This is a genomic window from Myxococcus virescens, from assembly GCF_900101905.1.
Classification (GTDB): Bacteria; Myxococcota; Myxococcia; order Myxococcales; family Myxococcaceae; genus Myxococcus; species Myxococcus virescens.
Genome location: NZ_FNAJ01000010.1, coordinates 171807 through 226547, shown reverse-complemented (window position 1 = coordinate 226547; position 54741 = coordinate 171807). Strand labels below are relative to the sequence as shown.

The 54741-nt window shown below is 69.7% G+C and carries 54 protein-coding genes (2 of these 54 running past the window's edge); 26 read left to right on the top strand and 28 right to left on the bottom strand.

Features of this window, described 5'->3' with window-relative positions; translation table 11 throughout:
* The 9 genes from BLU09_RS26540 to mutM form a co-directional block, all read right to left on the bottom strand.
* Window positions 1–800, bottom strand: the 5' portion of a protein-coding gene (locus BLU09_RS26540) for a tetratricopeptide repeat protein (RefSeq protein WP_090492334.1). The gene continues 541 nt to the left of window position 1, outside the view; 800 of the gene's 1341 nt are visible here — the first part of the coding sequence; its start codon is at window positions 798–800; its stop codon lies beyond the left edge, outside the window.
* Window positions 797–1321, bottom strand: coding sequence for a 2-amino-4-hydroxy-6-hydroxymethyldihydropteridine diphosphokinase (gene folK / locus BLU09_RS26535; RefSeq protein WP_011555876.1), 525 nt, complete (start codon window positions 1319–1321; stop codon window positions 797–799). The genes BLU09_RS26540 and folK overlap by 4 nt, the downstream gene beginning before the upstream one ends.
* Window positions 1318–2088: a fumarylacetoacetate hydrolase family protein gene (locus tag BLU09_RS26530; RefSeq protein ID WP_090492332.1), complete on the bottom strand. Its 771-nt coding sequence runs from the start codon at window positions 2086–2088 to the stop codon at window positions 1318–1320. The genes folK and BLU09_RS26530 overlap by 4 nt, the downstream gene beginning before the upstream one ends.
* Window positions 2085–2900, bottom strand: coding sequence for a 4-hydroxy-tetrahydrodipicolinate reductase (dapB, locus tag BLU09_RS26525; protein WP_090492330.1), 816 nt, complete (start codon window positions 2898–2900; stop codon window positions 2085–2087). The genes BLU09_RS26530 and dapB overlap by 4 nt, the downstream gene beginning before the upstream one ends.
* A gap of 39 nt (window positions 2901–2939) precedes the next feature.
* Window positions 2940–3827: a 4-hydroxy-tetrahydrodipicolinate synthase gene (gene dapA, locus BLU09_RS26520; protein ID WP_090492328.1), complete on the bottom strand. Its 888-nt coding sequence runs from the start codon at window positions 3825–3827 to the stop codon at window positions 2940–2942.
* Between the two features lie 16 nt (window positions 3828–3843).
* Window positions 3844–5085 carry a diaminopimelate decarboxylase gene (gene lysA / locus BLU09_RS26515; RefSeq protein WP_090492326.1) on the bottom strand — a complete coding sequence of 414 codons (1242 nt, stop codon included), beginning with the start codon at window positions 5083–5085 and terminating at the stop codon, window positions 3844–3846.
* Window positions 5082–5330, bottom strand: a complete 249-nt coding sequence (gene lptM / locus BLU09_RS26510; RefSeq protein ID WP_244172046.1) for an LPS translocon maturation chaperone LptM — start codon at window positions 5328–5330, stop codon at window positions 5082–5084. Before lptM ends, lysA begins: the two co-directional genes overlap by 4 nt.
* 2 nt (window positions 5331–5332) lie before the next feature.
* On the bottom strand, window positions 5333–7144 hold the full coding sequence (locus BLU09_RS26505; protein ID WP_090492322.1) for a TIGR04551 family protein: 1812 nt from the start codon (window positions 7142–7144) through the stop codon (window positions 5333–5335).
* A 76-nt stretch (window positions 7145–7220) separates the two neighbouring features.
* Window positions 7221–8093: a bifunctional DNA-formamidopyrimidine glycosylase/DNA-(apurinic or apyrimidinic site) lyase gene (gene mutM, locus BLU09_RS26500; RefSeq protein ID WP_090492320.1), complete on the bottom strand. Its 873-nt coding sequence runs from the start codon at window positions 8091–8093 to the stop codon at window positions 7221–7223.
* Between the two features lie 204 nt (window positions 8094–8297).
* Here mutM and BLU09_RS26495 point away from each other — a divergent pair, with 204 nt between their 5' ends.
* The gene (locus BLU09_RS26495) at window positions 8298–9122 is read left to right on the top strand and encodes a M48 family metallopeptidase (RefSeq protein WP_090492318.1); all 825 of its coding nucleotides are present in this window, start codon (window positions 8298–8300) and stop codon (window positions 9120–9122) included.
* Between the two features lie 11 nt (window positions 9123–9133).
* Here the strand turns inward: BLU09_RS26495 and BLU09_RS26490 are convergent, their stop codons facing one another.
* Entirely contained in the window at window positions 9134–10180 is a 1047-nt protein-coding gene (locus tag BLU09_RS26490) for a YihY/virulence factor BrkB family protein (protein WP_090492317.1), read from the bottom strand.
* A gap of 123 nt (window positions 10181–10303) precedes the next feature.
* On the bottom strand, window positions 10304–11191 hold the full coding sequence (locus BLU09_RS26485; protein WP_090492315.1) for an MTAP family purine nucleoside phosphorylase: 888 nt from the start codon (window positions 11189–11191) through the stop codon (window positions 10304–10306).
* Window positions 11192–11284: 93 nt separating this feature from the next.
* Here BLU09_RS26485 and BLU09_RS26480 point away from each other — a divergent pair, with 93 nt between their 5' ends.
* Window positions 11285–12115: a hypothetical protein gene (locus BLU09_RS26480; protein ID WP_090492313.1), complete on the top strand. Its 831-nt coding sequence runs from the start codon at window positions 11285–11287 to the stop codon at window positions 12113–12115.
* Between the two features lie 6 nt (window positions 12116–12121).
* On the opposite strand, the gene BLU09_RS26475 is transcribed toward BLU09_RS26480, so the two are convergent.
* From BLU09_RS26475 to BLU09_RS26450, 6 genes are all read right to left on the bottom strand, one after another.
* Entirely contained in the window at window positions 12122–12970 is an 849-nt protein-coding gene (locus BLU09_RS26475) for an ATP-grasp domain-containing protein (RefSeq protein ID WP_090492311.1), read from the bottom strand.
* A 112-nt stretch (window positions 12971–13082) separates the two neighbouring features.
* Window positions 13083–13736, bottom strand: a complete 654-nt coding sequence (alkB, locus tag BLU09_RS26470; protein ID WP_090492309.1) for a DNA oxidative demethylase AlkB — start codon at window positions 13734–13736, stop codon at window positions 13083–13085.
* Between the two features lie 9 nt (window positions 13737–13745).
* Entirely contained in the window at window positions 13746–14549 is an 804-nt protein-coding gene (locus BLU09_RS26465) for a 2OG-Fe(II) oxygenase (protein WP_090492306.1), read from the bottom strand.
* A 49-nt stretch (window positions 14550–14598) separates the two neighbouring features.
* Window positions 14599–15576 carry a DMT family transporter gene (locus BLU09_RS26460; protein WP_090492304.1) on the bottom strand — a complete coding sequence of 326 codons (978 nt, stop codon included), beginning with the start codon at window positions 15574–15576 and terminating at the stop codon, window positions 14599–14601.
* Window positions 15549–16568, bottom strand: a complete 1020-nt coding sequence (queG, locus tag BLU09_RS26455) for a tRNA epoxyqueuosine(34) reductase QueG (RefSeq protein ID WP_090492301.1) — start codon at window positions 16566–16568, stop codon at window positions 15549–15551. Before queG ends, BLU09_RS26460 begins: the two co-directional genes overlap by 28 nt.
* A 13-nt stretch (window positions 16569–16581) precedes the next feature.
* Window positions 16582–17142 carry a cob(I)yrinic acid a,c-diamide adenosyltransferase gene (locus BLU09_RS26450; protein WP_090492299.1) on the bottom strand — a complete coding sequence of 187 codons (561 nt, stop codon included), beginning with the start codon at window positions 17140–17142 and terminating at the stop codon, window positions 16582–16584.
* Between the two features lie 148 nt (window positions 17143–17290).
* On the opposite strand from BLU09_RS26450, the gene BLU09_RS26445 reads away from it, so the two are divergent.
* The 7 genes from BLU09_RS26445 to BLU09_RS26415 all read left to right on the top strand — a co-directional run bounded on the left by BLU09_RS26445 (window position 17291) and on the right by BLU09_RS26415 (window position 23009).
* Window positions 17291–18085, top strand: coding sequence for a thymidylate synthase (locus tag BLU09_RS26445; protein WP_090492394.1), 795 nt, complete (start codon window positions 17291–17293; stop codon window positions 18083–18085).
* Window positions 18082–18561 (top strand): dihydrofolate reductase, encoded by a 480-nt coding sequence (locus BLU09_RS26440; RefSeq protein WP_090492297.1) that lies wholly within the window; start codon window positions 18082–18084, stop codon window positions 18559–18561. The genes BLU09_RS26445 and BLU09_RS26440 overlap by 4 nt, the downstream gene beginning before the upstream one ends.
* A gap of 121 nt (window positions 18562–18682) precedes the next feature.
* Window positions 18683–18919, top strand: coding sequence for a hypothetical protein (locus tag BLU09_RS26435; RefSeq protein ID WP_090492296.1), 237 nt, complete (start codon window positions 18683–18685; stop codon window positions 18917–18919).
* A gap of 97 nt (window positions 18920–19016) precedes the next feature.
* Window positions 19017–19376 (top strand): hypothetical protein, encoded by a 360-nt coding sequence (locus BLU09_RS26430; RefSeq protein ID WP_090492294.1) that lies wholly within the window; start codon window positions 19017–19019, stop codon window positions 19374–19376.
* Window positions 19377–19442: 66 nt separating this feature from the next.
* A complete protein-coding gene (locus BLU09_RS26425) occupies window positions 19443–21296 on the top strand; it encodes a cytochrome c/FTR1 family iron permease (protein ID WP_090492292.1) in 1854 nt (617 codons plus the stop codon).
* A gap of 73 nt (window positions 21297–21369) precedes the next feature.
* On the top strand, window positions 21370–22095 hold the full coding sequence (locus BLU09_RS26420) for a GlsB/YeaQ/YmgE family stress response membrane protein (protein WP_244172045.1): 726 nt from the start codon (window positions 21370–21372) through the stop codon (window positions 22093–22095).
* A 233-nt stretch (window positions 22096–22328) separates the two neighbouring features.
* The gene (locus BLU09_RS26415) at window positions 22329–23009 is read left to right on the top strand and encodes a hypothetical protein (protein ID WP_244172044.1); all 681 of its coding nucleotides are present in this window, start codon (window positions 22329–22331) and stop codon (window positions 23007–23009) included.
* Here the strand turns inward: BLU09_RS26415 and BLU09_RS26410 are convergent.
* The gene (locus BLU09_RS26410; RefSeq protein ID WP_090492287.1) at window positions 23006–24535 is read right to left on the bottom strand and encodes an MBL fold metallo-hydrolase; all 1530 of its coding nucleotides are present in this window, start codon (window positions 24533–24535) and stop codon (window positions 23006–23008) included. The genes BLU09_RS26415 and BLU09_RS26410 overlap by 4 nt on opposite strands.
* A complete protein-coding gene (locus tag BLU09_RS26405; RefSeq protein WP_090492286.1) occupies window positions 24532–25827 on the bottom strand; it encodes an HD domain-containing protein in 1296 nt (431 codons plus the stop codon). The genes BLU09_RS26410 and BLU09_RS26405 overlap by 4 nt, the downstream gene beginning before the upstream one ends.
* 134 nt (window positions 25828–25961) lie before the next feature.
* On the opposite strand from BLU09_RS26405, the gene BLU09_RS26400 reads away from it, so the two are divergent.
* From BLU09_RS26400 to BLU09_RS26390, 3 genes are all read left to right on the top strand, one after another.
* Entirely contained in the window at window positions 25962–27041 is a 1080-nt protein-coding gene (locus BLU09_RS26400; RefSeq protein WP_090492284.1) for a D-alanine--D-alanine ligase family protein, read from the top strand.
* Window positions 26953–27420, top strand: a complete 468-nt coding sequence (locus tag BLU09_RS26395; RefSeq protein ID WP_011555903.1) for a GNAT family N-acetyltransferase — start codon at window positions 26953–26955, stop codon at window positions 27418–27420. Before BLU09_RS26400 ends, BLU09_RS26395 begins: the two co-directional genes overlap by 89 nt.
* Before the next feature lie 63 nt (window positions 27421–27483).
* Entirely contained in the window at window positions 27484–28983 is a 1500-nt protein-coding gene (locus tag BLU09_RS26390; protein ID WP_186817943.1) for a transglutaminase-like domain-containing protein, read from the top strand.
* A gap of 22 nt (window positions 28984–29005) precedes the next feature.
* On the opposite strand, the gene BLU09_RS26385 is transcribed toward BLU09_RS26390, so the two are convergent.
* Complete coding sequence (locus BLU09_RS26385) at window positions 29006–31096, bottom strand: thioredoxin domain-containing protein (RefSeq protein ID WP_090492280.1); 2091 nt, start codon at window positions 31094–31096, stop codon at window positions 29006–29008.
* Between the two features lie 115 nt (window positions 31097–31211).
* Between BLU09_RS26385 and BLU09_RS26380 the strand changes: the two genes are divergently transcribed.
* Window positions 31212–32579, top strand: coding sequence for a glycosyltransferase family 39 protein (locus BLU09_RS26380; protein ID WP_090492279.1), 1368 nt, complete (start codon window positions 31212–31214; stop codon window positions 32577–32579).
* Window positions 32580–32759: 180 nt separating this feature from the next.
* Window positions 32760–33839 (top strand): aquaporin, encoded by a 1080-nt coding sequence (locus BLU09_RS26375; protein WP_090492277.1) that lies wholly within the window; start codon window positions 32760–32762, stop codon window positions 33837–33839.
* On the opposite strand, the gene BLU09_RS26370 is transcribed toward BLU09_RS26375, so the two are convergent.
* From BLU09_RS26370 to BLU09_RS26360, 3 genes are read right to left on the bottom strand one after another with little or no spacing between them, the layout of a single operon-like run.
* Window positions 33836–34543 carry an iron-containing redox enzyme family protein gene (locus BLU09_RS26370; protein ID WP_090492275.1) on the bottom strand — a complete coding sequence of 236 codons (708 nt, stop codon included), beginning with the start codon at window positions 34541–34543 and terminating at the stop codon, window positions 33836–33838. The two genes, BLU09_RS26375 and BLU09_RS26370, sit on opposite strands and share 4 nt — an antisense overlap.
* Window positions 34513–35433 (bottom strand): N-acetyltransferase, encoded by a 921-nt coding sequence (locus BLU09_RS26365; protein ID WP_090492273.1) that lies wholly within the window; start codon window positions 35431–35433, stop codon window positions 34513–34515. The genes BLU09_RS26370 and BLU09_RS26365 overlap by 31 nt, the downstream gene beginning before the upstream one ends.
* A complete protein-coding gene (locus BLU09_RS26360) occupies window positions 35430–36419 on the bottom strand; it encodes a DUF3419 family protein (RefSeq protein ID WP_090492271.1) in 990 nt (329 codons plus the stop codon). Before BLU09_RS26360 ends, BLU09_RS26365 begins: the two co-directional genes overlap by 4 nt.
* A 25-nt stretch (window positions 36420–36444) precedes the next feature.
* On the opposite strand from BLU09_RS26360, the gene BLU09_RS26355 reads away from it, so the two are divergent.
* The 3 genes from BLU09_RS26355 to BLU09_RS26345 are packed head-to-tail and all read left to right on the top strand — an operon-like array spanning window position 36445 to window position 38429.
* On the top strand, window positions 36445–37377 hold the full coding sequence (locus tag BLU09_RS26355; RefSeq protein WP_244172041.1) for a fatty acid desaturase family protein: 933 nt from the start codon (window positions 36445–36447) through the stop codon (window positions 37375–37377).
* Window positions 37370–38260 (top strand): phosphatase PAP2 family protein, encoded by an 891-nt coding sequence (locus tag BLU09_RS26350; RefSeq protein ID WP_090492268.1) that lies wholly within the window; start codon window positions 37370–37372, stop codon window positions 38258–38260. The genes BLU09_RS26355 and BLU09_RS26350 overlap by 8 nt, the downstream gene beginning before the upstream one ends.
* A gap of 7 nt (window positions 38261–38267) precedes the next feature.
* The gene (locus tag BLU09_RS26345) at window positions 38268–38429 is read left to right on the top strand and encodes a hypothetical protein (RefSeq protein WP_244172040.1); all 162 of its coding nucleotides are present in this window, start codon (window positions 38268–38270) and stop codon (window positions 38427–38429) included.
* A gap of 4 nt (window positions 38430–38433) precedes the next feature.
* Here BLU09_RS26345 and BLU09_RS26340 read toward each other — a convergent pair whose 3' ends face one another.
* Both BLU09_RS26340 and BLU09_RS38910 read right to left on the bottom strand, forming a co-directional pair.
* Window positions 38434–39699, bottom strand: coding sequence for an MFS transporter (locus BLU09_RS26340; RefSeq protein WP_244172039.1), 1266 nt, complete (start codon window positions 39697–39699; stop codon window positions 38434–38436).
* 65 nt (window positions 39700–39764) lie between these two features.
* Entirely contained in the window at window positions 39765–40133 is a 369-nt protein-coding gene (locus BLU09_RS38910) for a hypothetical protein (RefSeq protein WP_167371157.1), read from the bottom strand.
* Between BLU09_RS38910 and BLU09_RS26335 the strand changes: the two genes are divergently transcribed.
* From BLU09_RS26335 to BLU09_RS26325, 3 genes are read left to right on the top strand one after another with little or no spacing between them, the layout of a single operon-like run.
* A complete protein-coding gene (locus tag BLU09_RS26335; RefSeq protein WP_244172038.1) occupies window positions 40132–40740 on the top strand; it encodes a CAP domain-containing protein in 609 nt (202 codons plus the stop codon). The two genes, BLU09_RS38910 and BLU09_RS26335, sit on opposite strands and share 2 nt — an antisense overlap.
* Window positions 40741–40752: 12 nt before the next feature.
* Window positions 40753–41343 (top strand): DUF350 domain-containing protein, encoded by a 591-nt coding sequence (locus BLU09_RS26330; protein ID WP_090492265.1) that lies wholly within the window; start codon window positions 40753–40755, stop codon window positions 41341–41343.
* Window positions 41340–42200: a hypothetical protein gene (locus tag BLU09_RS26325; protein WP_090492263.1), complete on the top strand. Its 861-nt coding sequence runs from the start codon at window positions 41340–41342 to the stop codon at window positions 42198–42200. The genes BLU09_RS26330 and BLU09_RS26325 overlap by 4 nt, the downstream gene beginning before the upstream one ends.
* 12 nt (window positions 42201–42212) lie before the next feature.
* On the opposite strand, the gene BLU09_RS26320 is transcribed toward BLU09_RS26325, so the two are convergent.
* Together BLU09_RS26320 and BLU09_RS26315 are read right to left on the bottom strand one after the other, a co-directional pair.
* Window positions 42213–42980, bottom strand: coding sequence for a tRNA(His) guanylyltransferase Thg1 family protein (locus BLU09_RS26320; protein WP_090492261.1), 768 nt, complete (start codon window positions 42978–42980; stop codon window positions 42213–42215).
* A complete protein-coding gene (locus BLU09_RS26315; protein ID WP_090492259.1) occupies window positions 42970–43440 on the bottom strand; it encodes an ATP-binding protein in 471 nt (156 codons plus the stop codon). Before BLU09_RS26315 ends, BLU09_RS26320 begins: the two co-directional genes overlap by 11 nt.
* Before the next feature lie 265 nt (window positions 43441–43705).
* Here BLU09_RS26315 and BLU09_RS26310 point away from each other — a divergent pair, with 265 nt between their 5' ends.
* Complete coding sequence (locus BLU09_RS26310; protein WP_090492257.1) at window positions 43706–46012, top strand: S8 family serine peptidase; 2307 nt, start codon at window positions 43706–43708, stop codon at window positions 46010–46012.
* 79 nt (window positions 46013–46091) lie between these two features.
* On the opposite strand, the gene BLU09_RS26305 is transcribed toward BLU09_RS26310, so the two are convergent.
* Window positions 46092–47168 (bottom strand): DNA topoisomerase subunit B, encoded by a 1077-nt coding sequence (locus BLU09_RS26305; protein WP_090492254.1) that lies wholly within the window; start codon window positions 47166–47168, stop codon window positions 46092–46094.
* Window positions 47169–47270: 102 nt separating this feature from the next.
* Between BLU09_RS26305 and BLU09_RS26300 the strand changes: the two genes are divergently transcribed.
* The 5 genes from BLU09_RS26300 to BLU09_RS26280 all read left to right on the top strand — a co-directional run.
* Entirely contained in the window at window positions 47271–49190 is a 1920-nt protein-coding gene (locus BLU09_RS26300) for an IGHMBP2 family helicase (RefSeq protein ID WP_090492252.1), read from the top strand.
* Between the two features lie 213 nt (window positions 49191–49403).
* Window positions 49404–49583: a hypothetical protein gene (locus BLU09_RS26295; RefSeq protein WP_225888111.1), complete on the top strand. Its 180-nt coding sequence runs from the start codon at window positions 49404–49406 to the stop codon at window positions 49581–49583.
* A 77-nt stretch (window positions 49584–49660) separates the two neighbouring features.
* Window positions 49661–50515: an alpha/beta hydrolase gene (locus BLU09_RS26290; RefSeq protein ID WP_090492250.1), complete on the top strand. Its 855-nt coding sequence runs from the start codon at window positions 49661–49663 to the stop codon at window positions 50513–50515.
* A 230-nt stretch (window positions 50516–50745) separates the two neighbouring features.
* The gene (locus tag BLU09_RS26285) at window positions 50746–53742 is read left to right on the top strand and encodes a choice-of-anchor D domain-containing protein (RefSeq protein ID WP_090492248.1); all 2997 of its coding nucleotides are present in this window, start codon (window positions 50746–50748) and stop codon (window positions 53740–53742) included.
* 79 nt (window positions 53743–53821) lie between these two features.
* Window positions 53822–54741 carry the 5' portion of a serine/threonine protein kinase gene (locus BLU09_RS26280; protein ID WP_090492246.1) on the top strand. It continues 328 nt past the right edge of the window, so the window shows 920 of its 1248 coding nt (coding positions 1–920); its start codon is at window positions 53822–53824; its stop codon lies beyond the right edge, outside the window.

Here is a 54741-nt window from a genome sequence, read left to right as displayed (position 1 = left end):
GCACGGAACGAATCGGGGTACGTGGTCGCGACCGCCTCGAAGCCCTCGCCCGCCTTCTTCAGCGCCGCCACGTCGTCGCCCTTCGTCTCGAAGAGCAGCGCCGCGCGCGCGTAGAGGGCCTCCTCGTGCAGGGGCTCCACCTCCAGCACGGCGTCGTAGGCCACCAGCGCCTTGCCGCTGTCGTTGGACAGGTAGAGCGCGTTGGCCTGCATCACCGCCACGTCCAGCACCGGCGCCAGCGCCGCGCGCGCACAGGCCGCCGCGCCCGCGGTGTCACCCTTCTTCGCGCGCGCCTGCGCGGCGGCGCCCATGTCCTCCACCGGCATGTTCGGGGTGAAGCCACAGCCCGCCGCCTCGGCGGTGGGCACCGCGGCCTTGCCCAGCTTCTTGCGCTGCGCCAGGAACAGCTCCCGCGTGGGCTGGGCGCGCGCCAGGGCCTGCTGAAGGTAGGTGCTGGCCTCCGCGTTGCGGCCGTTCACGTAGTACAGGCGGCCCAGCGACGCGGCGATTTCGAAGGTCTTCTCACGGTCCGCCAGCCCCTCCGTGGAGTCGAGCTGGCGCAGCAGCTCCTCCGCGGACGGCGGCGCCCGGCCCGTGCCCGACATGGGCGGGTGGCCCGGGGGCAGCTGCTCCGGGCTGATGCTGGGAGCCGCGCCCTCCGTCGGCGGGTGGCCCTCCGGCATGCCAGAGGTGGCGGGGGAGGCCGTGGTCCCCGGAGGGATGACCGGGTGGCCGGGAGGCAGCGTCGAGGGCTGGGCGGTCAGCAGCGCCGCGGTGGCCAGGGCAAGGGACAGGTTCATGTGTCGTTGCTCGAGTAGCTCGCTTCCGGCCACCACGTGGCCTCGCTCCTGCGGACATCCTGCGGGGCGAGTTTCCCGAGGAGCTCCTTCACCGACATCCCCAGTACCGGATGACGCAGGTGGGGCGCCAGTTCAACGAGCGGCTCCAGGGCGAAGCGGCGCTTGTGCAGCTCCAGGTGGGGCACCTGGAGCGTGGGGTCGGCCACCACCTGTCCCTCCCAGAAGAGGATGTCCAGGTCGATGGTGCGCGGGCCCCAGCGCACCTCCCGGGTGCGGCCCAGGTCCTTCTCAATCTGCTGAAGGATGCAGAGCAGCCGCTGCGGCGGCAGGCCACACTCCAGGGCCACCACCGCGTTGAGGAAGCGCGGCTGCGGCGGCCCCACGGGGGCGCTGTCGAAAAGCGAGGAGCAGTGGAGCACCGCCACCGCGTCGATGCGGGACAGCGCGGACAGGGCGGCGACGAGGTGATTCTCGCGCTCCCCCTCGTTGGAACCCAACCCGACGTAGACGGTGTCGCTCACGGCTCCATCTCAACAGGGTTCACCAGGGTTCCGATTCCCTCCAGCTCCACCTCCACCGTGTCCCCGGCCGACAGCTTCCCCACACCCGACGGCGTCCCGGTGCTGACGATGTCCCCAGGCAGCAGCGTCATGATGTGGGAGATGAACGACACCAGGCGCGCGGGACTGAAAATCATGTCGGACGTGCGGCTGTCCTGGCGCACCTGCCCGTTCACCCGGCACACGATGCGGAGGTCGTCGGGAGACAGGCCCGTCACCGCCCACGGCCCCGCGCACGCGAAGGTGTCGTAGCCCTTGGCGCGGGTGTGCTGAATCTCGCGGCGCTGGACGTCGCGCGCCGTCACGTCGTTGAAGCACGTGAGGCCCCAGATGGCGCGCGCGGCGGTGGACTCGTTGGCGTTCTTCAGCTTCTCGCCGATGACGAGCGCCAGCTCCGCCTCGTAGTGGACTTCCTGGCTCGCCTTGGGGATGCGGATGGGCGAGCCCGTGCCATTGAGCGCCGTGGAGGGCTTGGTGAAGATGAGCGGCTCAGGCGGCACCGGCTTGCCCATCTCCTCCGCGTGCTTGCGGTAGTTCTGACCGATACACACGACCTTGGACGCGTCCGACGGCACCAGCAGCGTCAGCGAGGACAGCGAGCGGTGGATGCCCGTCTCCTTCGCGCCGGCCCAGGGCGCGGCGGTGAGGACCACCACCTCGGAGCCTTCCACCCGGCCGTGGTGCGCACGGCCCTCATGCAGGAAGCGGCAGTAGCGCGCGGTCGTCATGAAGTCCTCTGGAAGCCGAGCACGTCGGCCATGTCATGGAGACCCGGCGCGCGCCCCACCACCCAGCGCGCGGCCCTCAGCGCGCCAGCAGCGAACTGGTCTCGGTTGGTGGCGCGGTGCGTGAGCTCGATGCGCTCGCCCTCACCGAAGAAGTACACGGTGTGCTCGCCCACCACGTCGCCGCCCCGCAGCGTCTGCACACCTATCTCGCGCGCGGGCCGCGCGCCAATCTGCCCATGCCTCGCGAAGGTGAGGTCCTCCTGGGTGCGCCCCAGAGCCTCCGCCAGCACGTCCGCCAGCCGCAGCGCGGTGCCGCTGGGCGCGTCCTTCTTCATGCGGTGGTGCGCCTCCAGCACCTCCACGTCGAAGCCCGGCCCCAGCACCCGCGCCAGCTCCGCCGCCATGCGGATGACCAGGTTGACGCCCACCGACATGTTCGGCGCGGCGACGATGGGCACCGCCTTCGCGCTCTCCGCCAGCGCCGCGGACGCCTCCGGCGTGAAGCCGGTGGAGCCCACCACCAGGGCCACGCCGCGCGCGGCACACACCTTCGCGTGCGCCACGCTCAGCTCCGCGCTGGTGAAGTCGATGACGACGTCCGCCTGCGCGGCGTCCAGCGCTCGCTCCAGGCTGTCCACCACCGTCACGTCCACCGGGCCCAGCCGCGTCGCCACCCCGGCGTCCTGGCCCACCGAGGCACTGCCCGGCCGCGCCGTGCCACCCACCACCCGCAGGTCTCCCGACTCGCGCGCCAGGCGAAGCAACGTGCTGCCCATGCGGCCGGTGATGCCGGTGATGACGGTGCGAATCATGTCTGCCGCGCTCCAGGTAACGGCGGGATGAGGGAAAGCTCAGCCCGTGAGCAGGCCCAGCTGGCGCAGGGTGTCGCGAAGCTTCGCGGCGTTGGGCTCGGTCATCTGCACCAGGGGCAACCGCACTTCGGGCCCGAACAATCCCATCACGTGCAATCCCCACTTCACGGGCGTGGGGTTGGACTCGATGAAGAGCAGGCGGTGCAGCTCGTTCATCCTCACCTGGAGGTCGCGCGCCACCGCGACATTCCCCGCGCGCGCCGCCGCCACCAGGTCCGCCATCATCCGCGGCGCCACGTTGGACGACACGGAGATGACGCCCTTGCCGCCGCAGGCGATGAAGGGCAGCACGGTGAAGTCGTCACCGGACAAGAGCGTCATCCGGTCGCCGCACTTCTCCAGGATGTCGATGGCCCGAGGCATGCTGCCGGTGGCCTCCTTGAGCGCCACCACCTCGGGGATGTCACACAGCCGCAGCACGGTGTCGGGCAGCAGGTCCACGCCCGTCCGGCCCGGCACGTTGTAGGCGATGATGGGGAAGCCCGGGTGCGCCTTGGCCACCGCGCGGTAGTGCTCCAGCAAGCCCGCCTGCGTGGGCTTGTTGTAGTAGGGCGTGACGATGAGCGTACCGTCCGCGCCCGCGTCGCGCACGCGGCGCACGCCTTCGATGGTCTCCGCGGTGCTGTTGGAGCCGGCGCCGCCCACCACCGTCACGCGGCCCTTCGCCTCCTCCACCACCACCTTCACCGCGCGGGCCCGCTCGTCGGCCGTCATCGTCACGGCCTCGCCGGTGGTGCCCATGGGGACCAGCACGCTGGTGCCCCCTTCAATCTGCTGGCGGACCAGCGCCCGGTAAGCGGGCTCATCGAGCGCTCCGTTGCGAAACGGAGTGGCCAGCGCCGTCATGGAGCCTTCGAAGGTCTTCATGCCGGCGCTTATACGTTCAGGCCCGCTCGCCGCGCCAGAGATCCTCGACGCGCTCCCGCTCCCGGACCACGCGCCACGCCGCACCGTCCACCAGCACCTCGGCCGGGCGTGGCCGGGAGTTATAAGTGGACGACATACTCATGCCGTACGCGCCCGCGCTCATGAAAGCGAACAACTCGCCTGCTTGCGGAAGCACCAGGGGCCGCGCCTTCGCCAGCACGTCGGTGGATTCACACACCGGCCCCACCACGTCTACCTCCACCGCCTTGCCCCGCCGCTTCACCAGGGGCTGAAGGCCGTGGTGCGCCTCGTAGAGCGCGGGGCGCAGCAAGTCATTCATGCCCGCGTCCACCACCACGAAGTGCCGCGCTGGCGTCTTCTTCCGGTACAGCACGCGCGTGAGCAACACGCCCGCGTTGCCCACCAGCGCCCGGCCCGGCTCCAGGATGAGCGTGGCCCCGGTGGCACCCGCCGCGGCCAGCACGGTGCGCGCGTACTCCTCCGGAGACGGCGGCGTTTCGTCCGAATAGGTGATGCCCAGCCCGCCGCCCACGTCCAGGTACGCCAGCGGATGGCCCTGCGCCTTGAGCGCGGAGTACAGACCCGCAACCTTGGACAAGGCCGCGCGAATGGGCGCCGTCTGGGTGAGCTGCGAGCCGATGTGGCAATCCAACCCGGCGGCCAGCAGGCCCTTCATCTTCTTCGCGCGCGCGTAGAGGGCCACCGCCTCCTCGAACGGCACGCCGAACTTCGACGTCTTCAAACCGGTGGAGATGTAACGGTGCGTGCGCGCATCCACGTCCGGATTCACCCGCAGGGCGAACGGCGCGCGGCGCCCCAGGCGGCGGCCCACCGCGTCCAGCGCCTCCAGCTCCTCGGCGCTCTCCACGTTGAAGAGGAGGATGCCCGCGGCCAGCGCCGTCTCCATCTCCTCCTGCGTCTTGCCCACGCCAGCGAACACCGTCTTCCCGGCGTCTCCGCCCACATGCCGCACCCGGGCCAGCTCGCCTCCGGAGACGATGTCGAACCCGCCGCCCCGCTCGGCGATGAGCCGGAGGATGGCCAGGTTCGAGTTGGCCTTCACCGAGTAGCAGATGAGGTGCGGCCGGTCTCCGAAGGCCTCCGTCACCACCCGGATGTGCCGGGTGAGCGTGGCGGTGGAGTACACGTAGGTGGGCGTGCCCACGGACTCGGCGATGGCCGCCAGCGGCACATCCTCCGCGTGGAGCACGCCCTTGCGGTAGGCGAAGTGATTCACGGGGCTCCCGCGTCCTCGGTCTCCGGCGGTGACAGCGGCGTCTCCACCCCGGTCTCCGGCGTGGGAGACAGCGCGGGCCCCGACGGCTCCCGGGGCCCTCGCTCCGACTCAGGGGGCGGCGGCTGCGCCTGCGTCGCAGGCGCTGGCGGCGGCCCGGGTGGCCGAGGCGGCCCCTTGATGCCACACGCCGCCAGCGTCAGTGACACGCTGGCGGCCACGCACAGCCGCGCGAGGACCTGGCGCATGGCTAGAACTGCATCCCCAGCCACGCGCGGATGGTCTGCGGCGTGTCCAGGTCGTTGCGCAGCGTCTCGCTGAACTCCTGCAGGCCGCTCATCGGGAACAGGATGCCGTAGGCGATGCCGGCGATGAACCCGTCCTCCGTCTTGTAGTCCGCGCCCACGTTGACCTCCAGACCCAGCGCCTTGTTCGTGGTGGACGGCGTGGACTGCGCGTACATGGCCTGCGAGTAGATGACGCGGCCGTAGATGTCGAAGCCCTCGGTGATGGTGTACTTCGCCGACGGGCGGACATAGAACGCGTCCGTCACCCCGACCAGCAGCTCGCGCCACAGGATGAGGTCGATGCGGTAGTCGCGGTTGAAGCGGAAGTTGCGGATGGCGTTGTCCCTGCAGCCGCCCGTGCCGCAGTCGTACTGCGGGCCCTCGAAGTCACCTGGCGCCGTCTGGCCGTTGGCGCCCGAACCCGGGCGGCCCGGCTGGTTGCCGAAGCCATACGCCTTGTCGCCGGAAGCGAAGCCCAGCTCCATGTTCAGCGACAGCTTCTGGTCCAGCAGCCGCAGCTCGCCCTGCGCCACGCCGCCGAACTGGGCCACGGTGAGGCTCTGGTTGAGCGTGGGGTCGTTGATGCCGCCCACGTCCAGCGCGCGGTTGCCGATGCGGCCCAGCTGGGCGGCGGCCTCGAACTCCAGCCGCCAGTTCTTCTCCTCGTACTTCAGCCACAGGTCCGGCACGAACAGCGTCGCGTCCCGCGGGATGAAGCCGGTGTTCTGGCCATTCGTGGTGGAGCCGTCGTACTCCCACTTCTGGGTGCGGTAGGTGAAGTGCAGGCCGTACTGGAGCACGCCCTGGTTGTTGTCCAGCTTGGAGCGGATGACCTGGTCGGTGTCCCGGCGCGCGATGGCAATCACCCAGCTGTGCGAGTCATCGGACTGGGTCAGGTCGATGGGCTCGCCCACGGTGCCGCGCGTGTCGGTGACGCCCTCCGAGTTGAAGTCCAGCATCGGCGTCACGTACCAGCCCTCGAAGGGGTTGGTGACGAACTGGACGCGGTCCACGGTGTCGCCGAAGTCGCAGTCGAAGCAGGTGCCGTCGTTGCGCAGCATGCCTAGGCCCCACTGGCTGCCCATGCGGCCGAAGCGCAGGATGCCCACCGGCGTCTTCACCTCACCGTAGGCGCGGCGCAGCTTGATGGAGTCCTGGAGCGCGTCCGCCAGCGGGTCCTGGCTCTCGGAGAAGATGCCGAAGAGGTTGCGCGTGTTGCCGGGCAGCAGCGTGTCCGGCATGGCGCCCATGATGAAGTTGTCCAGGCCGAGGACCTCCATCTTCAACGCCACCTGCTCGGAGATGTTGAAGGTGGGCGCCAGGCGCACGCGCATGGTGGCGAAGGACTGGGTGTTCTCCTGCGGGCTGCGAGGCGAGCGCGGGAAGAGCTCCCGGCCGGGCGCCTTGCCCAGGTCGAACTTGTAGAAGAGCGTGGGGCGGACGCGGAAGTAGCCGTCGAGCGTGAAGACCTCGAGCTTGCGCTTCTCCTCCGGGAACTCCTCGGCCCACTCGTCCGTGGCGCCAATGGACTGCTTGGCGGCCTCGGCGCGAATCTCCTCGCGCAGTTCCTCCTTCAGCGCTTCCAGGTCGTCACGGCTGACGCCCTCGCGAGTGGAGGACACAGGCGCGGTCTCCGCGGGAACAGACTCCGCGGGGGCGGCGGGAGCAGCGGGTGCGGCTTCCGCGGGCGCGGGCGGGCTACCCTCCGGCACCGGCGTCTGAGCGGTGGCCGTGGACGAAGCGACGAGTAGCGCCGCCAGCAGGGCGTGAGACATGGGCAACGATCTCCAGGGCCACCTGGGGCGGCCGGGTCTGAAAGGCGGGCGATTCAAGCGACGGGACCAAGGGGTGTCAACGCTTACCAGGGCGGGCCTTCGCGCCGTCAACGGCCGGCCCCCCCGCCTCACTTCGGCGTCCGTCCCTCGGCTGGCACCGGGGGCAGAAGTGGGTGGTACGGCCTCCCTGGGTGAAGGACTCGACCCGGGTGCCACACTGGGAGCATGGGCTCCCCGCGCGGCCGTACACCTGGAATGGATTCTCCGAGCGCCCCTCCTCCAGGTACACCGGCTCCTCCCCCTCCTGCTCCTTGAGGCCGAAGTCGATGGCGGCGCGGATGCCCTGGACCAGGCGTTTCCACTCGTCCGGCGTCAGGGAGCCGGGCTGGCGCGAGGGGTGGAGGCCCGCGCGGAAGAGCGCCTCGGCGGCGTGGATGTTGCCCAGGCCGGAGATGCGCTCCTGGTCCATCAGCGCCACCTTCAGCTCCTTCCGGGAGGAGCCCACGGCCTGCTGGAGCTGCCCCGAGGTGAGGCCATCCGCCAGCGGATCCCTCCCCAGGATTCGCACCGCGTCCAGCTCCCGCAGGCGCGCGGCGGGCGCCGGCTCCAGGCGGCCGAACATTCGTGGATCGGAAAAGTGGATGACATGGCCGTCGTCCAGATGGAACCGGGCGCGGCTGTAGGGCGCCACCTGCCCCTCGGTGCGGCGGACGAACTTGCCCGTCATCCCCAGGTGCCCCATCAGCCCCTTGCCGCCCTCGAAGGCGAAGAGCAGGTACTTGCCCCGGCGGACCAGCGACTCCAACCGGCCCGTCAGCGTGTCGAACTGCTGGCGCTCGGCGCCTCGGAAGATGCGGGTGTTCTCCGACTCGGCGCGCACGAGGCGCCGGTCGCTGAACCAGCGCACCAGATTGCGCCGCGCGATTTCGACTTCGGGTAGCTCTGGCATCCTGCGGGGCACATACACCGGCGGGCGTCCCCACGCACCGCCTACCTGCCGGGCAGTGAACACGGGTGGGATGGCGGCGCGAAAGCCGGATGCCCGGATGCTTGCACCACGTGGCCCTTGAAGGCAGGTGCCGATGTGGGCCAGCGTCGCGCCTTCCGCGGAGCGACGCGGCGTAGACCTCTGGAAAGAAAGGCAGCACTCGTCATGCAGCGCATCCTCGTGGCGGTACTGGGAGTCACCCTGGCATTGGGCCTGTCGACGGGCTGCGCCAAGCAGCGCATCTCCGCCGAGAAGGCCGTGGCCCGCACCCTCATCTCCGACGAGCAGGAGGAGCAGCTCGGCAAGCAGGTCAAGGCGGAGCTGGAGACGAAGGAGAAGATCAAATACGTGCAGAACGCGGCCGTCGTCGACTACGTGCGCGGCATCTCCGCCAGCATCCTGAACCAGGCCTCCAAGGACCGGCCCGGGGTGAAGTGGAAGATCAACGTCATCGACGACCCGAAGATGGTCAACGCCTTCGCCACGCCCGGCGGCTACCTGTACGTCTACACCGGCCTCATCCTGGCCGCGGACACGGAGGCGGAGCTGGCCGGCGTCATGGCGCACGAGGCGGGCCACGTCGTGGGCCGTCACTCCGCGCGCGCCATGGTCAACCAGATGGGCCTGCAGGCCATCACCCAGGCGGCGCTGGGGCAGAACCCGGGCACCGTGGCGCAGATCGCCGCGTCGCTGGTGAGCGGCGGCACGCTGCTGGCGCACGGCCGCGGCGAGGAGATTGAAGCCGACGAGTACGGCGCCCGCTACGCCTCCGGCGCGGGCTACGACCCGCGGGGCCTCATCACCTTCTTCGAGAAGCTCCAGAAGGAGCAGGGCGACACGCCCGCGCTGATGAAGTGGCTGAGCACGCACCCCACCAACAGGGATCGCATCGCGAACATCCAGAAGATCATCTCGCAGAAGAAACTGCGGGGCAGCAACAACGGCCCGGGTGGGCTTCCCGCCATCAAGCAGGCCCTGGGCGGAAAGTAGTTCCCCAGCCCTCAGTGCAGCGTGGAGGAGCGAGGGTCCTGCTCCTCCACGGTGGGCTCGGGCTCCTGCCCCCGGGCCACGCGGCGCCGCCACCGGAAGCGCGCCAGCTTCGACCGCATGGCGCTGCTGGCGCTCTTGGCCGCGCCGGGCGTCTTCAGGGGCGGCTCCAGCGGCGCGGGCTCCCCGAAGCCGCGGGCGCCCTTCGACTTCCCCTCCACCGAGGCGTGCTCGAGGATGGCGTTGATTTCGCCTCCGACGATGAAGATGAGCCCGGAGAGGTAGAGCCACAGCAGCAGCACCATCACGCCACCGATGGAGCCATAGGTGACGTTGTACTTGCCGAAATGCTCCACGTACTGCGTGAAGCCCCAGGTGCTCGTCAGCCACAGGCCCGTGCCCAGGACGGAGCCGGGGGTGATGTACTTGAAGCGCTGCTTCACGTCGGGCAGCAGGTAGTAGCAGAGCGCCAGCACCAGCATCACCAGTGACGCGGTGAAGGGCCAGCGCAGCCAGGACCACACGAGGTGGAAGGCGTCCACGAGTTGCAGCTTGCCCGCCAGCCACAGCCCCAGCCGCCCGCCGAGCAGGAACGCGGCGAAGGACAGCGGGATGAGCAGCGAGCCCATCAGCGTCACCAGCATCGCCAGGCCCTGCGTCTTCCAGAGGGGCCGGGATTCAGAGACGTCGTAGGCCAGGTTGAGCGCGGTGCGCAGCGCATTCACGCCGCGCGACGCGGACCACAGCGTGATGACCAGACCGGCCGTCAGCAGCTTGGGCTGGGGCTGGTTGACCAGGGACTGCAGGTGGCCGGTGATGAGGCCCAGGGCGTCTCCCGGCACCAGCGGACGGATGCGGTCCAACATCGCGTCCACCGCGCCCGGGGCGAACGGCAGGTACGCCACCAGCGTGACGAGGAAGAAGAGGAAGGGGAACAGCGAGAACAGCAGGTAGTACGACAGCTGCGCCGCGATGTCGGTGACGCTGTCCTCCTGGAACTCCCTCACGAAGCGTCGGCTGAACTCGCGCCAGGACAGGTGCTTGAGTCTGGGCAACCGCATGCTCGCCTCCTCGCTCCGGGTCGTACCGGGGCTCAGAAGGTGAAAACGGAAGCGCGCTTTGGCAGCAGGCGGCTAGGCGAGCGCACGGCGTGTGGCCCGGCCGAATGAGCTGGTGCGGTGTCGTCAGGCGACGTTGGGCGGGAGGTATCTGCCCAGCAGTGGACGGAGGCGGCCGCGCACCTCGTCGGGGATGCGACTGCGCTCGGTGCCGATGGCCAGGGCCAGCGCGGTGTCGCAGCGGCAGGTGGCGCGGGCTTCGCCGATGCGCGGCAGCGCGCGGCGGATGAGCGCGGCGCCGCTGGCGGTGACGGCCTTCCGGTTGTGGGAGACCTGCGCCAGCAGATCGTCATGCTCCTGCCCTGGCGCGCGCGGCTGCCACGAGTCGTAGTCCGTGGGCAGGGCCACCATGGCGTAGTGGAGTTCCGCCTCGCGAGCGAGCCGGGCCTCGGGCATGCCCGTCATGCCCACCAGGTCTCCTCCCCACGTGCGGTAGAGCATGCTCTCCGCGCGAGTGCTGAGGGACGGGCCTTCGATGCAGACGTAGGTGGCCTCGGTGTGCACGGTCGGCCCCAACGGGTCCCTGGCGTGCTCGAGCACCTGACGCAGGGTGCCGCAGAAGGGGTTCCCCAGGTCCACGTGGACGGCGACGTCGTCGTAGAAGGTGCAGGGGCGGCGGTAGGTGCGGTCGATGACCTGGTCCGGCAGGGCGAGCTGGAGCGGATGGATGTGCTCGCGCAGACTGCCCACGGTGCCGGTGGCGAGGACGTGGGTGACGCCCAGGACCTTCAGCGCGTACATGTTGGCGCGGTAGGGCGCGCGGGTGGCGTTGTAGACGTGGCCGGTGCCGTGGCGGGCGACGAAGGCGACGGAGACGCCGTCGAGTTCGGTGGTGACGATGGGGCCCGCGTGAGGACCGAAGGGCGTCTCCAAGATGTGGGACTCACCCTTGCCGGGGATGCCCAGTGCCTGGGCCAACCCGGGGCTCCCGATGATGCCCACCCTGACAGCCATGTGCCTCCTCGTGGCGCGACCATCGCGCCAGGGGACCATAACGCGCCCCCCTGGCGCCGGAACCCCAGAAGACTGGTAGTTTTCGTAATCGCCATGCGAGCCCTTCTGATTCTTGGCCTGACCCTCGCCGCCGGCCCCGCCGCGGCCGCCGTCCCTTCTGGCTGCCAGGAGGACTACGCGACCTGCAAGGAGGACTGCTCCATCCAGTACGGAGGCAGCGGGCGCACCATCAAGCAGCTCACCCACTGTCTGGCCGAATGCCAGGAGGGCGTGGGCCTGTGTGCGGACCGGCACTCGTCGCTGAAGGGGCTGCCCGCCGGGGTGGTGGCGGATCCGCCGAAGCGGCGGAAGGGAAAGAAGCTGACCCGCGAGGAGGACCCGTTCGGCGACGGTGATGCGCAGCCCACGCGCAAGCGCAAGAGCCGCGAGGAGGACCCGTTCGGGGATGAGAAGCCCTCGGGACGGCGGGACGGCTACCGCGCGTCGGAGTCCTCCGCCACGGCGGAGCATTCGCGCCGCGCGCCGGAGCCTGTTCCTCCGCCGCCTCCGTCCTCCGGTGTCGCGGTGGAGGCCACGCGGACGGGCGTGTACCGGGCGAGTGAATCGGACCCGCCTCCGTCCCCTACCCCCGCCTCGGCCCCCGCTGACCCGACCTCCCTGGGCGACCTGGACTCTCTCGATGACGAGCCCACGGTGATGGCGGCGCCAGAACCCGCGCCCGCGCCACCCGCGCCCGAGCCGGTGAAGCCTGCTCCGCCCGCGGTCTCCGCGAGCCCGGCGAAGAAGGACCCGCTGCTCGACGAAGACGTGTCCGACGCGCCGCCTCCGGTGGTGAAGAAGCCGGAGCCCAGCAAGTCCACCAAGCCGGCGCTGCCGCCAGAGCCCAAGTACGACATCTCCGAGTGGGACCCGAACGGGGACTGAGGCGCGCTAGGCCGCTCCGGTTTCGCGCTCGGCATCCAGGATGGCCCGCCAGAGCGCGAACGGAGAAATCCCCGCATAGCCGCTCTCCTGGCCGTCGTTGCACTCAATGACAATCCACCGGCCCGATACTTCCTGGGCCACGTCCACCACGAGGAAGGGCACGTCCAGCCGACGTGCCACCTCACGCCCGAGCCCGAGCGCCTCGTGCCGCGCTTCCGGCGTCAGGGTGTACGGCGTGCCCTGCCACCAGTAGGGCCCCCATCCCACCAGCTCGCCCTTCCACCAGAAGGTGCGGAATTCGAAGGAGCTGGGGATGCGGTCCGGCGCGCCCTCTTCGACCCGGCGCAGGGGCCTCAACTCCCGGCACACCACTCGCTGCCAGTGGAGGATGGGGTCCTTTGCGTAGGCAGCCATCGCCTGACGGAACTGCTCGGGCCCCTCGATGATGGAGAGCGACTTGCGGTGCCGGCTGGTCTGCCGCTCACCCTTCACGAACACGGGCCACCCCAGCAGACGCTCCACGGTCTCCGCGTCTGGCCGCTCATCGAACCAGACGCTCCGCGGAGTCAGGTCCGTGAGCTTCGGGTACCAGTGAGGCAACTCCGTGGCCAGGAGGTGCTGCTCGGGTGTGTGCACCAGGCGGATGCCCGCTGCCGCCAACTCGCGGTAGCGCTCGGCGTAGTCGTTCCAGACGCCGACCCTGGCCACCACCTCCATGGACTCCGGCAGCACGTACGGACGGCGGCATGCGAAGAAGCGGTCGAAGGCGAAGTCATAGATGCCTTGTCCGGTCGGCGCGGACAAAAGCCACAGCCGCTCTTCCACCTGAAGCAGGTCCTCGCCCGGACGAAGCATGGACGCATTCTACGGCGTTCACCACCGTCCACCATTTCCAACGGGCAGCCCATCAGGGCCCGTCCTCATCGCGAGACTGAAACACAGGGAGGCCGCAGCCCTGCGCCAGACATCAGCGTGCCTTCCGGAACGTCAGGTTGATGCGATGCCCACCCACCTGCGGATGATGGCCCGGCTTGAGCGGCGTGATGCCGTGGTAGCGCAGGCGGGCTGGCCCGCCCCAGACGACCACGTCGCCATGGCTCAACCGTACTCGCGCCGGCCTGTCCGCTCGCTCCGCGCCACCGAAGAGGAAGACCGCCGGGAGCCCCAGTGAGACGGAGACGATGGGCGCGGTGAAATCACGCTCGTCCTTGTCCTGGTGCAGCGACATCTTCGCCCCGGGCTCGTAGCGATTCACCAGGCACGCATCAGGGATGAACCCTTCGAAGCCTGCATTCGCGGCGGCGACCTGAGCCAGCCGCAGGAAGACCGCCGGCATCTCCGGCCAGGGCCGTCCCTGCACCGGGTCCACCGCATCATAGCGATACCCTGTCCGGTCCGTCACCCAGCCCCACGAACCACAGCTCGTCATCGCCACCGACATACGGAAGCCGCCCGGCGTCTCCATGTGGCGGAAGGGAGAAGCGAGCGCGACGTCCCGGACCGCGCTCAGCAACTCCGCGTCGTGGGCCAGCGCGAAGCCCCGAAGCACCATGGCACCGGGGCCCAGCGATTCCTCGCGAGGACCAGAGCCGCCCAGGCCGTCGAACAAGTCCATCGTCATTCGCGCGTCTCAAGCCGCATCATGGAAGATGACGCCTACTGTGTGGCGCTGTCCTGAGCGGATGCGGCTGACGCCGTGCCGGAGGTTGACGCGGTACACGCCTCGCGTGCCCTGCACCGGGCGGTGGTGGACGGCGAACACCACCGCGTCTCCCTGGCGCAGCGGGACGACCTCCGCCCGTGACTGCATGCGCGGGCGCTGCTCGGTGAGGATGAACTCGCCTCCCGTGAAGTCCCGCCCGGGCTCCGACAGCAGAATCGCCACCTGGAGCGGGAAGACGTGCTCCCCATAGAGGTCCTGGTGCAGGCAGTTGTAGTCGTCCGCCTCGTACCGCAACAACAGCGGCGTGGGCCGCACCTGCCCCGCCGCGTGGCAGCGTTCGAGGTACGCCGCATGCGACTCCGGATACCGCACCTCGATTCCCATGGCCATGTTCCAGCGGTTCGCAATCGGCGCGAGCCGGGGGTACAGGGCCTCGCGCAGCCCGGCGACCACGTCCGGCAGCGGATACTCGAAGTACTTGTACTCGCCTCTTCCGAAGCCGTGCCGCGCCATCACCACGCGGCTGCGGAACACGGCGTCTTCCGGATACAGCGCCGCCAGGGCGTCACACTCGGCCGGCGTGACGAGCCGCTCCAACGTCGCGCAGCCTCGCGCGTCCAACTCCTCCGAGGCGCGTGCCCAGTCGACGTCGGCCACCCGCTCCGGGACCTGCTTCACGGCTCGGACCGAGCCGGGCGGGCGTGACCGTCCCGCCGTCACGCTCTGCGTGGACACGACGTCTGCTCCCTTCCAGGAAACCCTTGCGGCCATGACGGGAAGCTAAAGGGCGACGACAGGCCCGGCACTCCGAGTCTTGCGGCTATCCGACGCTCGATGAGGCGGGAGGCCGCGCTGGCTCAGCCGGCGCCACGGCGGGCGACCGGACGTGCGCCGCCTGCGTCAGTCGTACGCCGAGGAGCACGAGCACGCCGCCCACCGCAATCTCCCAGTGCAGCGCCTCGTCCAGGATGGCCCAGGCGGCCAGCGCGGTCGCCGCGGGCTGGAGGTTGGAGAACACGGCCACCTTCGACGCCGGCACCCTCGACAGCGCGAAGTACCAGAGCAGGTACGCCACCACCGACGTGAGCAGGCCCAGGTAGACGATGGAGTAACGCGCCGCGGGGCTCGCCGCGAGCACCGCCTCCGGCTTCGCGAAGAACGGCGCCATCAACATCATCATGAACGTGGAGGCCACCATGCTCCACGACGTCGCGCGAATCGGTCCGTGGATGGCGACGAACGGCTTGCCCTCCGTCGTGTACACCACCCACGACATCACCGCGCCCAGGATGAGCAGGTCTCCCATCAACGAGCCGCTCGCATCCGCCAGCCCGCGCCCCAGCAGCAACACCACCACGCCCGCGAACGCCGTGACGATGCCGCCCATCGCCCGGAGCGAGGCGCGCTCATGCCCGCGCCCCAGGCTGAGCAGGTACACGCCCAGCGGCGTCAGCGCGTAGAGCAGCGCCGCGTGCGCCGCCGTGGACTGGGACAGGCCATAGAAGAAGAACACCTGGTTCACCGGCCCCGCCAGCAGGCCCAGCATCAGCACCCGCCCCCACTCGTTGCGCGGCGGCAGCCGGGGCCCGGGCAGGAAACACAGCAACAGCATGAACACCGAGCCACTCAACACGAAACGCCACAGCACCACCGTGAGCGGCGCCAGCTCCGACATCGCGCGTTTGCCCGCCAGGTACGTTCCCGCGCTGATGAGGACCTGGAGGATGAGCCCTGCGTAGACAGGGCCCAATGACTGCGGAGAGGTGGACGTCAGGGGTCGAGCTGAAGGAGCGCCCATTGCGCGGCGGTACGTACCAATTCACTCGAATCGCCGCAGAGCTTTTCCAGCAACGGTTTCGCGTCCGCCTGCTTCGCCACACCCAACGCATACACGGCGTTGCGGCGCAGCCCGTCGTACCGTGCGCGCGCCAGCGCGGTGCCAGGTATTAGGTGCTCATACTGTTCCACTGTGAGTCCCGCGAGCTCGCGTACACCCAATTCCGCCACCGCTCGGGGCGCGAAGCGCGGGTGCTCGGCGAACACCGGCCGGCGATTCAGCGGACACACCTGCTGGCAGATGTCGCAGCCAAAAATCAGGTTGTCGAACTTGAACCGGAACGCCTCCGGCACCTGCTGCTCGCGGTTCTCGATGGTCTGGTAGGACAGGCACGCGCGCGCGTCCACGCGGCCGTTGCCCACCAGCGCGCCCGTGGGACAGGACATGAGGCAGCGGCGGCACGCGCCACACCGGTCCGCCGCGGGGCCGTTGCCGTAGTCGTCGACCCCGGCGTCCACGACGAGCGTGGCCAGCAGCACCCACGAGCCGTAGGGCTCGGTGATGAAGCAGCCGTTCTTCCCCACGTAGCCGAGCCCCGCGCGCGCCGCCCACACCTTCTCCATCAGCGGGCCGCTGTCCACGCCGCCGTAGCTGCCCAGCCCCGGGTACATCACATTGAGCGCCTTGCGGAACGCCTTCATCCGGTCGCGCAGCGTGGAGTGGTAGTCGCGCCCGCGGGCATAGCGCGCGATGGGGGAATCCACCGTCTCCGCGTCGTCGCGCCAGTAGTTGTTCGCGAAGGAGATGACCGTCTTCGCGCCCGGCAGCAGGAGCGAGACGTCCAGGCGCTCGGCGGCCCGCTCGCCCATCCAGTCCATGTCCGCCGCGTAGCCCGCCGCCACCCACTCCAGCAGGAAGTCGGGCGGGATGGGCTCGGCGCGCGCGAACCCCACCAGGTCGAAGCCGACCGAGCTGGCGAGGTCACGCAGATGGGTGGTGGGCAGCACGTTCACGGGGCGCGTCCGACTACTTCGAGGGCTTCGCCGGAATCCACTTCACGTCTTCCACGCTCGCACGGTGGTTGACCACGCGTGCCAGGACGAAGAGCAGGTCGGAGAGCCTGTTGAGATAGACGACCACCGCCTTCGGAATCTTCCCTTCGCGCAGCAACGGCACCGTGCGGCGCTCGGCGCGGCGGCAGACGGTGCGCGCCAGGTGCAGCGCGCTTGCGGCCTGCGTGCCGCCGGGCAGGATGAAGTGGGTCATCGGCGGCAGCTCCGCTTCGAAGCCATCGATGGCGCGCTCCATGTCTTCCGCCCACTCGGCCTTCAGCTCGGGAATGTGCGCCGAGGCCTTGGTCCCCTCGGGCGTGGCCAGCACCGCGCCCACCGTGAAGAGCTGGTCCTGGAGCCGGTGGAGCAGCGCGTCCACGTCCGTGGGCCCCTCGAAGCTCCGCACGAGGCCGAGGGTCGCGTTCAGCTCGTCCACCTCTCCATATGCGTCCACACGAACGTCGTCCTTCGCGACGCGTCCGCCACCGAACAGACCGGTCTCTCCGGCATCACCGCTCTTCGTGTAGATTTTCATGCCCCGGCTTCTAACGGTGCGTGGCGACTGGCGTCCATGAGAAGCCGCAGACCTGCGACACACGTGTGGAGGGCTGTACCAGTTTTACTCTGAGCGGTGCTCCTGCTTAGCGCTTTGAGTCGGACACCGGCTCAGTTACATGGGCCCCATGCAGCCCTATCTGTCCCTGCTCGACCACGTCCTGCACCATGGGGTGAAGAAGGGCGACCGTACCGGCACGGGGACGCTCAGCGTCTTCGGGCCCCAGCTCCGGTTCGACCTCACGCAAGGCTTCCCGCTCCTCACCACGAAGAAGCTGCACACGAAGTCCATCCTCCATGAGCTGCTGTGGATGCTCGCGGGGGACACCAACGTGCGCACACTCCAGGCCCAGGGCGTCACCATCTGGGACGAGTGGGCCAACGCCGACGGCAGCCTCGGCCCCGTGTACGGGCACCAGTGGCGCTCGTGGACGGCGCCCGATGGTGGACACATCGACCAGATGAAGGCGCTGGTGGAGGGGCTGAAGAAGAACCCCGACTCGCGCCGCCACATCATCAGCGCGTGGAACGTGGCGGACCTGCCGTCCATGAAGCTGCCGCCCTGCCATGTCCTCTTCCAGTTCTACGTGGCCAACGGGCGGCTGTCCTGCCAGCTCTATCAGCGCAGCGCGGACCTCTTCCTGGGGCTGCCCTTCAACATCGCCTCGTACTCGCTGCTGACGATGATGGTGGCGCAGGTGACGGGCCTGCAGGCGCACGAGTTCATCCACACCGTGGGTGACGCGCACCTGTACCTGAACCACGTCGAGCAGGCGAAGACGCAGCTGTCGCGCGAACCGCGCCCCCTGCCTCGCATGCGCATCAACCCCGAGGTGACGGACCTCTTCGCCTTCAAGTACGAGGACTTCACGCTCGAAGGCTATGACCCGCACCCCGCCATCAAGGCGCCCGTGGCCGTATGAAGCTGTCCGCCATCGTCGCCATGGCGGCGAACCGGGTCATCGGCGCGGGCAACCAGCTCCCGTGGCGGCTGCCCGCGGACCTCGCGCGCTTCAAGCGCATCACCATGGGCCACACCCTGGTGATGGGGCGCAAGACGTACGAGTCCATCGGCCGCCCGCTGCCGGGCCGTACCTTCATCGTCGTCACCCGCCAGCGTGACTTCGCGCCCCCGGGTGTCCAGGTGGCACACTCCGTGGACGAAGCGCTCTCCGTGGCGGAAGCCAGCGGTGACTCGGAGGTCTTCATCGCCGGGGGCGCGGACCTCTACGCCCAGACGATGGACCGCGTGCAGCGCCTCTACCTCACGCGCATCGCCCGGGACTTTCCTGGCGACACCTGGTTCCCCGACGTGGACCTGTCGGGTTGGACATGCGTCGAAGAGGAAGCACATCCCGACGCCGAGCCACCCCATACCTTCCTCACGTACGAGCGCTGATGCACCCCTTCGCCCGGCGGCGTCTACATGCATGCCCGGGCGAGGGCGCGCGCCCACATTCCTTCCTTCAAACGTTAAGCGCACAATCCAGACCTCACCCGGCAGTCCCATGGAGTTCCGGATGCACAAGACGTGGACGCGAGGACTTGGATTGGTTGCGGCGGTGGTGATGATGGCCTGTGGCGGCCCCGTGGAGGAGGCTCCCGTGGACGAAACGGGAAGCGCCGAGCAGGAGCTGCGCCTGTGTGATTTGCAGGGCCGGTGTGCCGCCAACGAGGTCTGCGTGGGCGGCCCCGGTGGCGTCTGCTACCCGTGCGACCGCTTCCCGCAGTACTGCGAAATCATCATCGAGCCGTAGAGCGAAGGTGAAGCACGAGGCGCCCGGCCATCCATCCGGCCGGGGGCCTCCCATCCCGCCGCCTGGCACGTCCTGACGCCATGCACACTTCCACGGGATGCAGACCACCGTCCTCTCTCGTCCCATCGACGTGCCGTGGCGGACCGCGGCCCTCTCCAGCGCCGCCGTGCTCACGGCTTCCAACGTGGCCGCGCTCGTGGCCAGCCTCCGGCTTGCTCCCTTGCTGCGTCACCGGCTGAGGCCCCGGTCTCGTGCCCTGCCCGCACTGGCCGTTGGAGCCACCGCGCTGGGAGCGCTCGCCATCGGCGCGCTCAGCATCGGCACCCTGGCCATCCGAGCCCTGACCATTGGCAAGCTGCGGGGTGATGACTGGCAGGTGGATTCACTCCGCGTGGGCTCGCTCCAGGTCGTCGAGACGATTGGACCCACGGGCAGTTCTGGTGTGGGCGCGACCTGAGTCCGGTAGATTTTGAAGTTGCTTCGCAAGATTGAAAGGCCACCACCCCACTGGTAGAGGGGTGGCATGACTCGCGCCGCCTCGCTGCTGCTGTTCCTCCTGCTTGCCCTGCCTATCGCGTCCCGCGCGGACGACGGCGCCTCCGAGGAACGCACGTGGCACCGGCTCATCGGCATCCTCCAGTACCTGGAGGCGGACTATCCGCTCGCCATCGAGTCGCAGTCCGCGTTCGAGTTGGCGGAGCAGAAGAGCTTCGCGGCGGAGGCGGTGGACGCGGCGCGCGGCCTGGGCCCCGCGGCGGCGGCCTTCCTGCCGCGCGTGCAGGACATCCAGGCCCGCGTGGACAAGGGCGAGGACCCTGACGGCGTCAGCCGCGACTGCGGTGAGCTGGTGGAGAACCTCGTCACGGCCGGAGGGCTGGCCCGCAGCCCACGCCGCCCGCCGGACCTGGCGCTGGGCCAGTCGCTGTTCGCCACCAACTGCGCCGCGTGCCATGGCGCCGACGGCAGCGCGAACGTGGCCATCGCCGCCAACATGGAGCCGGCGCCCGCCAACTTCCAGGACGCGGAGCTGATGGAAGGCCTCACGCCCTACAAGGCCTTCAACACCACCAGCTTCGGCGTGCCCGGCACCGCGATGCCGGCCTACCCCACCCTGTCCGAGGAGGAGCGCTGGTCGCTGGCCTTCTACGTCTTCACCATGCGCCTGCCCGAGTGCGAGGGCACGCCGCCGCGCGTCTCCCTGGAGCGGCTGGCCAACGCCACCGACGCGGACCTGGTGAAGGAGTTCGGTCAGGAGCACCTCGCCTGTCTGCGCCGGAAGATGCTGGACGCGGACGAGGAGCGCTCGCTGCTCGCCGCCCGGGAGAACGTGCAGCAGGCCATGCGCCTGGGCGCCGCGGGTGACATCGCGGGCGCGAAGGCGGCCCTGCTGGACGGCTACCTCAACGGCGTGGAGCCGGTGGAGCCGAAGCTCAGCGCGCGCGACTCGGCGTTGACGCTGAAAATCGAGCAGGGCTTCCTCAAGGCCCGCATGGCGGCGGAGCGCGGCAGCCCGCACCTCCAGGACGAGGGCCGGGAGCTGCTGGCCCTGCTGGACCAGGCGCGGCGTGACTCGGGCACCACCGCGAGCCTGCTGTCCACGATGTGGCTGACGCTGCTCATCCTGCTGCGCGAGGGCTTCGAGGCGACCATCATCGTCGCGGCGCTGCTGGCCGCGCTGCGGAAGATGAAGGCCACCGAGCACGCCCGCGTGGTGCACTTCGGATGGATTTCCGCGCTCATCGTCGGCGCGCTGTCCTACGTGCTCGGCCGCCACCTGCTGGCCGGCGCCCAGCGCGAGTGGATGGAAGGCATCGCCGCGCTCGCGGCGGTGGGCATGCTGGTGTACGCGGCGCTGTGGCTCAACGCCCGCTCCAACATCAGCCAGTTCATGGGCGAGCTGCGCGAGAAGATGCAGGGCGCGCTGGGCCGAGGCAGCATGCTGGGCCTGTTCCTCATCGCCTTCACCGCCGTGCTGCGTGAGAGCTTCGAGACAGCCATCTTCCTCCAGGGTCTCGCGCTGGACTCGCCACAGGGCGTGGCCTGGGGCGCGCTCGCGGGCGCGGTGGCCATGGTGGTGATGGTCCTCTTCATCAACCGGCTGGGCTACCGCCTGCCGATGAAGACGCTCTTCAACGCGTCCACCGTCATCCTGGTCCTCACCGCCGTGATGCTGCTGGGCAAGGGCCTCCACTCGCTGCAGGAAGTCGGCGCGCTGCCGCTCGCGCCCGTGCCCTTCATCACCGTGGACATGCTGGGCATCTATCCGGACGCGCTCTCGCTCGTTCCCCAGCTCCTGCTGGGCGGCATCCCGCTGGCCGTCGTGCTGCTGCGCCGCAAGGGCCGTACCCAGCCTGTTTCCGAGGCCTCCGCTGGTTAGGGCGACGCGCGCCCGTCGTTGCGGTAGCGTGTCCCAGGTGAAGGTTTCACGAGCCCACTCCATCGGGTTGGCCATGCTGGTCCTCTCGGGCCCGAACGCCGCCTGGGCGCAGGAGCCCCCCGCGAGCGAGCCCGCCCGGGCCCCCGCCTCCGAGCTGACGCCGCCGCCCCTGGTTCCAGCCCCGGGCGGCTGGGACGCGCCGACGCGCCGCGACGAAGACGCCGGGGACGACTCCCGCACGAGCCAGGAGACGGAGGGCACGACCTCCGTCAATGAACAGGCCCTTCCTGGCAAGGCCCGCGCCCGCGCCACGGACCCCGTGCCACGGGTGGCGGTGGAGTTCCTGGGTGGCGCCGGTGGCGGCCTCATCGCGGGCTCCCTGGGCCTCATCACGGGCTTCTTCGTGGGTGCGTCCACGGTGGGCTGCGACGAGTGCAGCATCGTCGCGGGCGTCGGTGGATTGACGGGGGTCGTGGTGGGCATCCCGGCCGGGACCTGGCTGGGTGGAAAGCTCATGGGCGGCCGGGGCACCTTCCTCGCCACCGCGGGCGGCAGCCTCATCGGCTGGGGCGGCGCGCTGGTCGGCTCCGCCCTGCTGGGCATCGGAGACAACGAACCCGGTGGCGCGGTGTTCCTGCTGCTGCTCCCCGTGGTGGGCGCCGTGGCGGGCTATGAGCTGTCATCGCCGGGGGAGGAGCGCCCCGCGCTCACGCGCAAGGCCCCGAGCACGTTCCAGGTGGTCCCCGTCGCCGGGATGGGCGAACGCGGACCTCGCCTGGGCCTCGCCGGAAGCTTCTGAGGCGAAGCCCCCCCGGGCCGGGGCACCTGCGCACCTCGGGAGCTCGCTGTTCGGAAATGTCGGGACTTTTGGGCGGGGCAATGTCCCGACATTTCCGAACAGCGCCCCATGGAACTCGCCCCCGACCCGCGAGGCAGCCCTCCTGAGGCGCGCCGTCCGTTCAGCGCGAAACCCATCAGGGAGGCGATGGCATCCGTGCCCGCGCCGTGCTCTCACTACGAGCACCAGCGCCCATGCTCTCCCATCTGAACCGCCCCATCCTGCTGACGCTCCTGCTGCCCGCCCTCGCGCTCGCCCAGCCCATGGATGACGCGCCGCGGATGCCAGAGCCCGTGACGGCCACGCAGCAGCGGCCCGCGGTGGGCCGTCCGTCACCGGCATCCAGGCCGCCGGCCTCTCCCCGGATGCATCCGCCCCAGGATGCGCCATTCCCGCTGGGCGCGCGCCTGGTGGGCGAAACGGTGGGCGGCGCGCTGATTGGCGCCTCTGGCCTCGCGGTGACCTTCCTCGGAGGCGTCCTCGTGTCGGACCAGGTGTCCTGCGGCTACAGCGAGTGCCGGTCCGGGAGGAACCTCAGCCTCATCAGCGCTTCGATTGGGATGGGGCTCGGCGCGGCGTCAGGCGTGTACCTGGGAGGCTCGCTGATGGATGCACGCGGCGGATTCCTGCCCACGCTGCTGGGCGGACTGGTGGGAACGGCCGCGCCATTGGCCGTCGTGGCGCTGTCGGACGAAGCGTCCTGGGCGGTCCTCACCGCCACCTTCGCCGTGCCCGTGGTGACGTCCATCCTCGCGTTCGAGCTGTCCCACGGCGCCTACGAGCGGCGACGCCAGCAGGAGCACCCCGTGGTGCTGGTGCCCACGGTGAGCCTGGCCCCGGGAAGCGGGGCGCTGGGGCTCGCCGGCCGCTTCTAGGCGCGGAAGTACTGGAGCGACTCCTCGCGCACGAGGCCCTCCTCCACCAGCTTCTCCAGTGTGGCCAGCGCGCTGCGCTCCGCGAGGGGATGCAGCAGCGGCGGCGTGTCCGCGTAGGCCAGGGACACCACCTGCGCCAGCGTGGCGCCGTTGGGTGGCACGGACTGAAGGATGAGTGCCTCCCGCGCCGCCCGGTGGTCCAGGTACTCCTGGAGCTTCGCGGGCCCGTCCGGAATCGGTGAGCCGTGCGCCGGGTAGAGCGTGCTCACGGGCCAGTCCCGCAGCCGCGCGAGCTGCGTCAGGTAGTCCCGCATGTGCCCCTCCGGCGGGTCGATGACGATGGTCCCCACACCGGCCACCATGTCCCCCACCACCGCCGAGCGGCTGCGCTCGTCCACGAGACACACGTGCCCCTGTGCATGCCCCGGCGTGTGCAGCACGCGCCAGCGCTGCGGCACCTCGCCCGCCAGCTCCAGGACGTCACCGTCCTCCAACAACCGCTCCACGGGGAAGTCCAGGCGGTCCGCCGTACGCGCGTGGCACCACAGCGGGATGCCCAAGCGCTCCTTCACCGCGCGCGCGCCGCCCACGTGGTCACCGTGATGGTGGGTGAGCACCACCGCCACGGGCCGCAGCCCCTCCGCCTTCAGGCCCGACACCAGTGACAGCAGCTTCGCGTACTGCTTCACGTCCGCGGCGCCCGGGTCCACGATGAGCAGCTCGCCGTTGCCCAGCACGTACGCGTTGGTATGCGCGGCCGGCGGCAGCGTGGGCGTCTCCAGCGCCACCACGCGCACGCCCTGCTGGAACTCGATGCGCTGCGAGACATACCCCGGGCAGAACGGAGGCGACGCCAGGCGCGCCAGGACGTCGGACGCATCCGTGAAGGCGCCCAGCACCTGGAAGGCATGCACCGCGGGCGGGTGCAGCAGCGCCGTGCCATCTCCCCACCGAGCCAGCGCATCAGCGGGCGTCACCCAGGCGCCCTCCGCGAGCTCGCCGGGCCACCACTCCGCGCGCGCGTGGGCGGGCATCTCCACCAGGTAGAAGCGCGTATCGAAGCGCACGGGCAGCGCCGGCGGCGTCACCCACCGGCCCGCGGCCCGGAAGTCATCCGCGTTCAGCGACAACCCCTCCGCCTTCAACAGAGCCCCCCACCCCAGCGTCCCGTCCAGGAGCGCCTTGCGCAGCGACGCCACCTTCGCGGCGGACAGCGCCTCGGCGCCGTGGGCCACCAGCACGCCCGTCTCTTCGAAGAGCTCGCGCGCCGCGGCCGAGCGCAGCGCCGCCTCGTCTCCGCTGGCGCCCGCCACCGGCACGTCCGCGTCGGCCGCGTCCAGCTTGCCTCCGGGAAAGGCATAGAAGCCGCCCGCGAAGCGAAGCGCCTTGCCGCGCTTCACCCAGAAGACCTCCACGCCCTCCCCCGCGCGCCGGTACAGCAGCGCCACGGAAGAAGGGCGGGCCTCCACCGGACTGTGGGTCAGCAGGTCCAGGCCCAGGCCCAGACCGGGAAGACGCTCGCTCATGACTCCACCGCCTGGCCGAGGACCCGGCCCATCAACGCATGTGCCTTGTCCGCCTGGTCTGGCCGGACGTACAGCCGGACGAGCCGCACCGCGCCACTGTAGCGTTGATACAGCGGCGTGTAGCGCGCCACCTCGGTCAGCCGGCCGGTGGAGGCGTCGATGATGTACAGGCTCGGCCCTCGGCCAGATGGCCCGGAGGTGTACTTGCTGAGCACGTTCTGGGACTCGACGACGTAGTGGTCGAACTTGTGGGACACCAGCGCGCTGCGCAGCACGTCCAGGTCGTAGCCCGTGTCCCGCTCCGTGAACTGCGCCAGCAGCTTGTAGCCCTGCCGCTGGCTGATGCGCTGGGCCCACGGATTCTTGGAGCGGCGCAGCGTGTACCAGAGCGCCGAATCGTCACAGAGCAGGAACTCTTCCGGATCCGAAGGAATCTCGAACTCGCCGGGCGACTCCTCGTAGTAGCGCCGCAGCATGTAGTCGAAGTTCACGGAGGTGTGGTGCAGGTACACCGACACGAACATGTGGTAGCGGCTGAGGAGGAAGTCCTCGAAGGCGAAGGCCGCCGCCCGGCTGAGGGCGAGGTAGGCCCGCCCGTCCTTCATCGCGGGATTGAGGTTGCTGACAATCCAATCCATGTCGTACCGGCCATAGTTGACGCCTGTGTAGAAGGAGTCGCGCAGCAGGTAGTCCATGCGGTCCGCGTCCAGCTCGCCGGAGACGATGGCGCGTAGCAGCGGCGTCCAGTCCACGCCCTGGTGCGTGAAGCCCGGGTCCTTCGGCGGCTTCGCGCCCGACACCAGCGCCACCGCCGCCATGGGCGTAATCCCCATGCCGCCGAAGTGCTTCTCGATGATGGGCGTCAGCGAGCTGTCGAGGAGGATTTTCGCCGTGTAGTCCTCGTGCGTGGCCAGCTCGCCCTCCGCGGTGCCGTCCAGCCAGGATGGCAGGCGCAGGAGCGAGCGCTTCGGGGCGATGCGCTCCGAGGCATGCGACAGCGGCATGTGCCCCAGGTCATGGCAGAGAACCGCCAGACGCACCGCCGCGCAGAAGCGCTCCCGCACGTCCTCCGGCAGCGACGAGCGGGCGGCCACCGCGCCGAACACGCGCGAGGCGACATGCATGGCGCCCAGGGAATGGATGTGGCGCGTGTGCGTGGCCCCGGGAAAGGCCAGGTCCCCGAAGCCAAGCTGTCGGACATACCGCAGCCGCTGGTAGTGCCGGCTGTCGATGACGGCCTTCTCGGGGTCGCTGACCGGGATGGTGCCGTGGATGGGGTCACGGATGCGCATGATTCCCTTTCCATACTCCTGGATACCCCCTCGGGAGGTCATCAAACGTACCGCGAACCTTTCCGGGGGGCAGCCGGCCTCACGTGCGGACTGTGATGGAGGCAGGGGACGTGGTAACCCTTCCGCACCACCGAATGCACATCATCCTGCTGCACAACCGCGACCACGACCTCCTTGAGGACGACCCTGGGCGGGAGGCCCGGGAGGATGTGGTCCGTGTCGTCTCCTCCATGGCGGACGCCCTCAACCGGGGCGACACCCTGGCCGAACCGCTCGCCATCGAAGGTGACCGGCTCGACTTCATGGACACCCTGCGCCGGTGCCAGCCGGACCTGGTCGTCAACCTCTGCGAGTCGTTGGCGGCCGACAGCCGGGGCGAGATGGCCATCCCCTGCCTGCTGGACGCGCTGGGGCTGGCCTACACGGGCTCGAGCGCGCTGTCCCTGGGGCTGGCGCTGCACAAGCCCAAGGCGAAGGAAGTCCTCACCGCGCGCGGCGTGTCCACGCCGCCCTTCCACGTGGTGGAGCGCCTGGAGGATGCGCTGGCGGTGGACCTGCCCTGGCCGCTCATCGTCAAGCCCGCGCGGGAAGACGCCAGCATGGGCGTGACGTCGGAGTCCGTGGTGCATGAGCGCGCCGCGCTGGTCCGCGCCTGTGACGCGGTGCTCCGTGAGTTTCATCAGCCGGCCCTGGTGGAGCAGTTCATCCCCGGGCGGGAAATCTATGTGCCGCTGCTCGGCAACCGGCCGCGCCAGGCGCTGCCCCTGACGGAAATCGTCTTCGGTCGTACGTTCGAGGACAGACCCAACATCGTCTCCTACAACGCCAAGTGGGAGGCGGCGTCGGCGGAGTACCGGGACACCACCAGCGGATTGTGCCGGCTGGACGCGAACCTGGAGTCCCGTTGCGTGCAGGTCGCGCTGGAAGCCTTTGCAGCACTGGACTGTCAGGACTATGGACGGGTCGACCTCCGGGTATCCCCGGAGGGCGTGCCCTACGTCATCGACATCAACCCCAACTGCGACCTTCATCCGAGCGCGGGGTTCGCCAAGGCCGCCCTGGCCGCCGGAATGGACTATCCGGCCCTGGCGTCCCGGCTCGTGGAGGTCGCGCTCGAGAGAGCACATGGACATCCGTCCCATCGAAGAAAAGGATCGGGCGCCAATCGCCGCCCTGATTCGAAAGATCGAAACCTTCTCGCCGCAGGAGGTTGAGGTCGCCATCGAGCTGGCGAACACCACGCTCACGCCGGGCAACACGGACTACGCCATCATCGTCGCGGACCGCGACGGCGAGCTCGTGGGCTACATCTGCTACGGCCCCACGCCGATGACGGAGGACACCTACGACCTGTACTGGATTGCGTCCGCACCGGAAGTTCGCGGCCAGGGCGTAGGCGCGGCGCTGGTGTCCGCCATGGAGGGCGACCTGCGCCGCCGCAACGGGCGCCTCATCCGCGTGGAGACGAGCGCCACCGAGGCCTACGGCCCCACGCGCGGCTTCTACGCCTCCATGAAGTACGGCGAGGAGGCCCGCATCCGGGACTTCTACAAGGTGGGGGACGACCTCATCATCCTCACCAAGCGGCTGTAATCCCCACGCCGCCAGGCCGGGCGGGTGAAGACAATGGCCCCTTCCCTCGTTAGAAGGGGCACGATGACTCGCACGCACCGACCGACCTTGCTGGCCCTCGTGCCCCTGTGTGCCCTGCTGGTGGGCGCACCGTCCGCGCTCGCGAGGGCGCCCGCCCCGGCCGCCAAGGCCACTGCCACACAGGCTCCCGTCTCCGACGTGGTGAAGGCCGCCCGGCCCAAGGGCGGCGAGTACTTCGGCCTGTACCTCATGGACAAGAAGGTCGGCTGGCTCTTCACCGACCTGGAAGTCCTGCCGGGCCAGCCCGCGCGGGTGAAGACGACCAACCAGCTCGTCTTCAAGGCCATGGTGGGCTCGCGCGTGTCGGAGCGCATGCATGACGAGGAGCGCATCTACGAGGCGAAGCCCGGTGGGCGTCTGCTGTCCTTCCTCGTGAAGCAGACCGGTGACGGCGGCACGCAAACGCTGGTGGGCACGGCCACCGCGGACGGCTTCCAGGTGGTGCGCAAGCGCCCGGGCCGCCCCGACGAGACGCTGCCCAAGCGGCCTCCGACGAAGGAGCGGGTGGAGGACGCCGACCCGCCGCGCGTGGCGCTGCTGCGCAAGGCGAAGGTGACGGGCTTCTCGTTGGATGGAATGGACCTGGAGTCCTACGGCCTCTCCACCACCGTGGAGCCCGAGGAGCAGCGGACCATCAACGGCGTGCAGGTGAAGCTGGGCAAGGCCGTCACCGTGTCGGAGAAGGAGAAGGTCCCCGTCGTTTCGTACATCACCCAGCGCGGGGAGATGGTGCTGGTGGACTACGGCACGACGATGCAGGCTCGGAAGGAGACGGAGGCCGTCGCGAAGCGGCTGGACCTGGTGGAAGTCTTCGGCCTCACCCGCGTGGTGCTGCCCAAGCCGCTGCCTGAGTCCGCGCGCACCGTGCCCGGCCACGTCACGCTGGTGGTGCAGGGCCTGCCCGCGAAGTTCCAGGAGCAGACGTACCGCCAGCAGTTCAAGCCGCAGCCGGATGGCAGCGTGGAGGTGACGCTGTCCGCCGTCGCGCCCAAGACGCGCAAGCCCCTGCCGCTGAAGGACCCGGAGGGCGGGGAGAACCTCAAGTCCACGCTCATGGTGGAGAGCGACGCGCCGGCCATCCGCGAGCTGGCGAAGCAGCTCGTGGGGACGGAGAAGGACGCGTACCGCATCGCCCAGAAGGTGAATACCTGGGTGTACACCAACCTGGAGAAGGACTACGGCGCCAGCGCGGACCGGGCCACGGACGTGCTGAGCCAGAAGAAGGGCGACTGCACGGAGCACTCGCTCCTGTCCGTGGCGCTGCTGCGCGCGGCGGGCGTGCCCGCCCGGCGCGTGGACGGCGTCATCTACATGGTGAACCAGGACGGCGTGCCCGCCCTCTACTGGCACGAATGGGTGGAGGCCTTCGTGGGCGAGTGGACCCAGCTGGACCCCACCTTCAACCAGGTGGTGGCGGACGCCACGCACTTCGCCTTCGGCAAGGAAGGCAACGCCGAAATCACGCCGCTCATCGGCGCGCTGAAGGTGACGGCCGTCAAGTGACGCAGGCCGCGCCGGCCCCTGCTCAGGGGGCGGTGAGCGCCGCCAACCGCTGGGTCAGCACGTCCGGCTCGGTGACGGGAAGCTCGCAGACGAAGCCCCGGCACAGGTAGGCGGCGGCCCGTCCCTTCACGGGCTCACGTCCTTCGAAAGTCCCTTGCAGCAACGCAGGCACGGGCTGCCCTGGCGCCTTCCAGGCCAGCGCCACCGTGGGCGCGAAGGCACGGTCCATGGCGGCCCGCAGCGGCGCCACGTCGTCGGACGCGCCCGCGACGGTGACGGACGCCGCGCCCTCCAGCAGCGCATCCGCCGCCAGGCCCAGGTAGCCGTAGCCCATGGCGTTTCGCACGAGCCCGTCGTGCATCCGCGCCACGTAGCGCTCCGGCAACTCCAGGTGCTGCTTGTCACCCGAGAGCGCCGCCAGCTCCACCTGCGCCTCCGTCAGCGTGGAGGCGCCGGACGGGAAGGCGTTGTCGAAGAGGCCGTACGTCGCCACCACCAGGTCCTTCTGTCCCCGGGGCGCGGTGAGGTACGCCGCCTTCTCCGCGTCCCAGAAGAGGTCCACGGCCCGGCGCACCAGCGCGTCCGCCGCCTCCAGGTACTTCACGTCGAAGGTGGCCTGGTAGAGCGCGGTGAGGCCCGAGGCCAGGTCACCGTAGTCCTCCAGGAAGCCGTCGATGCGCGCCTGTCCCTCCTGGTACGAGCGCGCCAGCCGCGTCCCGTCCCACGCCTTCTCCAGCACGAAGTCCGCGGCGTCCGCCGCCCACTTCGCCCACTCCGGCCGGCCGAAGACGCGCGAGGCCAACGCGAGCCCGCGAATCATGAGCCCGTTCCATCCCGACAGCAGCTTGTCGTCCCGGCCCGGCTTCACCCGCCGCTCCCGCGCGTCGAAGAGCGTCTGCTTCGCCGCGGCCAGCTCGCGCTCCACGGCGTCTTCGGAGACGCCGCGCTCCCGCGCCAGCTCCGCCACGGGCACCACCACCTCCAGCACCGTCGCGCCATGCTCGAAGTTGCCGCCGGGCTTGATTCCGAAGTGACGCAGCACCAGCTCCGCCTGCGCTTCCGGCAAGGCCGCGCGGACCTCCTCCGGGCGCCAGACGAAGAACTTCCCCTCCTCGCCCTCGCTGTCCGCGTCCTGCGCCGCGTAGAAGCCGCCACCCGCGTCGGTCATCTCGCGGCGCACATAGGCCACCGTCTCCTCCACCACCTTGCGCCACAGCGGGCGCGGCTCCACCTGCTGCGCCTGCGCGTAGAGGTGCAGGAGCTGCGCGTTGTCGTAGAGCATCTTCTCGAAGTGGGGCACCAGCCAGCGCTCGTCCACCGAGTACCGGTGGAAGCCGCCTCCCAACTGGTCATAGATGCCGCCCAGGGCCATGCGCTCCAACGTCAGGAACACCGCGTCCTTCAACGGCGCGCCCCCGCCTCTTCGCCACGCGCGCAGCATCAGCGCGAAGTTCATCGGGTTGGGGAACTTGGGCGCGCCGCCGAAGCCCCCGTGGACCGCGTCCACCTGCTTCGCCATGCGCTGGCCCATGCCCACCACGTCCGTCGCCGTCAGCACGGCGGGCGCGGCCTCCAGCCCGTAGGTGGCCAGCTCCCCGAGCCCCTCCTCGAACTGGGCCGACTGCCGCTGCACCTCGTCCTGCTTGTTCTCCCACGCGTCCCGCAGCGCCATCAGCAGCCGGGGGAAGCCCGGGCGCCCATAGCGGTCCTGCGGCGGGAAGTAGGTGCCGCCGTAGAAGGGCTTCAGGTCTGGCGTGAGGAACACCGTGAGCGGCCAGCCGCCGCCCTGTCCCATGAGCTGCACCACGCCTTGATAAATCTGGTCCAGGTCTGGCCGCTCCTCGCGGTCCACCTTGATGTTGATGAAGCCCTCGTTCATCAGCCGGGCCGTCTCGGGTGACTCGAACGACTCGTGCGCCATGACGTGGCACCAGTGACAGGCGGAGTAGCCCACGGACAGCAGGATGGGCTTGTTCTCCGCCTTCGCCTTCGCGAGCGCCTCCTCCCCCCAGGGGAACCAGTCCACGGGGTTGTGTGCGTGTTGGCGCAGATACGGAGAGGGTTCCCGGGCCAGACGGTTGGAAGTGTCAGCTGACGGAGGGGGCGTGGCCATCGGAACTCCAGGAAGAGGAATGGCTGTCGAGATACGAACCCGCGTGAAGGCGGGCAAGCCGAAAGCACTGGAGGGATGGTGGTCAACAGAGGGGCGGACGGAGTAGGTCGCCGCCGTGTCTCCGCCGTCTCCCGCCTCGACGGGCCTCAGTCTGAAGACCTGCGTGGCGCTGTTCGGCGTGGCGATGGCGGCGCGGCTCGCCCTGGTGCTGGGCACGGACGTCTACTTCGACACCGCCTATTACTGGCAATGGGCCCGCAAGCTCGACTGGGGCTACTTCGACCATCCACCGTTGGTGGCCTGGCACATCGCCCTGCTGGGCATCGAGGGCACGGCGATGCTGTGCGGCGTGGGGACGGTGGCCGCGGTGTGGCGGCTGGCGCGCGACGTCCATGGCGACGCGGCGATGGCCTGGCGGGCGGCGGCGCTGTGGAGCGTCGTCCCCGCGGGCGCGGTGGCCGGCGTGTGGCCCACGCCCGACTCGCCCCTGCTCCTGTTCTGGACGCTGGCCCTGTGGGCCCTGTGGCGGGAGCGATGGGTCCTGGCGGGACTGGCCGGAGGGTGCGCCCTGCTGTCGAAGTACCCGGCCGTGCTGCTGGGCGTGGCGTTCCTCATCACCACGGTGCGAGCGCGGCGGATGCCCTGGGGCGCGTGGCGCACGGCGACGCTGGCGGGCGCCTTCTTCGCGCCGGTGGTGTTCTGGAACGCGGGCCATGACTGGGTGGGCTTCGCCTTCCAGCTCAGCCATGGTCTGGGCCGCGACTGGCGCAGCAGTTGGAGCACCTTCGGTGAGTTCCTCGCGGGCCAGCTCGCCCTGGGAGGACCGGTGCTCTTTCCCCTCGCGCTGGTGTACGGCGTGCGCGGTCCGCGCGAGCACTTCCTGCTGCGCATGGCGGCCTGCGTCCCCCTGCTCTTCTTCGGCTACGCGTCGCTGCGCACCCGAGGCGAGGCCAACTGGCCGTCCGCGGCGTACCTCGCGGCCTGCGTGGGCGTGGCGGGCATGCGGCCCATCTGGCAGCGCGCGGCGGCGTTCAGCGGGCTGGCGGTGGTGCTGGTGGTGGGCTCGCACCTGCTCTTCCCCGTGCTCCACTTCCGCCGGGACAGGGCGCTGTGGCGGACGCACGGCTGGAGCGTGCTGCGCGAATTGGCCACGCCGCAGCGATTGTTCCCGGAGCTGACGCCCGACAACGTCGCCGCCGTCTACGCGCCCAACTACCAACTGGCGTCCCAGGTGGCCTACTACGCGCGGCGGCTCACGAAGACGGGGGCGCCGGCCCGCTTCAGCCAGTATGACCTCTGGGCCGACCCGGACGTGACGCCCGGGCAGGACGTCCTGTGGGTGAGCGAAGGCGGAGCGCAGCCCCCCGAGGAGCTGACCTCTCGCTTCACCACGGTGGAAGGCCCCGTGGAGTTCTTCGGTGACTTTCGTGGGCGACGGTTACACACCTTCCAGGTGTGGCGGCTGCGAGCGCGCAAGCCCTGAGCGCCGACCACGGGCGCAATGCCTCCACCCCTGGCCAACCGGCCTTGTTCACCGACGGGCAGTCTGGCCCCCTGCCTTTGACGGTGCCACGGGTGAGCCCTAGGTTTCCGGCTCCAGGTGCGGTGGAGGAGCCGATCTCTCCCGGGGGCCCGCGGACCTGCTTCCAGGAGGGGCTTCGCCGTGACGCACGCATTCCAGTCCCCTGCCGCGCCGGATGACGTGGCCCGGATGAACCGCTCCCGGCGGCTCGTGGTGGAGGCCCTGGGCTGCGGACTGCTCGTGGTCGCGCTGGAGGGCGCCCACCATGGCGCCGAGCACCTGGGTGTGAGCGCCACGGATGGGCGCCTCTTCATGTCCCTGGCGGCGGGCGCGGTGCTGGCATGTCTGGCCTACGTGCTTCAACCGCTCACGGGCGCGCACTTCAATCCCGCGCTCACCTTCGCGGATGCGCTCGAAGACGGCACACCGTGGCGCGACGTGCCGCTGTACGTGCTGGCGCAGGTGGGCGGCGCCGTCGCGGGCCGGTGGGTGGCCCACGTCATGTGTCACGAGCCGATGCTCGTCGGCGCGAGTGCGCCCGCGGCCAGCTTGGCGCAGTTCGTCACGGAGCTGGTGTCCACCTTCGGGTTGCTCGTCATGGTGCGCGGCTGCGTGCGGAATCGCCCCACCGCGATTCCACTGGTCGTCGCCGGCTATCTGGCCGCCACCGTCTGGTTCACCGACTCCCGGGCCCTGGCGAACCCGGCGCTCATCCTCGCCCGGGCGTTCAGCACCCGCCCCAGTGCCATGCACTCCATGGACGTGGAGTCCATCATCGCCGCGCAACTGCTGGGCGCCGCGCTCGCGGTGCTGCTCTTCCGCTGGTTGCAGCGGGCGCCACGAATGAAGCAGGCCCGCGTCTGGTCCATCGTCTTCAAATGCTCGCGGCCGGAGGTCGCGCAGCAGGCCGTGGGCATCTTCAACCACCTGGCCTCGCCCCAGCGCGCGCGGGCCACGACGCAATGGCGCGCTGGCGATGACTCGGACCTGCCACCGCTCATCGTCCGGCTGGTGCTCGCGGGAGAACCCTCCGAGCCATCACACCCTGACGGTGTCTCCTGGCAACTGCGGGTCCCCGCCGACGCGGTGACCACCGAGGAGCCCCGGCTCCGCGCGGAGCTCCGAGCCCCCATCCGCCAACTCCTCCGAAACCGGGGCTGGCTGCGGCTCCACGCCGTCGGAGACGCGGCGCGAGAAGGCCCCAGCGGGCCGCGGCCCTAACCCAGCCGGCGGTGACGCGCCCGGAACAGCGCGTCGTACAGCCCCAGGAAGAGGTGCCCGCCCAACGTCAGGCCCTGCTCAATCTCGGCGGCCCCCGCGTCCGTCTCGTAGGGCGCATCCAGCTGCCGGTAGAAGCCTTCCGCGTGCTCCTCGTCGAGGTCCGCGTGCGTGGGGTAGTGCACCACCTCGCCATGCTGGAGCCAGCCCCGCGCGACGATGCCGCGGCCCAGGTCCAGGGAGATGCCACTGAACAGGTCCTCGATGATGCCGAACACGGCGAGCCCCGTGAGCGGCCCCTCGAACGCGGCGATGCCGGTGAGCGCGACGTTGAAGGCACGCACCTCCGGCCAGGTCACATGGTGCTCCACGCGAGCGGTCTCAACGCCCAGGCGCGAGAGGAGCAGGTGGAACGTGCGCTCGTGGCCGTGAGCCAACGTGCCGCGTCCGTGCTCGTCGAAGATGTTCTCCACCAATGGCAGCCGCTGGTGGGGCTGAGGCAGCCGGCTGGCCAGCATCGCCATGGGTCTGGAGAAGTGCGCCACCGCGGAGGAGAACTGGAGCTGCGTTTCGACGAAGTCCTCCCGCGAGAAGGTGCCGTCTCTCAGCGCGCGCAGGTAGGGCGCATCCAATGCGTTCCACTCCGCCTTGAGCCCGGCGATGTGCTGACGCAGCTTCAGATTTCGGATGAGGGAAGGTGCACCCATGCTGGCGCTCTGACAGGAAAGGAGAGGTCGAGAGAATAGACGGTGCACACCGAATCAGGAGCGATGCCCGCCTCTCGCAGCCAGTGGACGTGGTCCTCCAGCCGCTCGTCGATGCTGAAGCAGGCGAGCGCCTCCTCCCCGAGCGCCGCCAGCTCCACACCGCAGGTCCGAAGGTACTCGCCCCAACCGTGCGTCCAGGCTTCAGGCGGCGCCGACAGGTGGACCAGGGGCCACGGGCGACCCGTGGACAGCCGCTGAAGGTCCTTGGCCCCCGCCGTGGTGCACCACCCCGCCCCTTCCAGCGTCCTGGCGGGCGCGGGCCCCAGGCGGAGCCCTGCTCCCGTGGGGCGCGGGGGTGCACTCCGCGTCTCCAACGCCTGAAGCCGAGCGGGCGGCACGAAGTAGAGCGCGAGCTGGCTCGCGGGGCGCCCCATGCGCAGCGGATTCCACCCACGGGCGATGCGCATCACGTCGCCCCGGGCGCCGCGCATGGCCGCGCCGTAGAGGAAACGAATCCGACGCAGCGGGGGAATGAGGAAGAGGTGCTTGAGGCCCTGGAGCAGGAGCTTCGTGGAGAGCCCGGAGCCCCGCGCGTGCTTCGCCAGCTTGAGGTCGCAGATGTAGAGCGCGTCCACCTTCCGCGTCCCGTGCCACACCGGGCGCAACACCCCCGTCACGGAGCCGAGCAGGTCGTCGCCACGGAGCGCCAGCAGGAAGTACGCCTCTCCCATGGAGGAGAAGAACGGGTGGTACCCGGGCCCATGGTCGATGAAGAAGTGGTCGGCCCCATCCGCGAGGGGATAGAGGATTTCACGCTCCAGCAGGCGCAGCCGCTCGACATAGGGCCCGAGCGAGTCGGGCCGGGCAACGATGAAGCGCACGTCACTCATGGGCTGTCTGGCACGCGGAAGCCGACCTCGATGCGCTCGTAGAACAGGCTCCGGTCCCTGGCAAGCAGCTCCGCGCCGAGCGCGTCATCGAACCTGAAGGCGGGCTGGAAGAAGCGGCGAAGGTCCCGGCGGTTGTTGAGCTGACGGATGAGGACGGCGCAACCGGGCCGTGCCTCACGCGCGAGCAACCCCGCCCACTCCGCCACCAGCGCGTCCTCCGACCAGTCGAAGATGTTGGAGAGCGAGATGACGTCGAAGCGGTCCAGGCGCGGCACATCCGGCAAGGAGCCCTGGACGAGCGTCAGCGCCAGCGGGCCTTCGGCCCGAAGGTACTCGGGGGCATCCTCACGCAGGTACCTGCCGAGCAGCACGTGCTGGAGGAAGGGATTTCGAGGAGCATCCTCCCGCTGGAGCCCGCGTTCGAAGACCGCCTGGAAATAGCCAGGATATGAGCCGGGCTCGGCATGCTGTGTCGCCGCGGGTCCGAACATGGTGTTCAGCAGCGGCGCCGCCAGGGCCAGCTCGAAGGCCACGGGCCAGTAGGGCGAGGCGAACCAGCGGGCACAGGCCTCCCGGCGTTGTGAGGCCGTGGTGGCCGGCGCGAAGAACGCGGCGAGCTCGAGCGCAGGCGCGACGAACTCCTCGATGAAGCGGCGAAGCGTGCGGAAGAGCCCCTCAAATTCGCCGCGCTGATTCAGGGCCGCCGCGTCCTCCGCTTCCACGCTGTAGCGCGACAGCGGAAGGCGGCCGAGCCCCGCTGCCTTCTCCCGGACATGCGCGAGCTGACGCGGGTTGAAATCGAAGCCCACCAGCTCGAGCGCTGGATGCCGCCGCGCCAGGGTGAGGAGCGTGCAGCCTCCCGAGGCCACCGTGAGCACGGCCCGTGCCCGCGTGCGCTCGACGAGCGCCAGCTCCAGCGCGGCATCCTCCCGGACAACGGCGAACTTCAAGCGAAGGGGCGGCGTCGAAACCAGGCCAGGTTCCATGGCATGGTTCTACCTCGGAACCCCCATGCCGCTCGCGACAGAATCCCTCACCCCTTCGCAGTTGCGTGAATTGGAGCAGGTCGATGCGCGGCACGTTCCGCGGCTCGCCGTGTTCCTCATGCTCTACCTGGGCGCGGCGGCGCTGTCCGTGGTGCTCGCGGCGCGGGATGCGGCCTGGACAGACTGGCTCGCTCGCGCCCCGCTGTACCTCATCGCCGCGGCGTCGTTGCATGGCATCAGCCTGTTCACCCACGAGGCCGTCCACGGTGGCCTCGCGCGGCGGCCCTGGTTGAACCGGCTGGGTGGCATCGCCTGCGCGCTCCCGGTGTTGCAGAACTACGCGGCCTACAAGGTGCTGCACCTGAAGCACCATGCCGACCTGGGCGGAGGGAAGGACCCGGACCACTACGCCAACTACACGGGTCGGCGGTGGCTGGAGCTGTTGATGCATGTGGGCCGGCTGCTGCTCGGTTACCCCGCGTACATCACGATGATTCCCATCCTGGGTTGGCGACAGGGAACGACCGCCGAGCGCCGATGGGTAATGTTCGAAGTGGCGCTGGCCGTCGCGAGCCTGACGGCCGCGGTCATCTTCATCCCCGGACAGGTGCTGCTCCATGCCTGGGCGATTCCGATGCTCCTCCTCAACACCCTGGTCAACGTCCGGGGCATGAGCCAGCACACCTTCCTGCCAGAGAGCACGCACCCGGTCCGAGGCTCCCGGACCATCCTGTCGAACCCGGTGACGCGCTTCTTCATGTGCAACGAGAACTACCACCTGGAGCACCACCTGTACCCTCGGGTGCCCTGGTACAACCTGCCCGAGCTGCACCGGACGCTGCGCGCGGACCTCGTCGCGCAGGGGGCGCCCTTCATCCCGTCCTACTTCTCGTTCGTGCGCGGCGTCCTCTCCGGTTCGCTCATCCGAGGGGCGAAACCCGCCACGCCCGATGCTTGAGCGGCTGTACCCGCACGAAGTCCTGCTCGCGGCGTTCGGCATCGCCCTCTCGACGGCGCTGGTGTTCGTCGCGGGAGTCTCCGCGGCGGCCACCGTGCAAGCCGTTGGCGGCACGGTGCTGTTCATGGCCAGCGTGGCGCTGCTGGCGCGACTGGATGCAGTGGCCCATGTCTTCCGGGCACGGCTGCTGCTCGCCTACGTCGCGACGTTCTTCTTCTATGCCTCCGTGAAGCAGGCCGTCCCCGCGCTGGGGCTCGTGACGCGTGACGCCTGGCTCCTGTCCGCGGACGTGTTCCTGTTCGGCATCACCCCAGCCGCCTGGCTCCAGCGGTGGAGCACACCCTGGGTCAACGAGTTCTTCAGTGCCAGCTATCTGGCGTTCCACGGCTACCTGCACCTCGCCATGGCCTGGGCGCTGGTGGGGCCCCGTGCACGGGCGGAGCGCTTCTTCATCGACGTCTTCTCCGCCTATGTCCCGGGCATCGTCGGCTACTACTTGATGCCCGCCATCGGGCCCGTGGCCGCCTGGCCGGAGCTGTTCACCCTCCCCATCGAGGGCGGATGGTTCACACAACTGAATGCCGCCGTCGTGGCGAGCGGCTCGTCCACCTACGACCTCTTCCCCAGCCTGCACACGTACATCACGCTGGTGCTGCTCGAACACGACCGGCGCCAGCACCCGTGGCGATTCCGTCTGATGGTGCCCGTCGCCGTGGCCATCCTCATGTCCACGCTGGTGCTGCGTTACCACTATGCCGTGGACCTGCTTGCGGGCGCCGTGTGGTTCATGGGGTTTCGCGCCTGCTTCCCCCGGCTTCTGGCTCGCTGGGAGGCGCGGACGGCGCTATCGAAGCGCGAAGCGCCGACGGTAGGCGTCGGGTGACAGTCCGATGCGCGCCTTGCAGCAGGAATGGACCGTGGTCATCCGCTCCACGCATGACGTGGAGAAGACGTCCGAGGGCTGGCGCATCCGCCGCATCATGCTCGCCCCCATCCACTACCGGGGCAACCCGGTGGGGCTGGCGTTCGTGAAAGGCAAGCGCCTCGTCTGAGGCGTCAATCCGGTTCGCGCGTTGCGGCGCTTGTCCGCAGCGCGCCCGGAAGCCGCCACGCCACCACGACGGTCGCGAGCATTCCACCCGCCCCCACCACCAGCAGCGTCACTGGCGCGGACGTCGCGTCCAGCAACAATCCTCCCGCGACGTAGGACAGCCCCGCCGCCACACCAATGGCACCGTAGAAGTTGCCGAACACCCGCCCCCGCATCCCAGCCGGAACCCAGCGCTGGATGAGCGTGTGGCTGGCCACATCCATGGCGGCGATGCCCACACCGCGCACGGCCTGCATCGCGAACGCCGCGGAGACGGCCCAGGCCAAGCCGGTCAGCAGGTTGCCCATGCTGCTCACCGCGAAGCCCAGCACCAGCATCACCGGCATCGCCGCCCCCGCGCCCAGCCGCGCCATCAGCACGTAGCCCGCGACCAGGCCCAGCCCCACCGCGCCCAGCAGCAACCCCACCGCCGAGTCCCCTGCCTGGAAGGTGTCCTTCGCGAGCAACACCAGCGCCACGTCATCCACGCCGTTGAAGGCCACCACGGCGCAGAAGCCCAACGCGACGACGCGGGCCACCCGCGCCCGCCAGAGGTAGACGAGCCCATCCCGTGCCTGCCGGAACAACGACACGGGCGGCGCGGCGCCGTCATGCCCGGGCGGCACGGACGGCAGCGCCACCAACAAGCCCGCGGACAGGAAGAAGGACGCCGCGTCCACCAACAGCACGCCCTGGAGCCCCACGAGCGGAAACATCGCCGCCGCGAGCAACGGCCCCAACGCTTCGGCGGCCTGCGTCCCGAAGCCCACGCTGGCGTTGGCGGCCTCCAGGTCCTCGCTCCGCACCAACGCGGGCACCACCGCCCGGGAGGCTGGCTGGAACACCTGTCCGGCAATCGCTCGCGCGGCGACCAGCGCCAGCAGCACCGGCAGTGGCGGCATCGTGAGCGCGATGAGTGCCAGGAGCGCGCCCTGGAGCAGCTCACAGGCAATCATCACTCGCTTGAGGTCGAACCGGTCACTGATGGCCCCGGTGAGCGGCCCCAGCAAGGCGGGTGCGAAGTCCCCCACGAGCAGCAACAGGGAGACAGCCAGCGCCTGCCCCGTCTGCTCCGCGACATACAGCATGAGCGCCACCAGGCTGAGCGCATCCCCCGTGAAGGAGAGGACTCGCGCGCCCCACAAGGCCCGGAACGCCGGGTGGTGGCGCAGCAACGGCAGGGCCCCTGTCCCGCGCTCGCGGGCGTTTGAATCACTCGCTGGAGCCGACATGCGCCGCGCGTCTCCACCCTTCCGGAAGCAGGCGCTGACACCGTAGAGGAGACGCGTGGCGGGCTTCAATTCTCCAGCCACGGACAGACGGGCATCCGGCCCGGTTCGCGGTGATGGGGCAGCGCAGCGCGGACACCCACGACACCATCACCCACCTGGTGCGCCCGGGCAGCTTCCGGTTCATGTACACCGGGATGGAAGTTCTTCGTCCCGACCGCTGCACATTCCATGGCGTGGGAATTGTCCCGAATGGAGCGATTGTGCCCATCACGGAAGACTTCGCGACGGGCAGAGACGCAGCGCTTTTGAAGGCCATCGACGTGCGCCAGGCACACGAGCAGGCGTTCGCCGGCGTGAATGCGGACAGCGCCTTTCGATGCGGGCATGTGAAGCGAGAGGATGGCGCTCCACACCCCGTGGAAAGGAGCAGTCATGAACTCACGTTTTCTTGCTGTCGCTGTCCTGGGTGCCGCGATGTTCACCGGCTGTGGTGAGCCGGAGACCACCCCTGAGACGCCCGCTGGAGAAGGCGTTGTCATCCCGCCAATGGAGACGCAGGAAGGGTCCGCCACTGTCACCGCCGCCGCGTACTGCGACGACGTGACGACGTGGAATTCGGCGTGGACGGCCCTGGAAGACCAGGTGCTCGTGCTCGTCAACGAGCGCCGCGCCGCCGGGGCCGTCTGTGGCGGCGTGGCCAAGCCGCCCGCGCCCGCGCTCAGCAACAACCCCCAGCTGCGGTGTGCGGCGCGCAAGCACTCCAAGGACATGGGCACCAACAACTTCATGAGCCACACGGGCTCGGACGGCTCCACGCCCTGGCAGCGGATGAACTGGGCGGGCTACACATACCGCAACGCCGCGGAGAACATCGCGGCCGGCTACTCCACGGCCCTGGCCGTGGTGAATGGCTGGATGACCAGCACCGGGCACTGCAACAACATCATGAACCCGGCGCTGCTGGAGATTGGCGTCGGCTACTTCAACGCGCCGAGCAGCACGTACCGGCACTACTGGACGCAGTCCTTCGGCCGGCAGTAACACCGGGCTAGAATGCGTGGCCGGGCGCTCATCCAGGGCGCCCGGCTCGCCTCGTTCGTCATGGACCTCGTCCTGCTATTCGTCGGTCTCATCAAGGTGGTGTTCGGCGGCCTCGTCGCCGCGCTGGGCATCTGGCTCGCGCTGCGTGGACTGAGCCGCATCCTCGGCGCCAACCCCGTGGAGGAGCTGCGCCAGGGCAACGTCGCCGCCTGCCTCGTCCACGCCGCCAGCCTGGTGTCGCTGGGCGTGCTGGTACAGCACGCGGTGCAGGCCACGTCGGACGCGCTGGACCTCACCGTGCAGAATCCGCCCCTGCACCTGCTGGTCGTGGGCCGGCTGGTCGCGGTGGCCGTCCTGCACGTCGGGCTGTCACTGGGCGTGGGCGTCACGGTGCTCGGCACGGGCGTGCTGCTGTTCGACCGGATGACGCCGGGCATCGACGAGCTGGCGGAGGTGCGCAAGGGCAACGTCGCGGCGGCGCTCATCCTCTCCGCCATCCTGCTGGTGCTGGCGCTGCTGACCGCCCCGGGTCTCCAGGCGGCGCTCAACGGGCTCATCCCCTTCCCCCAGCTCCCTGAAGGGACGCTGCGCGCGCCCGCGTGAAGACGTTCTTCAAGTGGATGCTCGGCGTGGTGGGCCTCGCCAGCTGCTTCTGCTGCTGCGGCCTGGGCACGCTGGGCCACCTGGCGGGCATGGACATCGCGCCACCGGAGCCCGGCCATCCCAGCGGCGCCCGCGCGGTGGATTTGGGACTGGTGCTGCTCCCGCCGGGCACCTCACCGCAGCGGGCTCGTGATTACGACTGGCGAGCGGACAACATCCAGCCCCCCGAGCACCACGTCTCCTACGGCCTGGGGACGGCGCTGGCCCAGACGCTGGCGGACGAACACGCGGCGCTGGGCCGCCAGCTGCACTACCGCTCACTGGGCAGGGAGCGCTTCTCGTTCAACGCACCGCCCGGCTGTAGCGCCGACATGCGCTGCATCTACGAGGAATTGATGCGCACCAACGCCGAGCCCGTGCGGAGGCTGGGTGACGCCTTCGTCGCCTCCATCCGCGAGCGGAGGCTGGACGCCGCGCAGGCCACGCAGCTCATCCTCGGCTTCGTGCAGCGCATCGACTACGAACTGCCGGAGCACGAGGCCTTCGGCATCGTCCCGCCGGCGCTGGTCCCCGCCGAGAATCGCGGCGACTGCGACTCCAAGGCGGTGCTCGCGGTGATGCTGCTGCGGCAGGCGGGAGTCGACGCGGTGGTGCTGTACTCCGACCCGCTGTCCCACGCGGCGGTGGGCGTGGGGCTGCCCGGCAAGGGCACGGCGCTGCGCTACGCCGGACGCAGCTACCAGTACGCGGAGGTCACCGCCCAGGGCTGGCCGCTGGGCATGATTCCGCCCCAATACGACAAGCCCCGGCTGTGGAAGGTGCTGCCCCTCAACGGAGGCCCGGACACCGCGGGCTGACGCCCCTGGGCATCAGTCCGCCTCGGCCCCGGGCGCCGCGAGCAGGCCCCGCACCAGGTGCTCGTAGGCCTCCTTCATCGGCAGCTCGGAGTCGACCTTGAGCCGCCGCCGGAGTGTCTGGGTCCGCCGGCCATCCCGTGGGTCCACGCCCTCCTTCTGGTACGCCTCCCACCACACCCCGCTTCCACGCCGTTGCCACAGGGGCACGTCGTTGAAGTTGATGCCTCGCTGGAAGAGCAGCTCGTTCTTGTAGCTCACGGGCTTGCCGTCCAGCTCACGGGTGGCCTGCGCCGCGCTCCGGCCCTCCTTGCGCAGCGTCCAGTAGCACCAGCCATGCAGCGAACACCGGCTGCCGTCCGCCTGTCGCCAGAGGAAGTAGTCCAGCACCGCGCGCTCCGAGGCGCCCAGCCATGCACGGCCGTCGAACACCGCCGGGACACCCGCGGCGTGCGTGAAGGTGGCGCTGGCCAGGCCCGCCGCCAGCGACACCACCTTCTCGACGGAGCGGTCGAAGAGCGCCCAGTCCGGCCGGAAGAGCACGGAGATTTCGTCGCTCTGCGTGTACGCGTAGACGCCTTGGAGTTCCTCCAGCATCACGCTGGCGGTGCGCACCATGAACTGGTGGAACACCGGGTCGAAGGGCTTCTCGTAGCGGGCCTCGGTGAAGCGCGAGAAGCCCCGCCCATCCACGCGCAGCACCACCCAGGCGCCCGGCAGCATGCGCTGGTCGTGGAACACCTCGCCCTGTCTTGCTCGCGCCGCCAGTTCCTCAGGGTCCATCGGGTTCCTCCATCCAGGGTTGGACGCGAATGCCACCGTCGGCGTCCAGCGTCACGTAGAACAGTGCGTCGAAGCCCTCCGCGAGCCGGGGCCGTTCGAGCTGCTTCACGGTGGCACGCAACGCCACCTCCGGCACCCGGGCGCGCCCTTCACGCAAGGCATTGCGCGCCAGGCAGTCCTCCAGCTTCGACGCGAAGTAGTAGCCAATGATTCGAGCCTGGTACTCGCGCCCCAGGGCGATGAGTGGCGCGCGCACGTCCGCGGAGGGATTGGTGTTGTCCACCACCACCGGACGGCCCGCAGCCAGCGCCTCGGCGATGTAGCGGCGCTGGCGGGCCTCCTTGCGAACGGCGTGAGGCCACAGGTCCTTGCTGACGTGCACGTGCGTGGCCGCGAAACGCTGCCGGTAGAGGCTGCTCTTGCCCGAGCCCTGCAAGCCAACGAAGAGAACCAGCTCCATGACGGCGGCTCCGGACGCCTCTGCGTGAGAGGGCCTGACAGTGACGGCCCAGGCAATAACGCTGCCACGCGAAAAAGACAGTCAACCCGACACATCTGTCGCGTCCGCAGTGTCACCCAAACGCCACGCATGCCTGTCATTCCAATGAATTCCCAGACTTGGGCATGCATTGACACACTCGGCTTAAGCAGACTAACAAGCACGTCTCGTTTTTCGAGGATTCAAGCGTCGTGCAGCACGGAAGTCCCTCTCAAGGAGACCCGCCATGCGTATGCCGTCCTCGTTGTCCCCGCTGTCCCTCCTGGCCCTCGGTTGGGGCTTGTCCGCGCCAGTCACGGCGCTTGCCGCGAACACGCCAGACCTGCGCCCCGGCATCATCCGGAGCACTGCGGCGCTGGGCCCCGCCCGGGTCCTCACGGGTGCCGAGGTCGACAAGGCGCGCCTCGCCACGGGCATCGACCGCGCGGCAAGCGGCACGTATGCCCTTGCCACGGGTGCCGGGCATGTCTTCCACCGGACGGCCCAGCCCATCCATGCGCTGAAGACGCTCGACGTGCCGCGTGCGTCGGTGCAGCTCCACACCTGGCAGGAAGAGACGGCGGACGGCCGCCGCCAGGACTTCTTCGCCTACAGCCAGGGCGGCGTGGCGTTGCTGGGCCGCGTGCAGCCGACCGAGTACCTGGTGCGGCTGGAGCACGCGCGCTTCGACCCGCTGAAGGGCGCACAGCCCCTGGTCGCGGGCGTGCTCACCGCGGACGCAAGCAACACCCTGCACCTGGTGCAGTTCCACGCCACGCCCCTGCCGGAGTACCGCGACGCCATCAAGGCCGCGGGAGGCAAGGTGCTGCGCTTCCTCACGGACCACACCTTCCTCGTGGAGATGAACGCCAGCACCCACAAGCGCGTTGCCGGGCTGCCCTATGTCCGCTGGGTGGGCGCGTACCATCCGGAGTACCGGGTGGAAGGCGTGCTGCGCGAGTCCCTCCAGGGCCGCGCGCTGAAGCTGGAGCCACAGCGCTACTCCATCATGGTGGGCGAGCGCGGCGCGGCGCGACAGGGCGAGGTCGCCTCGCTGGTCCGCACGCTGGGCGGCACGGTGGAGCTCATCGAGGCGGGCGGCCTGCGCGTGGAGGCCACGCTCACCCAGTCCCAGTTGGAGCGGCTGATTCGCTCCAACGCCGTGCAGTACGTCGACCGCTGGGGCGGTCCGGGTGAGCTCGACAACAACAACGTCCGCCAGGTGGGCGGCGCGACCTACATCGAAGGCCTGGAGGGCTTCACCGGACAGGGCGTCCGCGGCGAAATCTTCGACACGGAGCTGCGCACCACGCACCAGGAGTGGGCGACGCCTCCCCTCATCCACAGCACGTCCACCACGGGCAGCTTCCACGGCACCGCCTGCTACAGCATCAACTTCGCCCAAGGCGTGGACGGGAACGCGCGCGGACTGGTCCCCTCCGGACAGGGCATCTTCTATCGCTACAACGAGTCCTCCCAGTTCGGCGGCGCCAAGTCCCGCTACGACATCAACCGGGAGCTCATCGACCCGGCCGGGCCGTACCGCGCCGTGTTCCAGACGTCCAGCGTGGGCAGTGCGCAGGTGACCGGCTACACCACCATCTCCGCGGAGGTGGATGACTACCTGTTCCAGTACCCCATCCTCAGCACGCAGTCTCAGAGCAACACCGGCAACCAGAACTCGCGGCCACAGGCGTGGGCGAAGAACATCGTGTCCGTGGGTGGCATGTACCACTACGACAACGCCAGCCGCGGGGATGACCGGTGGAACGGCGGCGCCAGCGTGGGCCCGGCGGCGGACGGCCGCCTCAAGCCGGACCTGTCGTACTACTACGACCTCATCCGCTCCGCGTCGAACACCAGCAACACGTCCTACACCAACTTCGGCGGCACCAGCGCGGCCACGCCGCAGACGGCGGGACACTTCGGCCTGCTGTTCCAGATGTGGCACGAGGGCGTCTGGGCGGGCTTCGGCGGTGGCGCGGACGTGTTCGACAGCCGCCCGAAGATGGCCACGGCGAAGGCGCTGATGATCAACATGGCGCATCGCTACAACTGGCTCGCGGGTGGCTCCAACGGCGACCTGACGCGCGCGCGGCAGGGCTGGGGTACCGCGGACGTGAAGCGCCTGTATGACCGCGCCGCCGTGACGAGCATCATCAACGAGACGGACACCCTGCTCCCGCTCGGCACGAACACGTACAACGTCACCGTGGCTCCCGGGGAGACGGAGCTCAACGTCACCATGGTCTACACCGACCCCGCCGGCACGGTGGGCGCGGCGCACGCCCGCATCAACGACCTGTCGCTGCGCGTGACGTCCCCCACCGGCGTCGTCTACTGGGGCAACAACGGCCTGACGGCGAGCAACGTCTCCACGGCGGGCGGCGTGTCGAACAAGGTGGATACGGTGGAGAACGTGTTCCTCGCCAACCCCGCCGCCGGCACGTGGACCGTGGAGGTGATTGGTGACGAAATCATCGAGGACACGAATCTGGCGACGCGCGTGCTGGACGCGACCTACGCGCTGGTCGTGAGCGGCGGCAAGATCTAGCAGGCCAGGGTTGAGCTGACGCAGGCGCCGGGCCGGTGTTCCCTTCGCGGGAGTGCCGGCCCGGACTGTTTCTGGAGGGCTACCGCGAGCCGCTCGTACGCCGTGCCAGGAGTGCCGGCGTCACCGGGTGCTCGCGAAGGAGCTCGATGAACAGGGGCTGGAGCTGCTTGCGGATGGCCGCCTCCAGGCCAGGGATGGCCAGCAACTCCTTGGTAGGGCCCGCGAACGCCATCTGCCTCCGGGGTCCACTCACGGCGACGATGGCCGTCAGTCCCTGGGCCACCCGATCCCAGGGGAATGCGCCCCGCGTCTCACCTGAGAGCTTCGCTAATGCCCCCCGGAGCGCCTGGGTGACCCCCTTCACGTGTGCGCCATGCCGCACGGTCCGCACGGTATTGGCGAACGACAGCAACGTGCTGTCCGCGTCTTCGCACCACTGCAATGCACACTGGATGCGCAGTCCGTCCCACGTGAAGTCGAAGGCGATCGGCTCGGGGTGGAGATGGGGCCGAGCCTGTGTGAGGACGTGAGCCCACTGCGCCACGCCACCGGGCAGATGCCACAGCGTGCGCTCTCCCCGCTGGAGGTCGGCGAAACTGACGCGCAGCCCGGGAGCGAGCGCCGCCAGCTCGTTACAGCGACGGGAAAGGCGAGCCCTGTCGAAGGCGAGCACCTCGAAGATGGTCGCGTCCGGAACGAAGTGGACGCGTACCCCTCGCTCCGCGGAGACAGGCATTGGCTCCATCGGCGTCACCGCCGCCCCCTCTCCCTGGGGATGGCCGTGCTCGCCCATCAACCGCCACTGCCGCCCGTCCGCCCAGATGTCCACCTGGTAGCGGGAAGACAATCCCAGGGACACAACCAGCATGCTGTCCCAGCCCCAGCCATCACCCGGCGGCTGCCCCAAGAAGCCCGCTCCCGTCACCACTCTGACCAAGTTCTCGGCGGTGACGGTGCGACTGGTGCAGAAGAGCGCGATGGAACCATCCCCTCCCACCTCCAACACCACGTCCCTGCACTCCCCACGGCGAGCTTCTTCGTAGGCGACGTCCAGGAGGAAATAGACGAGGTGGTGCAGCCCGTACTCGCCAACGTCACCGCAGTACATGCCGGGGCGCTTGCGCACGTTTTCGACAATGCCCCCAGACAGATGCATCCCGTCATTCTACCCCCAGCCTTCAGGCTCCCTCTCGCACGCCAGAACACGCGGACGTCCGTCCCACTGGCCCTGGCCCCGCCCCAGTGGCATGACAAGCCCATGGCCCGTGACGTCTCCTTCTTCGACCAGCTCGGCTCGCTCCTCGCCCAGGAACGCGAGGCCGAGAAAGCCCGCCTGGCCGCGCTCGCCCAGAGCCTCACGCTGCATGAGCGGGAGGAGCACGGGCTGTCCGTCCTGGACCTGGAGTCCATCGAGGAGGAGGTCGGCCTGGGAGGCCGCTTCCTCGTCACCCTGGGCCGCGCGGACCGCCGCCCCCTGCCCACCCGCCTGCACAACGGCGACCTGGTGGCCGTGCTGCCCCGCCGCGCGGAGGTGAAGGAGCCTGCCCGCGCGCTCATCTCCCGCGCCACCGCCACGCGCATCCAGCTCGCCTTCGACCGCTCCCCGCCGCCCTACGTCCACGAGGGCCTCTTGCGCCTGGACGTCGTCCCCAACGACGTCACCTATGACCGGCTGCGCGCCGGCCTCCAGCGCATCAAGGCCCTGGACAAGGGCGCCGAGCGGCACAAGCGCGAGGTCGTCCTGGGCAACGAGCCGCCCCGCTTCGACAAGCCCCGCGAGTTCGAGCCCACCCGCCCCCTCAACCCTGAACAGCAGGACGCCACCGCCCGCGCGCTCGCCGCCGAGGACTTCTTCCTGGTCCACGGCCCCCCGGGCACCGGCAAGTCCACCGTGCTGGCCGAGGTCGCCGCCCAGGCCGTGGCGGACGGAAAGCGCCTGCTCTGCACCGCCGCCAGCAACGCCGCCGTGGACCACCTGCTGGACCTGTGCCTGGACAAGGGCCTGCGCGCCATCCGCGTGGGCCACCCCGCTCGAGTGGCCGCCCGGCTCCAGGAGCACACCCTGGACATCGTCGTGGAGTCCCACCCGGACCGCGCCGTCTCCCGCGACCTCTTCGACGAGGCCTTCTCCCTGCTGGGCTACGCGCGCCGCCAGCGAAGCCAGGGCCGCAGCCGCGAGCGCTTCGCCAACGCCCGCGCGTCCACCACCGAAGCCAAGGGCATGCTCGACGAGGCCCGCGCCCTGGAGCGAAAGGCCGTGAAGTCCGTGCTCGCCAACGCGGACGTCATCTGCGTGACGCTCTCCAGCCTCGACTCCGGCGTGCTCGCTGGGCAGCAATTCGACCTGGCGCTGCTCGATGAAGCCACCCAGGCCACCGAGCCCCTGGCGCTGCTGGGCTTCCTCCGCGCGCCCCGCGTCATCCTCGCTGGCGACCCGCAGCAGCTACCGCCCACCGTCCTCTCCCAGGAGGCCGCGAAGGCCGGCCTGGGCGTGAGCCTCTTCGAGCGCCTGCTCAAGGACCACGGCGACGGCGTCAAACGCATGCTGCGCGAGCAGTACCGGATGAACGCGCGCATCATGGACTTCCCCTCAAGGGAGATGTACGGCGGCGAGCTTCGCGCCCATCCCTCCATCGCGGACCGCACGCTGGACGCCGTCCTCACGCCCGGCGCGGACGTGGATGCGCCCCCCGTGCTCTACCTGGACACCGCGGGCAAGGGCTTCGACGAGGAAGTCGAGCCCACCACGCGAAGCCTCTTCAACCCCGGCGAGGCGGGACTGGTGGAAGCCCGCGTGCGCGCCCTGCTCGCCGCCGGACTGGCCCCCCGCGAGCTGGCGGTGATTACGCCCTACAGCGCCCAGGCCCATCAGCTCCGCGAGCGCATCGAGGCGCTCAGCCCCGAGGTGGAGGTCGACACCGTCGACGCATTCCAGGGCCGGGAGAAGGACGCCATCATCGTCTCCCTCACCCGCTCCAACAGCGAGGGGCAGCTCGGCTTCCTCACGGACCTGCGCCGCATGAACGTGGCCCTCACCCGCGCCCGCCGTCACCTCTTCGTCGTGGGCGACTCCGCCACGCTCAGCGGGCACCCCTTCTATGCCCGCTTCGTCGAGGGGACCCAGACCCACGGCGGCTACCGCTCCGCCTGGGAATGGCCTGACGCCCAGGACACCTGACACCTCGGGTTGTAACAGGGTAAAGGCAGACCCGCCCTGGGGCACTACGCAATCTATGCGAGGCTTTCCGGCCAATTTTGTCGCAACTGTGCACAATTTTTGTCACCCCGCTCCAGAGGTGGAGCGGGGCAGTGCCGGAAATTCGGGCCTTTGAGGCCACTTTCCTGTGCGGCATGAAACATGCTCTTCCCCGCGGCTGGGAGGAACCGCCACATGTCCCAGCAGGCGAATGTTACGAAGGAAAACGATGTCTGGGTTCTCCGTATCGAGAAGGACAACGGCAAGCAGCAGGAGTACCGCTGCGCCACCGAGAATCAGGCGCGCCAGCTCGCGATGATTCTCTCTCGGCCCGACACGGGTGGGCCGCCGCGGCAACCCGCTGGACCCCGCTGAACACGCGCCGCGTCCGGGCGTGGATGACGGTTCTCCCGGGCGCGTGAACCGGGTAAGGCACGGGGCAGGAGGCTCCCGTGTCCGACGCGCTCGAATCCCTCTCTGTTGATGCCGAAGGCCTGGCGCTGCATGTCCGGCAGCGCTCCGCGCCCGACGCGCCCGCCGTGCTGTTCCTGCATGGCTGGCTGGACCATTCCCACAGCTTCGATGCCCTCATCCCGCACCTGCCCCGAACGTGGCGGCTGGTGCTGCTCGACTTTCGGGGCATGGGCCGCAGCGCCCACGTGGGTCCCGGCGCCACCTACCAGTTCAGCGACTACGCGCTCGACGTGGAGGCCACGTTGGACGGGCTGGGCCTGGACGCGGTGCACCTGGTGGGGCACTCGCTGGGCGGCATCGTCTCACAGGCCTACGCCGCCGCCCGTCCGGGGCGTGTGAAGAGCGTGACGCTCATCGAAAGCCTGGGCCCCGCTGGCGGGCCCGCGGAAGGGGCCCTGGGCCGGCTGCGCAGCGCACTGGATGACGCGCGCCGCCCGCCCAACCGCAAGCGCTACCCCACCGTGGAGGCCGCCGCGGCGCGGCTGCTGGAGAACAGCCCCACGCTGACGCAGGACGCGGCGCTGTACCTCGCCCGGCACGGGACGGAGCCCTACGAGGGCGGCTTCGCCTTCACCTTCGACCCGCGCCACCGCCGCCGCTTCGGCATGGGCTATGACGAGGCCCAGTGGATGGCGCTCCAGGCCGGCGTCACCTGCCCGCTCCAGCTCATCCTCGCCACCGGCGGGCTGCGCCACGATGAAGCCCTCATGCGCAACCGTACGCAGGCGCTCCAATCCCTCGCCCATCCGCCGCTGCACCTCCCCGGCGGGCACCACGTCCACATGGAGCAGCCCCAAATGGTCGCGGAGGCGCTCATTCGCGTCATTCGCTGACACCTGCCCACACTTCCTCACCGCCAGAAGGACGGGAAAGTCTTTCACCCTCCAGAGTATCGCCCTTCCTCTTTGCCAACCGGATGACACCCACATCACGCCAACCTCCTGAAATCAGGGAGACGCACCCTCGCTCCCTGGGTTGGTACGTAAATTGATGGAGGAGCAGGGGGCGGATCACTCACCGGGCACGGGCCGGCGGGTGTGGGGAGAAGGGTGGGGATCGGGAAATGAGGATGGGGCTGACAGGGCGTGGGCTCGCACTGGCGTTGCTCGTAACCATCGGGACGGCGTGCCACGAGGGGAAGGAAACCCGCGCGGTGCAGGCCACCGCGGTCGTGGACACGGACCTCCTCGACTTTGGCGATGTGCCCGTGGGCGAGTGGCGGGAGCGGGAGGTCCGCATCCGCAACGTCGGGTACGTGCCCTTCTCCGCCCTGGACGCGCTGGGCCTGGCCAACAACCCCTCCTATGAAGTGGAGCTGGGCGAAGGCGCCGAGCGGGTGCTGCCGGGCGAGTCCCACGTGGTGCACGTCCGCTTCCACCCGCTCACCGAAGGCCTGGCGACGGAGACGGTGCACGTCAAGACGGACGCCAACCAGGGCGCGGAGGCCCAGGTGCAGGTGATGGGCATGGGCACGCCCACCCCCATCGGCGTGGAGCCGCCCTTCCTGGACTACGAGACGCTCGAGGTGGACAGCGAGCGCACGCTGGAGGTCACGGTGACGAATCCCGTGGACCTGCCGCTGACGCTGACGGTGGCGGGCACGCACCCGGACCCCTTCTCCGCGGACACCATCACCATCCCCCCGCTGTCGTCGCGCAAGGTGAGCACCAGGTACCTGCCCCGCGCGCTGGGGAACATGGGCGCGCGCCTGGAGATTCTCTCCTGCGAGGGCTGCACGCCGTCCACCGTGGAGCTGAAGGGCAACTCGGTGGCCTCGGCCTTCGTGTTCGACCCGGCGCCCGTCCCCTTCGACTTGATTCCGGTGCATGAGCGCACGCAGTCGTACACGCGCGCGCGCAACATCACCTGGCGCCCCGTCACCATCGAGCGGCTGGTGACCAGCGACCATGCCTTCGTGCCGATTTCCCGGCCGGAGGGCTCCTCCGTCGGCCCGGGCGAAATCGTCGAGATGCAGATGGAGTTCGCGGCGCGCTACTCCGGGCCCAACGTGGGCGACCTCACGGTGCACTACACGTCCGACAAGGCGCGCAATTCGCAGGTGATTCTGGACGCGCGCGGCGGCCGGCCCACGCTGGCGGTGACGCCGGTGTCGCTGGACTTCGGCGAGGTGCCGGTGGGCGGCAAGGTGGAGCGCGTCATCCGCATCTCCAACGCGGGCACCAACGGCCCCCTCCAGTTCGTCGGCGTGGCGGCGGGCGGCGACAGTCCGCAGTTCAGCGTGGATGTGCCCACGCGCGGCACCGAGGCCTATCCGTGGAGCGGCGGTGTCTGGCCCGTGCTGGAGGCGACGCCCGGGCTGCCCATTGCCCCCGGCACCGACGCGCTGGAGCTGAAGGTCTACTTCGAGCCCACCGCGGTGGGCACGTGGACGGCCGCGCTGCGCGTGCGCTCGGATGACCTGTTCAACCCGGAGCGCGAAATCATCCTCACCGGCCGCTCGCGCGCCACCGCGCCGTGCGTGTACGAGTTGACGCCGCGACCGGTGATGGACTTCGGCAACGTGACGCCGGGCCGCGGCGCGGTGCTGGGCTTCTATTTCCGCAACCCGGGCAGCGCCGAGTGCGCCGTGAAGAACATCCACATCAGCAACGACGGCGGCGGCGTCTTCTTCATGCCGGGCGGCCGGCTCACGGGCGGCGTGGTGCCGTACGACTCGGGCTTCAGCGCCATGGTGGCCTTCCGGCCGCAGGCCGAGGGGGACTTCACCGGCGAGCTGCAGTTGACGGTGAGCAACCCGGCCGCGCCCATGGTGCGCCTGCCCCTCAAGGGCGTGTCCCGGCAGAGCTGCCTGGTGGCGACGCCGTCCTTCGTGGACTTCGGCCCCATCCGCTACGACTGCGCCGCGGCGCCCCGGAAGACGTACGTGGCCAACCGGTGCAGCAGCCCCGTCACGGTGACGGGCGCGGACATCGGCAACGGGACCAGCAGCCAGTTCTCGCTGGTGATGCCCATGACGGCGCCCGTCACGCTGGCGCCGGGCGCGGGCTTCGAGCTGGAGGTCGGCTATGCGCGCAACGTGCACGGCCAGCACTTCAGCCCGCTGTACCTGCGCACCCCCAATGAGCCTTCCCCCTTGCTCGTACCGCTGCTGGCGGAGACGAACCACGAGGGCATCCAGGTGGACCGCTACACGCAGGGCACCGACAGCCAACTGGACGTCCTCTTCGTGGTGTCCAACACCACCACCATGCAGCAGTACCAGGACCGGCTGAAGGAGGCGATTCCGCAGTGGCTGCAGGCGGCCCAGACGAACGGCGTGGACGTGCGCGTGGGCGTCACCAGCACGGGCCTGGTGGCCCGGGGTCCGCAGTGCGGCGGCGGTGCCAACGGCGGCGAGGCCGGGCGCCTCTTCCCGGTGGATGGCAGCCGGCCTCGCGTGGTGTCCGGCTCCAGCGCCACCGCGGTCGCGGACATCCAGGCCAACCTGAGCGTGGGCATGTGCCACAACCTGGTGCAGGGCCTGGAGACGATGCGCCAGGCACTCTCCGCGCCCCTGTCCGAGCAGATGGATGACCCGCGCACCCCGCAGGCCAATGACGGCAACTCCGGCTTCGTCCGCGCGGCGGCCCGCATGGCGGTGGTGGTCCTGGCCGACGAGGACGACAACTCCGGCTTCGGTCCGGAGAGCTACATCCAGTTCCTCCAGACGCTGAAGGGCACGGGCATGTCCCACCGCAGCCAGCTCTACGGGCTGGTGCCCACCGACACCGGCTGCGCCACCGCGGGCAGTGGCTCGGCCCGCTTCACCGCCGTGGCCCACGGTACGGGGGGACAGGTGGCCAACATCTGCGGGCAGAACTACGGCGGGCTGCTGGAGCAGGTCATCCAGCGCGCCGGGGAGCCGCAGGCGGACTTCCCGCTCACCGCGGCGCCCACGGGCCTGGGGGAGATGGGCGTGCGCGTCCAGGGCCAGCCGGTGCCCGCGACGCAGTGGGTCTACGACGCGGAGCAGAACGCCATCGTCTTCCAGCCCGGGGCCATCCCCCTGCCCGGCCAGTCGGTGGAGGTCCGCTACCGCAGCGTCTGCGCGGTGCCGTAGGCCCGGCAGGGAGGTCCGGGGCACCCCGGCCAAGACAGGGAAGTGCGGTGTTACAGGAAATGATGCGCCGTGGACTTCCGTGTTCCCACCCGGCGCGGCTATCGTGGCGGACGTCGTGGAAACATTCGGCCGCTACGAGCTGCTTCGGAAACTCGCCATCGGCGGCATGGGCGCCGTCTACCTCGCCCGGCAGAAGGGGCCGGTGGGGTTCCAGAAGCTGCTGGTGGTGAAGCGGCTCCTGCCCCACCTGTCCGAGGACGACGAGTTCATCGACATGTTCCTGGACGAGGGGCGCATCGCCGCGCACCTCAACCACCCCAACATCGCGCAAATCTACGACTTGGGAGACGTGGACGGGCAGTACTTCATCGCCATGGAGTACGTGCATGGAGAGGCCGTGGGGCCCCTGGGCGCCCGGGCCCAGCAGCACGGCATCACCATCCCGCTGGGGCTCAAGTGCCGCATCATCGCGGACGCCGCCGCGGGCCTGGACGCGGCCCACAACGCGCGCAGCCCTTCGGGCCGGAAGCTGGCGTTGATCCACCGGGATGTGTCCCCGCAGAACGTGCTGGTGGGCTTCAACGGCGGCGTGAAGCTCATCGACTTCGGCGTGGCCAAGGCGTCGGGGAAGCTGTCCCAGACGATTGTCGGCACCATCAAGGGCAAGCACGCGTACATGTCCCCGGAGCAGGCCCGTGGTGAGCCGCTGGACTCGCGCTCGGACGTGTTCGGCCTGGGGACGGTGTTCTACGAGCTGCTGACGCAGCAGCGCCTCTTCAAGCGCGAAACGGAGCTGGCCACGCTCAAGGCGGTGGTGGGAACGAAGATTGTCCCTCCGTCGGAGGTGGTGCCGGAGATTCCCAAGGCGCTGGACGCCATCGTCTTCAAGGCGCTGGCGCGCAAGCGGGACGAGCGCTTCTCCACGGCCGGTGAGCTGCAACTCGCGTTGGAGGAGTTCCTGCTCACGGAGAAGCTGCACGCCACGACGGCGCACCTGGC

Excerpts from the sequence above, each read along its gene's own strand:
- BLU09_RS26530 (WP_090492332.1), bottom strand. The coding sequence starts at position 2,088 with ATGACGACCGCGCGCTACTGCCGCTTCCTGCATGAGGGCCGTGCGCAC.
- dapB (WP_090492330.1), bottom strand. The coding sequence starts at position 2,900 with ATGATTCGCACCGTCATCACCGGCATCACCGGCCGCATGGGCAGCACG.
- dapA (WP_090492328.1), bottom strand. The coding sequence starts at position 3,827 with ATGAAGACCTTCGAAGGCTCCATGACGGCGCTGGCCACTCCGTTTCGC.
- lptM (WP_244172046.1), bottom strand. The coding sequence starts at position 5,330 with ATGCGCCAGGTCCTCGCGCGGCTGTGCGTGGCCGCCAGCGTGTCACTG.
- BLU09_RS26505 (WP_090492322.1), bottom strand. The coding sequence starts at position 7,144 with ATGTCTCACGCCCTGCTGGCGGCGCTACTCGTCGCTTCGTCCACGGCC.
- mutM (WP_090492320.1), bottom strand. The coding sequence starts at position 8,093 with ATGCCAGAGCTACCCGAAGTCGAAATCGCGCGGCGCAATCTGGTGCGC.
- BLU09_RS26495 (WP_090492318.1), top strand. The coding sequence starts at position 8,298 with ATGCAGCGCATCCTCGTGGCGGTACTGGGAGTCACCCTGGCATTGGGC.
- BLU09_RS26490 (WP_090492317.1), bottom strand. The coding sequence starts at position 10,180 with ATGCGGTTGCCCAGACTCAAGCACCTGTCCTGGCGCGAGTTCAGCCGA.
- BLU09_RS26485 (WP_090492315.1), bottom strand. The coding sequence starts at position 11,191 with ATGGCTGTCAGGGTGGGCATCATCGGGAGCCCCGGGTTGGCCCAGGCA.
- BLU09_RS26480 (WP_090492313.1), top strand. The coding sequence starts at position 11,285 with ATGCGAGCCCTTCTGATTCTTGGCCTGACCCTCGCCGCCGGCCCCGCC.
- BLU09_RS26475 (WP_090492311.1), bottom strand. The coding sequence starts at position 12,970 with ATGCTTCGTCCGGGCGAGGACCTGCTTCAGGTGGAAGAGCGGCTGTGG.
- alkB (WP_090492309.1), bottom strand. The coding sequence starts at position 13,736 with ATGACGATGGACTTGTTCGACGGCCTGGGCGGCTCTGGTCCTCGCGAG.
- BLU09_RS26465 (WP_090492306.1), bottom strand. The coding sequence starts at position 14,549 with ATGGCCGCAAGGGTTTCCTGGAAGGGAGCAGACGTCGTGTCCACGCAG.
- BLU09_RS26460 (WP_090492304.1), bottom strand. The coding sequence starts at position 15,576 with ATGGGCGCTCCTTCAGCTCGACCCCTGACGTCCACCTCTCCGCAGTCA.
- BLU09_RS26450 (WP_090492299.1), bottom strand. The coding sequence starts at position 17,142 with ATGAAAATCTACACGAAGAGCGGTGATGCCGGAGAGACCGGTCTGTTC.
- BLU09_RS26445 (WP_090492394.1), top strand. The coding sequence starts at position 17,291 with ATGCAGCCCTATCTGTCCCTGCTCGACCACGTCCTGCACCATGGGGTG.
- BLU09_RS26440 (WP_090492297.1), top strand. The coding sequence starts at position 18,082 with ATGAAGCTGTCCGCCATCGTCGCCATGGCGGCGAACCGGGTCATCGGC.
- BLU09_RS26435 (WP_090492296.1), top strand. The coding sequence starts at position 18,683 with ATGCACAAGACGTGGACGCGAGGACTTGGATTGGTTGCGGCGGTGGTG.
- BLU09_RS26430 (WP_090492294.1), top strand. The coding sequence starts at position 19,017 with ATGCAGACCACCGTCCTCTCTCGTCCCATCGACGTGCCGTGGCGGACC.
- BLU09_RS26425 (WP_090492292.1), top strand. The coding sequence starts at position 19,443 with ATGACTCGCGCCGCCTCGCTGCTGCTGTTCCTCCTGCTTGCCCTGCCT.
- BLU09_RS26420 (WP_244172045.1), top strand. The coding sequence starts at position 21,370 with ATGCTGGTCCTCTCGGGCCCGAACGCCGCCTGGGCGCAGGAGCCCCCC.
- BLU09_RS26415 (WP_244172044.1), top strand. The coding sequence starts at position 22,329 with ATGCTCTCCCATCTGAACCGCCCCATCCTGCTGACGCTCCTGCTGCCC.
- BLU09_RS26410 (WP_090492287.1), bottom strand. The coding sequence starts at position 24,535 with ATGAGCGAGCGTCTTCCCGGTCTGGGCCTGGGCCTGGACCTGCTGACC.
- BLU09_RS26405 (WP_090492286.1), bottom strand. The coding sequence starts at position 25,827 with ATGCGCATCCGTGACCCCATCCACGGCACCATCCCGGTCAGCGACCCC.
- BLU09_RS26400 (WP_090492284.1), top strand. The coding sequence starts at position 25,962 with ATGCACATCATCCTGCTGCACAACCGCGACCACGACCTCCTTGAGGAC.
- BLU09_RS26395 (WP_011555903.1), top strand. The coding sequence starts at position 26,953 with ATGGACATCCGTCCCATCGAAGAAAAGGATCGGGCGCCAATCGCCGCC.
- BLU09_RS26390 (WP_186817943.1), top strand. The coding sequence starts at position 27,484 with ATGACTCGCACGCACCGACCGACCTTGCTGGCCCTCGTGCCCCTGTGT.
- BLU09_RS26385 (WP_090492280.1), bottom strand. The coding sequence starts at position 31,096 with ATGGCCACGCCCCCTCCGTCAGCTGACACTTCCAACCGTCTGGCCCGG.
- BLU09_RS26370 (WP_090492275.1), bottom strand. The coding sequence starts at position 34,543 with ATGGGTGCACCTTCCCTCATCCGAAATCTGAAGCTGCGTCAGCACATC.
- BLU09_RS26365 (WP_090492273.1), bottom strand. The coding sequence starts at position 35,433 with ATGAGTGACGTGCGCTTCATCGTTGCCCGGCCCGACTCGCTCGGGCCC.
- BLU09_RS26360 (WP_090492271.1), bottom strand. The coding sequence starts at position 36,419 with ATGGAACCTGGCCTGGTTTCGACGCCGCCCCTTCGCTTGAAGTTCGCC.
- BLU09_RS26355 (WP_244172041.1), top strand. The coding sequence starts at position 36,445 with ATGCCGCTCGCGACAGAATCCCTCACCCCTTCGCAGTTGCGTGAATTG.
- BLU09_RS26350 (WP_090492268.1), top strand. The coding sequence starts at position 37,370 with ATGCTTGAGCGGCTGTACCCGCACGAAGTCCTGCTCGCGGCGTTCGGC.
- BLU09_RS26345 (WP_244172040.1), top strand. The coding sequence starts at position 38,268 with ATGCGCGCCTTGCAGCAGGAATGGACCGTGGTCATCCGCTCCACGCAT.
- BLU09_RS26340 (WP_244172039.1), bottom strand. The coding sequence starts at position 39,699 with ATGTCGGCTCCAGCGAGTGATTCAAACGCCCGCGAGCGCGGGACAGGG.
- BLU09_RS26335 (WP_244172038.1), top strand. The coding sequence starts at position 40,132 with ATGAACTCACGTTTTCTTGCTGTCGCTGTCCTGGGTGCCGCGATGTTC.
- BLU09_RS38910 (WP_167371157.1), bottom strand. The coding sequence starts at position 40,133 with ATGACTGCTCCTTTCCACGGGGTGTGGAGCGCCATCCTCTCGCTTCAC.
- BLU09_RS26330 (WP_090492265.1), top strand. The coding sequence starts at position 40,753 with ATGCGTGGCCGGGCGCTCATCCAGGGCGCCCGGCTCGCCTCGTTCGTC.
- BLU09_RS26320 (WP_090492261.1), bottom strand. The coding sequence starts at position 42,980 with ATGGACCCTGAGGAACTGGCGGCGCGAGCAAGACAGGGCGAGGTGTTC.
- BLU09_RS26315 (WP_090492259.1), bottom strand. The coding sequence starts at position 43,440 with ATGGAGCTGGTTCTCTTCGTTGGCTTGCAGGGCTCGGGCAAGAGCAGC.
- BLU09_RS26310 (WP_090492257.1), top strand. The coding sequence starts at position 43,706 with ATGCGTATGCCGTCCTCGTTGTCCCCGCTGTCCCTCCTGGCCCTCGGT.
- BLU09_RS26305 (WP_090492254.1), bottom strand. The coding sequence starts at position 47,168 with ATGCATCTGTCTGGGGGCATTGTCGAAAACGTGCGCAAGCGCCCCGGC.
- BLU09_RS26300 (WP_090492252.1), top strand. The coding sequence starts at position 47,271 with ATGGCCCGTGACGTCTCCTTCTTCGACCAGCTCGGCTCGCTCCTCGCC.
- BLU09_RS26295 (WP_225888111.1), top strand. The coding sequence starts at position 49,404 with ATGTCCCAGCAGGCGAATGTTACGAAGGAAAACGATGTCTGGGTTCTC.
- BLU09_RS26285 (WP_090492248.1), top strand. The coding sequence starts at position 50,746 with ATGAGGATGGGGCTGACAGGGCGTGGGCTCGCACTGGCGTTGCTCGTA.